At 73.1% G+C, this 57,304-nt stretch carries 41 protein-coding genes, 2 tRNA genes and 2 pseudogenes (1 of these 45 cut by a window edge); 16 read left to right on the top strand and 29 right to left on the bottom strand.

The features are described from left to right. Positions 1 to 1,495, top strand: the 3' portion of a protein-coding gene (locus tag ACSNOH_RS04395) for a bifunctional phosphatase PAP2/diacylglycerol kinase family protein (protein ID WP_436719838.1). 26 nt of this gene lie to the left of the window's left edge; 1,495 of the gene's 1,521 nt are visible here — the last part of the coding sequence; its start codon lies beyond the left edge, outside the window; the stop codon is at positions 1,493 to 1,495. Positions 1,496 to 1,556: 61 nt separating this feature from the next. Continuing rightward, positions 1,557 to 1,907 carry a VOC family protein gene (locus ACSNOH_RS04390; protein WP_436719837.1) on the top strand — a complete coding sequence of 117 codons (351 nt, stop codon included), beginning with the start codon at positions 1,557 to 1,559 and terminating at the stop codon, positions 1,905 to 1,907. Positions 1,908 to 1,972: 65 nt separating this feature from the next. Here ACSNOH_RS04390 and ACSNOH_RS04385 read toward each other — a convergent pair whose 3' ends face one another. Further along, on the bottom strand, positions 1,973 to 2,173 hold the full coding sequence (locus tag ACSNOH_RS04385) for a hypothetical protein (protein ID WP_436719836.1): 201 nt from the start codon (positions 2,171 to 2,173) through the stop codon (positions 1,973 to 1,975). 479 nt (positions 2,174 to 2,652) lie between these two features. On the opposite strand from ACSNOH_RS04385, the pseudogene ACSNOH_RS04380 reads away from it, so the two are divergent. From ACSNOH_RS04380 to ACSNOH_RS04370, 3 genes and pseudogenes are all read left to right on the top strand, one after another. Beyond that, positions 2,653 to 3,990, top strand: a pseudogene (locus tag ACSNOH_RS04380) (AfsR/SARP family transcriptional regulator); the annotation flags it as partial. 99 nt (positions 3,991 to 4,089) lie between these two features. Next, positions 4,090 to 5,883 (top strand): annotated as a pseudogene (locus ACSNOH_RS04375) (BTAD domain-containing putative transcriptional regulator); the annotation flags it as partial. A 140-nt stretch (positions 5,884 to 6,023) separates the two neighbouring features. Next, positions 6,024 to 6,395 (top strand): nuclear transport factor 2 family protein, encoded by a 372-nt coding sequence (locus ACSNOH_RS04370; protein WP_436719835.1) that lies wholly within the window; start codon positions 6,024 to 6,026, stop codon positions 6,393 to 6,395. On the opposite strand, the gene ACSNOH_RS04365 is transcribed toward ACSNOH_RS04370, so the two are convergent. After that, the gene (locus ACSNOH_RS04365; protein ID WP_436719834.1) at positions 6,385 to 7,188 is read right to left on the bottom strand and encodes a helix-turn-helix domain-containing protein; all 804 of its coding nucleotides are present in this window, start codon (positions 7,186 to 7,188) and stop codon (positions 6,385 to 6,387) included. The two genes, ACSNOH_RS04370 and ACSNOH_RS04365, sit on opposite strands and share 11 nt — an antisense overlap. A 32-nt stretch (positions 7,189 to 7,220) precedes the next feature. Further along, complete coding sequence (locus ACSNOH_RS04360) at positions 7,221 to 9,032, bottom strand: hydroxysqualene dehydroxylase (RefSeq protein WP_436719854.1); 1,812 nt, start codon at positions 9,030 to 9,032, stop codon at positions 7,221 to 7,223. Positions 9,033 to 9,240: 208 nt separating this feature from the next. Here ACSNOH_RS04360 and ACSNOH_RS04355 point away from each other — a divergent pair, with 208 nt between their 5' ends. Beyond that, the gene (locus ACSNOH_RS04355) at positions 9,241 to 9,546 is read left to right on the top strand and encodes a 4a-hydroxytetrahydrobiopterin dehydratase (protein WP_436719833.1); all 306 of its coding nucleotides are present in this window, start codon (positions 9,241 to 9,243) and stop codon (positions 9,544 to 9,546) included. A gap of 95 nt (positions 9,547 to 9,641) precedes the next feature. Here ACSNOH_RS04355 and ACSNOH_RS04350 read toward each other — a convergent pair whose 3' ends face one another. The 5 genes from ACSNOH_RS04350 to ACSNOH_RS04330 form a co-directional block, all read right to left on the bottom strand. After that, on the bottom strand, positions 9,642 to 11,060 hold the full coding sequence (locus ACSNOH_RS04350) for a cryptochrome/photolyase family protein (protein WP_436719832.1): 1,419 nt from the start codon (positions 11,058 to 11,060) through the stop codon (positions 9,642 to 9,644). Positions 11,061 to 11,108: 48 nt separating this feature from the next. Continuing rightward, positions 11,109 to 12,431, bottom strand: coding sequence for a DUF1266 domain-containing protein (locus ACSNOH_RS04345; protein WP_436719831.1), 1,323 nt, complete (start codon positions 12,429 to 12,431; stop codon positions 11,109 to 11,111). An 83-nt stretch (positions 12,432 to 12,514) separates the two neighbouring features. Continuing rightward, a complete protein-coding gene (locus ACSNOH_RS04340; RefSeq protein ID WP_436719853.1) occupies positions 12,515 to 13,315 on the bottom strand; it encodes an aldo/keto reductase in 801 nt (266 codons plus the stop codon). Between the two features lie 113 nt (positions 13,316 to 13,428). Further along, a complete protein-coding gene (locus ACSNOH_RS04335; RefSeq protein ID WP_436719830.1) occupies positions 13,429 to 15,447 on the bottom strand; it encodes an AMP-dependent synthetase/ligase in 2,019 nt (672 codons plus the stop codon). Positions 15,448 to 15,561: 114 nt separating this feature from the next. Continuing rightward, positions 15,562 to 16,434 (bottom strand): LysR family transcriptional regulator, encoded by an 873-nt coding sequence (locus ACSNOH_RS04330; protein WP_436719829.1) that lies wholly within the window; start codon positions 16,432 to 16,434, stop codon positions 15,562 to 15,564. A gap of 93 nt (positions 16,435 to 16,527) precedes the next feature. Between ACSNOH_RS04330 and ACSNOH_RS04325 the strand changes: the two genes are divergently transcribed. Further along, positions 16,528 to 17,559 (top strand): bile acid:sodium symporter family protein, encoded by a 1,032-nt coding sequence (locus ACSNOH_RS04325; RefSeq protein ID WP_436719828.1) that lies wholly within the window; start codon positions 16,528 to 16,530, stop codon positions 17,557 to 17,559. Here ACSNOH_RS04325 and ACSNOH_RS04320 read toward each other — a convergent pair. Then, a complete protein-coding gene (locus ACSNOH_RS04320) occupies positions 17,484 to 19,661 on the bottom strand; it encodes an exo-alpha-sialidase (RefSeq protein ID WP_436719827.1) in 2,178 nt (725 codons plus the stop codon). The genes ACSNOH_RS04325 and ACSNOH_RS04320 overlap by 76 nt on opposite strands. Positions 19,662 to 19,819: 158 nt before the next feature. After that, the gene (locus ACSNOH_RS04315; RefSeq protein WP_436719826.1) at positions 19,820 to 20,779 is read right to left on the bottom strand and encodes a quinone oxidoreductase family protein; all 960 of its coding nucleotides are present in this window, start codon (positions 20,777 to 20,779) and stop codon (positions 19,820 to 19,822) included. A gap of 133 nt (positions 20,780 to 20,912) precedes the next feature. Between ACSNOH_RS04315 and ACSNOH_RS04310 the strand changes: the two genes are divergently transcribed. After that, positions 20,913 to 21,383 (top strand): MarR family winged helix-turn-helix transcriptional regulator, encoded by a 471-nt coding sequence (locus ACSNOH_RS04310; RefSeq protein WP_436719825.1) that lies wholly within the window; start codon positions 20,913 to 20,915, stop codon positions 21,381 to 21,383. A 17-nt stretch (positions 21,384 to 21,400) separates the two neighbouring features. Here the strand turns inward: ACSNOH_RS04310 and fdhD are convergent, their stop codons facing one another. Both fdhD and ACSNOH_RS04300 read right to left on the bottom strand, forming a co-directional pair. After that, entirely contained in the window at positions 21,401 to 22,255 is an 855-nt protein-coding gene (fdhD, locus tag ACSNOH_RS04305) for a formate dehydrogenase accessory sulfurtransferase FdhD (RefSeq protein WP_436719824.1), read from the bottom strand. A 135-nt stretch (positions 22,256 to 22,390) separates the two neighbouring features. Beyond that, complete coding sequence (locus tag ACSNOH_RS04300; RefSeq protein ID WP_436719823.1) at positions 22,391 to 23,722, bottom strand: DUF2254 domain-containing protein; 1,332 nt, start codon at positions 23,720 to 23,722, stop codon at positions 22,391 to 22,393. A 116-nt stretch (positions 23,723 to 23,838) separates the two neighbouring features. On the opposite strand from ACSNOH_RS04300, the gene ACSNOH_RS04295 reads away from it, so the two are divergent. Further along, positions 23,839 to 23,926: transfer RNA gene (locus ACSNOH_RS04295), tRNA-Leu, on the top strand. Between the two features lie 72 nt (positions 23,927 to 23,998). Here the strand turns inward: ACSNOH_RS04295 and ACSNOH_RS04290 are convergent. Continuing rightward, on the bottom strand, positions 23,999 to 24,292 hold the full coding sequence (locus tag ACSNOH_RS04290; protein ID WP_436719822.1) for a hypothetical protein: 294 nt from the start codon (positions 24,290 to 24,292) through the stop codon (positions 23,999 to 24,001). A 201-nt stretch (positions 24,293 to 24,493) separates the two neighbouring features. Here ACSNOH_RS04290 and ACSNOH_RS04285 point away from each other — a divergent pair. Together ACSNOH_RS04285 and ACSNOH_RS04280 are read left to right on the top strand one after the other, a co-directional pair. Continuing rightward, a tRNA-Leu gene (locus ACSNOH_RS04285) sits at positions 24,494 to 24,581 on the top strand. 144 nt (positions 24,582 to 24,725) lie between these two features. Further along, on the top strand, positions 24,726 to 26,210 hold the full coding sequence (locus ACSNOH_RS04280) for an HNH endonuclease (protein ID WP_436719821.1): 1,485 nt from the start codon (positions 24,726 to 24,728) through the stop codon (positions 26,208 to 26,210). Positions 26,211 to 26,373: 163 nt separating this feature from the next. On the opposite strand, the gene ACSNOH_RS04275 is transcribed toward ACSNOH_RS04280, so the two are convergent. The 6 genes from ACSNOH_RS04275 to ACSNOH_RS04250 form a co-directional block, all read right to left on the bottom strand. Then, a complete protein-coding gene (locus ACSNOH_RS04275; RefSeq protein WP_436719820.1) occupies positions 26,374 to 26,571 on the bottom strand; it encodes a hypothetical protein in 198 nt (65 codons plus the stop codon). A 202-nt stretch (positions 26,572 to 26,773) separates the two neighbouring features. After that, positions 26,774 to 27,985: a transglycosylase family protein gene (locus tag ACSNOH_RS04270; RefSeq protein WP_436719819.1), complete on the bottom strand. Its 1,212-nt coding sequence runs from the start codon at positions 27,983 to 27,985 to the stop codon at positions 26,774 to 26,776. Between the two features lie 50 nt (positions 27,986 to 28,035). Next, on the bottom strand, positions 28,036 to 30,171 hold the full coding sequence (locus ACSNOH_RS04265) for a glycoside hydrolase domain-containing protein (protein WP_436719818.1): 2,136 nt from the start codon (positions 30,169 to 30,171) through the stop codon (positions 28,036 to 28,038). Positions 30,172 to 30,286: 115 nt separating this feature from the next. After that, a complete protein-coding gene (locus tag ACSNOH_RS04260) occupies positions 30,287 to 31,759 on the bottom strand; it encodes an FG-GAP-like repeat-containing protein (protein ID WP_436719817.1) in 1,473 nt (490 codons plus the stop codon). A gap of 275 nt (positions 31,760 to 32,034) precedes the next feature. Beyond that, positions 32,035 to 32,238: a hypothetical protein gene (locus ACSNOH_RS04255; protein WP_436719816.1), complete on the bottom strand. Its 204-nt coding sequence runs from the start codon at positions 32,236 to 32,238 to the stop codon at positions 32,035 to 32,037. A gap of 243 nt (positions 32,239 to 32,481) precedes the next feature. Next, positions 32,482 to 32,772 (bottom strand): hypothetical protein, encoded by a 291-nt coding sequence (locus ACSNOH_RS04250; RefSeq protein ID WP_436719815.1) that lies wholly within the window; start codon positions 32,770 to 32,772, stop codon positions 32,482 to 32,484. A 172-nt stretch (positions 32,773 to 32,944) separates the two neighbouring features. Between ACSNOH_RS04250 and ACSNOH_RS04245 the strand changes: the two genes are divergently transcribed. Next, on the top strand, positions 32,945 to 33,946 hold the full coding sequence (locus ACSNOH_RS04245; protein WP_436719814.1) for a helix-turn-helix transcriptional regulator: 1,002 nt from the start codon (positions 32,945 to 32,947) through the stop codon (positions 33,944 to 33,946). Positions 33,947 to 34,347: 401 nt separating this feature from the next. Next, positions 34,348 to 35,817, top strand: a complete 1,470-nt coding sequence (locus tag ACSNOH_RS04240) for an MFS transporter (RefSeq protein WP_436719813.1) — start codon at positions 34,348 to 34,350, stop codon at positions 35,815 to 35,817. Between the two features lie 170 nt (positions 35,818 to 35,987). Here ACSNOH_RS04240 and ACSNOH_RS04235 read toward each other — a convergent pair whose 3' ends face one another. The 10 genes from ACSNOH_RS04235 to ACSNOH_RS04190 form a co-directional block, all read right to left on the bottom strand. Continuing rightward, positions 35,988 to 37,178 (bottom strand): Rieske 2Fe-2S domain-containing protein, encoded by a 1,191-nt coding sequence (locus ACSNOH_RS04235; RefSeq protein ID WP_436719812.1) that lies wholly within the window; start codon positions 37,176 to 37,178, stop codon positions 35,988 to 35,990. A gap of 37 nt (positions 37,179 to 37,215) precedes the next feature. Next, entirely contained in the window at positions 37,216 to 39,921 is a 2,706-nt protein-coding gene (locus ACSNOH_RS04230; RefSeq protein WP_436719811.1) for a PEP/pyruvate-binding domain-containing protein, read from the bottom strand. Positions 39,922 to 40,050: 129 nt separating this feature from the next. Continuing rightward, complete coding sequence (locus ACSNOH_RS04225) at positions 40,051 to 41,121, bottom strand: SAM-dependent methyltransferase (RefSeq protein ID WP_436719810.1); 1,071 nt, start codon at positions 41,119 to 41,121, stop codon at positions 40,051 to 40,053. Further along, entirely contained in the window at positions 41,109 to 41,960 is an 852-nt protein-coding gene (locus ACSNOH_RS04220) for a thioesterase II family protein (RefSeq protein WP_436719809.1), read from the bottom strand. Before ACSNOH_RS04220 ends, ACSNOH_RS04225 begins: the two co-directional genes overlap by 13 nt. Beyond that, complete coding sequence (locus ACSNOH_RS04215) at positions 41,947 to 43,014, bottom strand: NAD-dependent epimerase/dehydratase family protein (protein ID WP_436719808.1); 1,068 nt, start codon at positions 43,012 to 43,014, stop codon at positions 41,947 to 41,949. Before ACSNOH_RS04215 ends, ACSNOH_RS04220 begins: the two co-directional genes overlap by 14 nt. Positions 43,015 to 43,018: 4 nt before the next feature. Beyond that, positions 43,019 to 49,627, bottom strand: a complete 6,609-nt coding sequence (locus ACSNOH_RS04210; protein ID WP_436719807.1) for an aminotransferase class I/II-fold pyridoxal phosphate-dependent enzyme — start codon at positions 49,625 to 49,627, stop codon at positions 43,019 to 43,021. A gap of 11 nt (positions 49,628 to 49,638) precedes the next feature. After that, entirely contained in the window at positions 49,639 to 51,291 is a 1,653-nt protein-coding gene (locus tag ACSNOH_RS04205) for a D-alanine--poly(phosphoribitol) ligase (protein WP_436719806.1), read from the bottom strand. Next, on the bottom strand, positions 51,288 to 53,129 hold the full coding sequence (locus ACSNOH_RS04200) for an aminotransferase class I/II-fold pyridoxal phosphate-dependent enzyme (protein ID WP_436719805.1): 1,842 nt from the start codon (positions 53,127 to 53,129) through the stop codon (positions 51,288 to 51,290). Before ACSNOH_RS04200 ends, ACSNOH_RS04205 begins: the two co-directional genes overlap by 4 nt. Next, entirely contained in the window at positions 53,126 to 53,389 is a 264-nt protein-coding gene (locus ACSNOH_RS04195; protein ID WP_436719804.1) for an acyl carrier protein, read from the bottom strand. The genes ACSNOH_RS04200 and ACSNOH_RS04195 overlap by 4 nt, the downstream gene beginning before the upstream one ends. Before the next feature lie 14 nt (positions 53,390 to 53,403). Continuing rightward, positions 53,404 to 54,399 (bottom strand): beta-ketoacyl-ACP synthase III, encoded by a 996-nt coding sequence (locus tag ACSNOH_RS04190; protein ID WP_436719803.1) that lies wholly within the window; start codon positions 54,397 to 54,399, stop codon positions 53,404 to 53,406. 284 nt (positions 54,400 to 54,683) lie between these two features. On the opposite strand from ACSNOH_RS04190, the gene ACSNOH_RS04185 reads away from it, so the two are divergent. The 3 genes from ACSNOH_RS04185 to ACSNOH_RS04175 all read left to right on the top strand — a co-directional run bounded on the left by ACSNOH_RS04185 (position 54,684) and on the right by ACSNOH_RS04175 (position 57,253). Next, entirely contained in the window at positions 54,684 to 54,929 is a 246-nt protein-coding gene (locus ACSNOH_RS04185) for an acyl carrier protein (RefSeq protein ID WP_436719802.1), read from the top strand. 50 nt (positions 54,930 to 54,979) lie between these two features. Further along, positions 54,980 to 56,197: a beta-ketoacyl-[acyl-carrier-protein] synthase family protein gene (locus ACSNOH_RS04180; protein WP_436719852.1), complete on the top strand. Its 1,218-nt coding sequence runs from the start codon at positions 54,980 to 54,982 to the stop codon at positions 56,195 to 56,197. 165 nt (positions 56,198 to 56,362) lie between these two features. Further along, positions 56,363 to 57,253: a DUF6206 family protein gene (locus tag ACSNOH_RS04175; RefSeq protein ID WP_436719801.1), complete on the top strand. Its 891-nt coding sequence runs from the start codon at positions 56,363 to 56,365 to the stop codon at positions 57,251 to 57,253. Positions 57,254 to 57,304 lie beyond the last annotated feature (51 nt).

Raw genomic sequence — 57,304 nt, 5'->3', positions numbered from 1 at the left:
CCGGGCCGCGTTCGACGCGGTCGCCGCGCACCACTGGCCGGGCGGCGACCGCGTGCTGCCCCGCCTGTCGCGCAGCGCCGACCACGGGCTGCTGTGGTTCGGCCTGGCGGCGGGCGCGGCCCTGGCCGGAGGCCGCCCCGCGCGCCGTGCCGCCCTGCGCGGCGCCGCGTCCCTGGCGGTCGCCTCCGCGGCCGTGAACACGCTCGGCAAGCGGTCGGTGCGGCGCCTGCGCCCGGTCCTGGACGCCGTGCCCGCGGTGCGGCGGCTGGCCCGGCAGCCGATCACCACGTCGTTCCCCTCGGGCCACTCGGCGTCGGCCGTCGCCTTCGCGACGGGCGTCGCTCTGGAGAACCCGGCGTGGGGGCTGGCCCTCGCCCCGCTGGCCGCGTCGGTGTGCTTCTCGCGCGTCTACACCGGTGTCCACTATCCGGGTGACGTGCTCGCGGGCGCCGTGCTGGGCGCGGGCGCCGCCTTCGCCGTCCGCGGCATCGCCCCCACCCGCGCGCAGCTCGCGCCCCCGGCCCGGCCGCGGGCCGACGCCCCGGCGCTGCCGCGCGGCGAGGGGCTGGTGGTGGTCGTGAACGCCGGGTCCGGGCCGCGGGCCGTGGCCCGCCCCGACGTGGTGCAGGCCGTGCGCGCGGCCCTGCCCCGCGCGGAGGTCGTCGCGTACGGCTCGAACAGCGACGACGGGGCGGAGGGTCCAGGTCCATATGGTCCGGACGGGGGAGAGGACCTCGGGAAGACCCTGGAGGCGGCCGCCCTCCGGGCCCGGGAACGGGGCGGCGCCCTCGGCGTGTTCGGCGGCGACGGCACCGTCAACGCCGCGGCCGTCACGGCCCGCCGGCACGGGCTGCCCCTGGCCGTCCTGCCGGGCGGCACGTACAACCACTTCGCCTACGACCTGGGCATCGAGTCCCTGGCGGACGCCTGCCGGGCCGTGGAGGCCGGCGAGGCGGTGGCCGTCGACATGGTGCGGCTGCGCACGGGAACGGGCGCCGACGCCGGCTGGTTCCTCAACACCTTCAGCATCGGCGCCTACCCGGAGCTGGTGCGCCTGCGCGAACGGTGGGCCCCGCGCATCGGCGCCTGGCCCGCAGGGGTGCTGGCGGCGGTGCACGTCCTGCGCACGGCGCGCCCCGTCCGCCTGCGGGTGGACGGCAGGCGCCGCAGCCTGTGGATGCTCTTCGCCGGCAATTGCACGTACCGCGGCCTGGGCCTCACCCCCGTACGGCGGCACGACCTGGCGGACGGCGTCCTCGACGTCCGCACCGTCTCGGGCGGCCCGCTGGCCCGCACCCGGCTGCTCGCGGCGGCCCTCGCGGGCGACCTGAAGCACTCGCCGGTGCTGCGGACGGCCCGGGTGCGGAGCCTGCGGATCAGCGGCATCGGCCCGGGCACGCACCTGGCCCGCGACGGGGAAATCGCCCTCGCGCCCGAGGTGCTGACGCTGAAGAAGGAGAACGAGGCGCTGGTGGTCTACCGCAACATGCCCTGAACTCCCGTGCCGCGCGTGAAGCGCCCCGCATCGCCCGGCGGCTCCAACTAGCCTTGTCCCCATGAACATTCTGGGGACCTCGCTGCGGGTGTGTGTCGATGATCTCGACCATGCGATCGATGTCTACGAACGCCTGACCGGCGCCGAAGCGCTGCGCTTCCACCGCGGCGGCGTCGCGGTGGCCGCGGTCGGGTGCTTCTTCCTCATGAGTGGCCCGGAGAGGGAGCTGTCCATCCTCCGGAAGATCACCGCGACGATCGCCGTCACGGACGTCGACGAGGCGCTGGCCGACCTCGCGGCGGTGGGCGCCCACATCATCGCGGGCCCGGTCCCCACCCCCATCGGTCGCAACGTGGTGGCCCGCCACCCGGACGGCTCGGTCTTCGAATACGTCGACCGCAAACAGCCCTGAGGCACCGGCGTGCCGGCCCGGCGGCCCCTCGTCGAAAGGGAGACCGCCGGGCCGGTGAACCTGCCTCAGAGTGTGGTTGAGCCGGTCACGTAGTAGAGGGCGTACAGCACGCCCGGGAGGGCCGTGATCAGCCCTCCGATGGCCGCGATCACCACGGGCAGGCGGCGGGTGGCCCGCAGGACCCGGGCGAGGTAGCCGACCAGGACGAAGAAGGCCAGGGCGACGACGACCCCGGCCGGAAGCCACACGGACGGATTCGGATGCATCTCAGCGCTCTCCTTGCGACAGTGCCAGTCCGACGTCCCGGCGCGGAGTGGAGGCACGGCCCCGTGCGGCTCTTGGTAGGGAGAGCCGGGACCGCGCGCCACGGCGCGACGAGTGTTCAGACGGTAGCCCAAACGGCAGTCGTCGAGCCAGAGTTGACGGCAGAAAGGGCCAACTTGTCGTGAGGAAAAGTCTGTTGGCATATGCCGTGAGGGAGGCGCAGCAGTCTCATCAAGTGTGCGACACGCAAAGGAAATGACAGGGAGACCCGGGCTACCACCCCCGGGACATCCCTGCCCGAAGCCAACGCGGACTGGCACATCGCACGAGGCTTACCGACGATAGTGGCAGGTGCCGATAAACAGCGGAGAAACGCCGGGCAAGGGTCACATCCCAACTTCACTCTGCGCTCACTTAACGATGGCTGAACGGACTGCTACCGTGAAAGCAGCCCGGGCACACGGCGGTGTTGGAGCGGGGGATGAGATTGCCGGTTCTTCGGTTCGGTCTCCTGGGTCCCGTCACGGCCACGCACGACGGCTGCCCCGTCTCCCTGGGCCCGCCGCAGCGCCGCGCGGTTCTCGCCTGCCTCCTCCTCGCCCGCGGGCGCGCCGTCACCGTGGCCGCGTTGAAGGAGATGCTCTGGTCGGATGCCGCTCCCGCCTCCGCGACCAATGCGATCCAGGGCCATGTGCACCACCTCCGCAGGAGGTTCAACGCGCTGGTGCCCGAGCCGCTCCTGATCACCCACCCCGGGCAGCCACCGGACCGGGTCAGCTATACGCTGCGCGCCGACGCGGGCAGCGTCGACCTCCTGCGCTTCGAATCCCTGGTGTGGGAGGGCGAGGTGGCGGCGTCCCACGGCGACCGCGCACGGGCTGTCGAACGCTTTGACGAGGCACTCGCCCTGTGGCGCGGCGAACCGCTCGCGGACCTCGACTCGGAGCACTTCCGGGCAGTGCGGAGAGAGATGGAGGAGCTCCGGGCGGACGTGGAACGGCGCCGCACCACCGCCGTGCGGACCGTGGCATGGACGCTGCCGTCGGCCCCGCCCCCTGCTCGGTCACCGATCCCCGAGCCGAGGCTGCCTGCGGAGCCCCTGCCCTTGCCTTCCGCCGCCGGAGAGCCCGCCGGGGGCGGCAGCGGGGAACGAGCCGAAGCGAAGGGAGCGCGAGGCCCGCGGGCCGAAGCGCGGGTCCTCGGCCCGCTGGAACTGATCGTCGACGGTGTCGACGTCACTCCGGCAGCCGTCCGGCGGCGCGCTCTGCTCGCCTCGCTCCTGCGGCAGCCCGGACAGGTCGTCACCACCGAGACGCTCATCGAGGACATCTGGGGCGACGAGGCGTCCGCCGGCGCCCCGGCACAGCTCCAGAACCACGTGCACCTGCTGCGCAAGCGGATCGACCAGGCAGCCGGCCCAGGGGCGGGCAAGCGGATCCTGGAGTGGAAGCCGGCGGGCTACGCGCTCAACGTCGAGGCGACGGACCGCGACCGGTTCGTCGCCCTCCTGGACGAGGCACGCCGCGCGTTCCTCGACACGGCTCACGCACGGGCCCGGGACCTGGCGGCACAGGCACTCGCACTGTCCAGAGGGGCACCGTTCGCCGGAGTGCCGCTCAGCAGCCCCCGCATGGTGGCCGCGGCACGGATGCTGGAGGACCAGCGCTACGAAACACTGCGCCTGAAGACCGAGGCACAGATCCGGCTGGGGGAGTCCTCCCATGTCGTCCCCGAACTGCGGCGCATCGTCGAGAGTGAACGCCCCGAGGACGAAGGTTTCCTGCGGCTGCTGATCACCGCACTCGAACGGTCCGGCCGCACGACCGAGGCCCGGAGCCTGGCCGGACGGCTGCCGCAGCAACGGCACGAGGACGTCCCGCGGCCGTACGACGACCATGCGGAAGCGGCCGGCGGGATCATCCGTCCGCGTCCGGACGCCGTACGGTCCGCCCGTGCAGAGGAGCACCAGCTCCGCTTCGAAGTACTCGGCCCTGTGCAGGTTCAGTACGGCGACGCGGCCGTGAATACCGGATCACCGCAGCAAAGGGGGATACTGGCCTGCCTGCTGCTGAGGGCCGGGCACACCGTCACCGCCCCCGAGCTCATCCACGCGCTCTGGGGCGACGAGCCTCCGCACGCCGCGCTGGCCGCGGTGCGCACCTATGCCTCCCGCCTGCGCAAGGCTCTCCTCCGGCCCGACGTCCTCGTCAGCGAATCCGGCGGGTACGCCCTGCGCCTCGGCGACAGCTGGTTCGACCTGGATTCCGTACAGAACTGGGCAGCCGAGGCGGAGCGGGCTCGCAAGGCAGGAGACCGCATCAGCGCACTGACCTCGCTCGACAGGGCCCTGGGCCTGTGGCGGGGCGAACCCCTCGCCGGGCTGCCCGGGCCGTACGCGGAAGAGCAGCGTTCACGGCTGGTGGAGTGGCGGCTCCAGCTCGTGGAGGTCCGGTGCGAGCTGATGCTGGAGCTGGGCCGCCACGCGGAGGTCGTTACGGACCTGACCGCCCTCACCGCGGCCCACCCGCTGCGTGAACGCCTGCGGGAACTGCTCATGCTCGCGCTCTACCGCAGCGGCCGGCAGGCCGAGGCGCTCGCCGTGTACGCCGACACGCGCCGGTTACTCGCGGAAGAGCTGGGCGTCGATCCCCGGCCGGAGCTGTCCGCGTTGCAGATGCGCATTCTCCAGGCCGACGTGGAGCCGGCCCATTCGGTGGAATCCGCACATCCACTGCTCGTACGGCCGTCCCAGCTTCCGGCGGACATCGGTGACTTCGTCGGGCACGACGAGACGCTCCGGCGGATCGGCGCCCATCTGTCCGCAGGCGCGGGCGCCTGGATGAAGACCGCAGTCGTCACCGGCATCGGCGGCGTCGGCAAGACCTCCCTGGCGTTGCGCGCGGCCCACAGCGTCCGGCACGAGTTCCCGGACGGCCAGTTGTACGCCGACCTCGGCGGCGCAGGTCCGCAGCCCGCGGAACCCGAGACGGTACTGGGCTCCTTCCTGCGTGCCCTGGGCATGCCCGGCAGCACCATCCCCGACGGTGCCGAGGAACGGTCCGCTCTCTTCCGGTCCGTCCTCGACGGTCACCGGATGCTGATCGTGCTGGACAACGCGTACGACCCCGATCAGGTGCGTCCGCTCCTGCCCGCCGCACGGGGCTGTGCCGCCCTCGTGACCAGCCGCGCCCGCATGCCCGATCTTCCGAACGCGTACCCCGTCGACCTTGCTGTGCTGAGCCCGCAGGAGGCGCTCCGGCTCTTTTCCGGGATCGTGGGCCGCCGGCGTGTGGAGGCGGAACCCGAGGCGGCCATGGAGGTGGTGACCGCGTGTGGTTTCCTCCCCTTCGCGATCCGCCTCGCCGCGAGCCGCCTCGCGGTCCGGCGTACATGGACGGTCACCGTACTGGCCCTAAGGCTGAGGGACGAACATCGCCGCCTGAGTGAGCTGCAGGCCGGGGACCTGAGCGTGGAAGACGTCTTCGCGTCGTCCTACCGGCAGCTGACCCCCGCGCAAGCCCGCGCCTTCCGCCTGCTGGGACTGGCAGCAGGCCCGGATATCCCGCTGGCCGACGCGTCCGCGCTCCTCGGTGCGGATGAGGGCACCACGGCAGAGCTGCTCGATTCGCTCGCGGACCGGAGTCTCCTGGAGTCACCGGCTCCCGGCCGTTACCGCATGCACCCACTGCTGCACACGTACGCGCGCGCGTGCCATTACTCCGGCAGTAATCGCCCCGCCTCCCCGCTCCCGGCACAGTAGGTCCCGCCGGGCACCGGGCCGGCGCACTCCGGTCCGGTGCCCGGGCCGGGCTGTTCCCGGTGAGGGATTCTCGACGAGTGAGGGAGTACGTCATGACGACGCAGTACGAGGCCGCTGTCGCCCGTTACTTCGAGGCGTGGAACGCCGGCGGGGCCGAGGAGCTCGCCGAGGCCGTCGCCGCCGCGTGGGCCGAGGACGGGTCCTACACCGACCCGCTGGCCGACGTCCGCGGGCACGAGGGCATCGCGGCCGTCATCGCCGGGGCGCAGGAGCAGTTCCCCGGGTTCGCGTTCCGGCAGGCCGGCACGGCCGAGGGGCACCACGGCGTGGCGCGGTTCCGGTGGGAGCTGGTGTCCCTCGCCGACGGGTCCGCCCCCGTGGCCGGGTCCGATGTGATCACGCTGGACGGGGACGGCCGGATCCGGACCGTAACCGGGTTCCTCGACCGTGTTCCTACGGCGTGAGGGAGCCCAGCAGGCGCGCGGTCGCGGGGTCGGCCGGGAGGAACGTCTCCACCGCCAGTTCCGAGACCGTCACGTCCATCGGGGTGTTGAACGTCGCGATGGCCGACACGAAGGAGAGGGTGCGGCCCGCGTGGTCGATGATCAGGGGGAGGGCGAAGGGGACCTCGCTCTCCTTCCCGGCCCGTTCCTCGCCGGTGCCTTCCGGGAGCGGGTACGCGCTCACCTCGTCGTAGAGGGCCCGCAGGGGAGCGGACCGCATCAGGGCCAGTTGCCGTTCCATCTGGTGCAGCAGGTGGCCCCGCCACTCGCGGTAATTGCGGATGCGGGGCGCCAGGCCCGCCGGGTGCATGGTCAGCCGCATGGCGTTGAGCGGCGGGGCGAGCAGGGACGGGGCGACGCCCTCCAGGAGCGCCGCGATGCCCCGGTTGGCGGCCAGCACCTCGTACGTGCCGTCGACGACGAGCGCGGGGAACGGCTCGTAGGACGCCAGCAGCCGCTCCAGGCCCTCGCGCAGCCCGCTCAGCGCAGGGTCGTCCAGGGGCCGTTCCGGGTAGGCGGGGGCGTGCCCCGCGGCGACCAGCAGGGCGTTCCGCTCCCGGACGGGCACGTCGAGGTGGTCCGCGAGGCGCAGGACCATCTCCCGGCTGGGCCGGGAGCGGCCCGTCTCGATGAAGCTGATGTGCCGGGCGGAGGAGTCGGCGCGCAGGGCGAGCTCCAGCTGGCTGATCCGGCGCCGTTCCCGCCACTGCCTGAGCAGCGGGCCCACCCCGGGGGCGTCCACGACAGTCGTCATGAGCCGACCGTAGCGCGCCGCCCCCGGCGCGCTCAGCCCAGGTCGAAGGCGTTGGGCAGCCCCAGCCGGTAGCGGACCGCGTCCTCGCTCTTCGGCAGCTCCAGCTCCGGCGCCCGGTAGAGCGGGGTGACCGTGCACCGGTCGGCACGCGAACCCGTCTCGTCCAGCAGGGCGTTGACCGCCGCCCGCGCCGACGCGTTGGCGCCCTCCATGGTGGCCAGGTCGATGTCGGTGGCCACGTAGTCCCCGCACAGGAAGAGGTTGGGGATCGCCGTACGCGCCGAAGGGCGGTTGTACCAGGTGCCGGTGGGGTGGATGAGGAGCTGTTCGTCGTTGACCGGCCGCGGTCCGCCGATCTCCACGGCCGGGTCCAGGAACCACGAGTGGATCTTCGCGTCGCTCAGCACCGTGCGCCCGGTGTCGTTGAGCCCCGCCTTCATCTGCGCCCACACCTCGCGCGCGACCTCCTCGCGCGTGCACTGCTTGGCGGTCTTGCCGTAGAGGATGCCGGGCTTGTCCCACTCGGAGACGTCGACGGAGAGGCAGTCGGCGACGGTGCCGTCCCCGTAGTCGGTCCGGAAGTCGCGCCGGGACCAGTACTGCGCCTGCCCCACGCAGGTGATCGACCAGGGGGAGTCGATGTGGTTGATGTGGCCGTGGAGGATGGGCGTCGGCTCCGTCAGATAGAACTGGATGCCCGTCATCCAGTCCGTCTGTAGCTTGTCGCAGCGCGCCAGTTGCGGATCGGCGGCCCGTACCTGCGCGTTCCACGTCGTACGGGCGTGCTCGACGGGCATCGCCGAGACGAAGTGGTCGGCGGTCACGGACCGCTTCGCGCCGGACGCGTCCTGCAGCACCGCCTCGGTGATCCGGCCCCCGGAGATCCGCAGGTCCCGTACGGCCGAGCCGATCTCGAAGGCGACGCCCAGGGAGCGCAGGTGCGCGGTCCACGGGTCGATCCACGCCTCGTTGGTGGGCGCGTCAAGCACCCGGTCCGGCTCGCCGTCCGCACCCCGGCCCAGCGCGTTGAAGAGGAACGCCTCCACGCACGTCGACACGGTCTTGGTGCTGGCCACCTCCGCCTTGGTCGCCACGATGTTACGGGTGATGCCGATGGCCAGCAGCCGCTGGTAGTTCGGCGACATCCGCGCGGCACGGATGAACTCCCACCACGGGGTGCGCTCCCACTGCCCCGTGCGCCGCGCGTCGCAGCTGGTGAGCCAGACGAGCAGCCGGCTGACGAAATAGGCGGTCTCGTGCACGGGGATGTTGCCGAACGCGTCGAGGAAGCCGGTCAGCGCGCGGCGCAGGGCGTCCGGGGTGAGCAGCGGCGGCGGCTTGCCGACCGAGCGGAAGGGCAGCCGGATGTCCTCGTGGCCGATCCGGGCCAGCATCACCTCGGTCGACGCGACGAGGTTGTCGTGGCAGCCGTTCGCGTTGCCGGGGAAGGGGATGCGGCGCAGCGTGTCCGGGAGGTTGCGGTAGAAGCCGGGGATGAAACGGAAGCCGTGCTCGCCGGGCAGCGGCTTGCGGCCGCCCCGCGCGCTGCCGGGCACGTCCATGCTGCGGGCCTTGCCGCCCGGCGCCTTCTTCTCGTACACCGTCACCCGGAAGCCACGCTCGGCGAGTTCGTGTGCCGCGGTGAGCCCCGCGACGCCGCCGCCGAGGACGGCGACGCTCGGCGCGCCGGAGCCGCGCGCGCGGCCCGTCCCGGCGGGTCTGGCGCGCGGGGCCGCCGCCGCGGCCGGTCCGCCGAGCGCCGCCGTGCCCGCCGCGGCGGCGACGGCCGCGGCACCTCCGATGAATCCCCTGCGCGTGCTGCCCGTACCGTCCGTACCGTCCATGCCCGGCCCCCTGGCGTCGGCGACGTCCTTCACGTCCGGCGCAGGAGTGTAGGAGCGTCACCTACGGCCCGGTAGCACTTGCCCGGCGCGCCGGGCCCCGTACCGCACATTGGCGTGAAAACGCCCCGCCCCGTGGGACGCTTGAGTCACCGGCACCCGGCGCGGGCACCTACCCACGAAGACTCATGAAGGGCATGAAGGGATAGTCATGGCCGTCGAACCGCTCTCCCAGAAGGATGTCGAGGAGCGCCTCCAGGAGCTGCCCGGCTGGACCACGGACGGCGTCCGCATCAGCCGCACCTACCACTTCGACGGGCACTTCCAGGCGGCCGCGATGGTCGTCCACATCGCCCAGATCCAGGAGGAGCTGGGCCACCACGCGGAGACGACCCTGGGCTACAACACGGTCGCCCTGAGCGTGAACACGCACAGCGTGGGCGGCAAGGTCACCGGCCTGGACGTCGAGCTGGCCCGGCGCGTCGAGGCCGTGGCGGCGGGGCACGGGGGGCGCTGAACCGCGCCGCGGCCCGGAGCGGGGCCCGGACCGGACCGGAGCAGAGCCTGCGGCGGTTTCAGGCAGCGGTTCACACGGCGGTGCAGACGGCGGTTTCACGCCCGCCCGCGCGCCCGCTTGAACCGCTCCAGCGCCTCCTCCAGGCCGACCAGCGGCGCGGGGTAGCCGCGGCCCGCCCGCTCACGGTCCGGCAGCAGCCACGGCCGGTGGACGGCCCGGCCGGGCACGCCGGCCAGCTCGGGGACCCAGCGGCGCACATAGGCGCCGTCCGGGTCGAAGCGGTCGGCCTGGGCCAGGGGGTTCAGCACGCGGTGGGGGCGGGTGTCGCTGCCGGTGCCCGCCACCCACTGCCAGTTCAGCTGGTTGTCGGCCACGTCGCCGTCCACGAGCAGGTCCAGGAAGTGCCGGGCTCCGGCCCGCCAGTCGAGGTAGAGGGTCTTCGCCAGGAAGCTCGCGGCGATCAGCCGGGCCCGGTTGTGCATCCAGCCCTCGTGCGCGAGCTGCCGCATCGCCGCGTCGACCACCGGGTAGCCCGTCCGGCCCTCCCGCCACGCCGCGAGCTCGCCGGGCGCCTCGCGCCACCGGTCGCCCCGGGTGCGGTAGTCGCGGTGGGCCGCGTCCGGCCGGGCCGCCAGCATCTGGTGGTGGAAATCCCGCCACGCCAGCTGCCGTACGAACGCCTCGGCGCCGGCGCAGCCCCCGCCGGCCCGCTCCCGCGCCCCGGCGGCCAGCTCCACCGGCGACAGGCAGCCGAAGTGGAGGTACGGGGACAGCCGCGACGTCGCGTCCCCCGCCAGGTCGTCGTGGCGCTCGGCGTAGCGCGCGAGCCCGCCGCGCCGCCAGGCGGCGAGCCGGCGGCGGCCCTCGCCCTCACCGCCGCGCGGCAGCGCGGGCGACGGCGCGCCCCGGGCCAGGGCGGACGCCGCGGGCAGCGGCCCCGTGGCCACCTCGGGGAGCCGCACCGCGCGCGGCGGCGGCAGTACCGGCCGCAGCGGCTCGGCCGCCCAGCGGCGGAAGTACGGGGTGAACACCGCGAAGTGGTCCTTCCCGGCGGGCAGGACGGCTCCGGGCGGCACGGCCGTGACGACCGCGTCGTGCACCCGCAGCCGCCGGCCGTCCGCCGCCAGCGCGCTCCGCAGCCGCTCCTCGCGGCGCAGCGCGTACCCGCTCACGCCCGCGGCGACGTGCACCTCGCCCGCGCCGGCCTCGGCGGCCGCGCGGCAGGTCTCCGCCACCACGTCGCCCCGGCGGACGACGAGGGCCCCGCCGCGCGCCCGCAGCCCCTCGTCGAGCGCGGCCAGGCAGTCCGCCAGGAAGGCGGCCCGGTTGGGCACGGCGAAGCCCGCGGCGGCGATGCCCCGGTCCACGACGAACAGCGGCACCACGCGCGGCGCGCTCCGCAGGGCCGCGGTGAGCACCGGGTTGTCGTGCAGCCGCAGGTCGGAGGTGAAGAGGACGACGGACACGCCGTCAGGTGCCTGCGGTGTCGTCCCGGTGTCGGCAGGTACGCCCATGCCGCGATTGTGCGCCCGCGCCGTGCGGGGGCTCGGGCGGCAGGGCCGTCACGACCAGGGGATGTTGAGCCAGGGGCTCGCGGGGTCGGAGGTGAGGACGCGGTGGATGCGGTGGGTGAGCAGGGCGTCGTCGGGGCTGCCTTCGCCGGCGTGTCCGGGGAAGCCCTGGGGTCCTTGGCTTCTCCGGGGTCCTTGGCTTCCGGTACGCGGGTCGCCCGATCGCAGGGCTTCGCCCAGCAGGAACCCGGCGGCGAAGGCGGGCCAGGACCCGTACGTCCTGCGGGCTGCCTCGCCCGCGGACAGGACGACCCGCTCCGCGTCGGCCGGGCCGCACAGCCGTGCGGCGAGCCCGAGCCGGGCGACGGTCACGGCGCACGCGAGGTCGTGGGCGGCGGCCGAGGCGACGCGCTGCCCGGGCTGCAGCACGCCCTGCTCGCGCAGCCGCTCCTCGGCGGCGGCGATACGGGTGACGGCCGCGTCCATCGCCCGGACCTCGGCCTCGGGCGCGGCCCGGTGCGCGAGGACGTGGGTGACGGCCTGACGCCATTCGTCGGTCGCGGGGGAGGGGGGCTTCCCGGCCCCGGGCGCGGACCCGGGCGCGGCACCGGACCCGGACCCGGCCTCGGACACCTGCGCGGCCCCGGACCCGGCCTCGGACACCTGCGCGGCCCCGGCCCCGGCGTGCTCGGCGAGCCCCTCGCGGGCCCGCAGGGCGAACTCCGCGTCGCGCCCGGCACCGGCCCCCGCCAGCAGCCGCTCCGTCAGGTGCCACCAGCCGGCGGGATCCGCCACGCCCCACGTGTCGCGCAGGACGGCCCGGTCCTCGTCGTAGTCCCGGTAGACGGTGCCGAGCTCGTTCCACGGCACGCCGTCGCGCACGGCCAGCGGGGCGCCGCAGGCCAGTCCCTGGGCGAGCGGTCCGTGCAGGGGGCCCGTGAACAGGGACAGCAGCCGGTCGGCCGCGGGCGGCGGCGCCTCCGCGTACACCTCCAGCCAGGCAGCGCGGTCCAGCGGGGTGGCCGGGATGACGGCCGCGGCCGGATGCCCCGGGTTGACGGCGAGGTGCCACTTGTCGTGCGGCCACTCCAGGGCCAGGTCGTCGAGCGCGGTGCGCTGGAAGACCCAGTCGGGCTGCCAGGGCGGCAGCGCGCCGCGCGTCAGGACGGGCAGGCAGCGCTTGCCCGAGGCCGGGTCGCGGTACGGGGCGAGCGGCGCGGGCGGCACCAGGCCGTCCGCCTCCACCCTGGCCACCGCGACGTACAGCTCGCCCCCGGCGAGGGCGCCCACCTGCCCGTCCCAGTCCCCGCGCGCCGTCGCCGCCTGCAGCTGCTGTTCGACGGGGGTGGGCGGGGTCCAGGGCGTGAAGAACATGTGCGCGACTCTATAGAGGCCGCTGCAGACCGCTGGAGGCAGCTCCGCATCAGTTGATGTCGACTGATGCCGGCGCCGGGGCTTCAGTTGATGTCGAACTCGTCCGGGTCCGGGCCCAGCCGCGTGCCGCTGTCGAGCGCGGCGATCGCCGTCATGTCCTCCTCGTCGAGGGCGAACCCGAAGACGTCGGCGTTCTCGCGGATGCGCGACGGCGTCACGGACTTGGGGATGGCCACGTGGCCCAGCTGCAGGTGCCAGCGCAGCACCACCTGCGCGGGCGTACGGCCGTGCTTCTCGGCGATGCCCGCGATCACGGGGGCGCCGAGCAGCTCCTTGCCCTGGCCGAGCGGCGCCCACGCCTCGGTGGTGATGCCGTGGCGCGCGTGGAACTGTCGCAGCCCGGACTGGGCCAGGAAGGGGTGGAGCTCGATCTGGTTGACGGCGGGGACGACGGACGTCTCGGCCAGCAGCCGCTCCAGGTGGGCGGACTGGAAGTTGGAGACGCCGATCGCCCGGGCGCGGCCGCTCTCCGCGAGCTCCTCGAACGCGCGGTAGATGGTGAGGTAGTCGTCGCGCACGGCGCGCGGCCAGTGGATGAGGTACAGGTCCACGTAATCGAGGCCGAGCCGCTCCAGGGAGGCGTCGAACTCGCGGAGGACGGCGTCGCGCGTCCAGGTGCGCGAGGCGCTGTTCCACAGCTTCGTGGTCACGAAGAGCTCGTCGCGCGCGATGCCCGAGCCCGTCAGGGCCTTGCCCGTGCCGGTCTCGTTCTCGTACACGGCCGCCGTGTCGATGCTGCGGTACCCGGCGGCCAGGGCCGTCTCGACGGCGGCCGTCGCCTCGGCGTCGGGGACCTGGAAGACACCGAAACCGAGCTGCGGCATCTCGACGCCGTTGTTGAGCGTGATGGACGGAATGGAGGCAGCCTTGCTCACGAGTGCTCGATCCTTACGGTCGGAGACGCGGTTCGTACGTCCAGCGTCAACGATCACGGGGGTCACGGCATTCCCGTAATGCCCCTGTTGTCTCGCGAATCTCCGATGCCGCCTGTGCCTCCGATGCCGCCCCTGCCCCCGCCTGCACCTGCGATGCCACCTGTGTGCCCAATGCCACCCGTGTGCCCGATGCCACCCCGTGGCTGTCCGCCGTACAGCGCGTCCACCTCGCGCGCGTACGCCACCTCGATCGCCTTGCGCCGCAGCTTCAGGGAGGGGGTCAGCAGCCCCTCCTCCTCCGTGAACCGGGCTTTCAGGATCCGGAACGTCCGGATCGACTCGGCCTGTGAGACGAGGGCGTTCGCGGCCACCACGGCCCGCCGGATCTCGGCCTCCAGGTCCGCGTCGCGTACGAGCTCGGTGTCCTGCAGCAGCCCGGGCCCGCTCGCGGCCTCCGTGCCCGTGCCGGTGCCCGTCCCCGGTGCCGGTCTGCCACGCATGTGCAGCCAGTGGGCGACAGCTTCCTCGTCCAGCGTGACCAGCGCGGCCACGTAGGGGCGGTCGTTGCCGACGACCACGCAGTGGGCGACGAGCGGGTGCGCCCGTACGCGCTCCTCCAGCAGCACCGGCGACAGGCTCTTGCCGCCCGACGTCACCAGGATCTCCTTCTTCCGCCCCGTGATGGACAGATAGCCGTCGTCGTCCAGCCGCCCCAGGTCTCCGGTCGCGAACCAGCCCTCCTGCAGCACCGCGCCCGTCGCCCGCGCGTCGCCCAGATAGCCGGCGAAGACCTGCCCGCCGCGCAGCCAGATCTCGCCGTCGCCGGCGATCCGCACGGTGGTGCCCGGCACGGGCAGGCCCACCGAGCCGAAGCGGGGCCGCTCGGGCGGGTTGGCGGTCGCGGCCCCGGTCGTCTCCGTCAGGCCGTAGCCCTCCAGGACGGTGACGCCGGCGCCCGCGAAGAACAGCCCCAGCCGGCGGTCCATCGCCGAGCCGCCCGACATCGCGTGCCGCACCCGGCCGCCCAGCGCCTCCCGCACCTTGGCGTAGACGAGCCGGTCGAAGACCTGGTGGCGTACACGCAGCGCGGGGCCGGGCCCCGGCCCCCTGCCGAACGCGCGCTGCTCGACGGCTTCCGCGTAGCGCACCGCCACGTCCACGGCCCGCTCGAAGGGCGCGGCCCGGCCCTCCGCCTCGGCGGTGCGCCGCGCCAGCGCGAAGATCTTCTCCAGGACGTACGGGACCGCGAGGACGAACGTCGGCCGGAACGCCCGCAGGTCCGGCAGGAGCGCGGCAGTCGTCAGCTGCGGCTGGTGGCCGAGCTTCACGCGCCCGCGCACCGCGGCGACCTGCACCATCCGCCCGAACACGTGCGCCAGCGGCAGGAACAGCAGCGTCGCCGCCTCGTCGCCGGGGCGGGAACGGAAGACGTGCTCGTAGCGCCTGACGACGTTGTCGGCCTCGGCCATGAAGTTGGCGTGGGTCAGCACGCAGCCCTTGGGGCGGCCGGTCGTGCCGGAGGTGTAGACGACGGTGGCCGGCGTGGAGGGGGTGAGGGCCATCCGGTGCCGCTGCACAACGTCGTCGCCGATCCGCGCCCCGGCGGCGGCCAGCTCCTCGACCGCGCCCGCGTCCAGCTGCCACAGGCGCGTCAGGCCGGGCAGCCGGTCGACGACCGAGCCGACGGTCATCGCGTGGTCCTCGTGCTCGACGACGCAGGCCGTCACGCCCGCGTCGCGCAGGATCCAGCAGACCTGGTCGGGGGAGGCCGTCGGGTACACGGGTACGGGCTGCGCGCCGATGGACCACAGCGCGAAGTCGAAGAGCGTCCACTCGTAGCGCGTGCGGGACATTACGGCGACCCGGTCGCCGAACCGCACGCCCTCGGCGAGCAGACCCTTGGCCAGGGCCAGCACCTCGTCCCGGAACGCCTCGGCCGTCACGTCCCGCCAGCGGCCGTCCGGCCCCTTGCGGCCGAACGCCGCCTCCCCGGGCTCCGCGGCGGCCCGGTCGAAGACGCAGTCCGCCAGGCCTCCGACGGGCGGCGTCGTCACCAGCGGCGGGACGGTGATCTCGCGCAACGGCAGCTCCTTGTCATGCTCCGCACAGCGCGATGCCCCTACCCGGCCCTCCGGCCCCTCAACCTCCCCGAAAGAGTGGTCTGTTGGGCCGAGGCGACGGCCGGCGCCGCGGCCTCACGCGTGCAACCGGTCGCCCGCCGTCAGGACCGCCCGGGCCAGTGCCTCCGCCGCTCCCCGCGCCCCGCTCCCCGGCGGGGCGCCGTGCAGGAGGACCACGTCGACCCCGCCGAGCTCCGGCAGGCCCGGGCCGGGGGCGAGGCGGACCAGGCCCGGCGGGATCATGCCCAGGGTGTGGGCCATGACGCCGAGGCCCGCGCGGGCCGCCGCCACCAGGCCGCTCAGGCTGCCGCTCGTACAGACCACCCGCCAGGACCGGCCGCTGCTCTCCAGCACCTCCAGCGCACGCGCACGCGTCACCGCGGGCGGCGGGAAGGCGATCAGCGGGAGCGGCCGGTGCGGGTCCAGGCGGAGCCGCTCGCTGCCGATCCACACCAGCCGGTCCCGCCACACGAGCCGCCCGTGCGGCTCGTCCGGCCCTCCCGGCGGGCGTTTGACGAGGACGAGGTCCAGCCGCCCCGCGGCCAGCCGCTTCTGCAGGGTCTCGGACAGGTCGACGGTCAGCTCCAGGTCCACCTCGGGGTGCTCGCGGCGGAAGTCCTCCAGGACCTCGGGGAGCCTGGTCAGGACGAAGTCCTCCGACGCCCCGAACCGCAGCCGCCCGCGCAGCCGGGTGCCCGCGAACCAGTGGGCGGCCCGCTCGTTCGCCTCCAGGATCGTGCGCGCGAAGCCCAGCATCGCCTCGCCGTCCTCGGTCAGCCGCACGCTGTGCGTGTCGCGGACGAACAGCTGCCGGCCGGCCGCGGCCTCCAGCCGGCGGACCTGCTGGCTCACCGTCGACTGCCGCACCCCCAGGCGCCCGGCGGCCCGGGTGAAGCTCAGCGTCTGTGCGACGGCCAGGAACGTACGGAGCTGGACGGGATCGAACACGAGACCAGCGTAGGGGCTCATCATGATTCATGATGACAGTCAGAGCGGCAAACAGGGTTCCGGATAGCGGGGCCGGGCGGCAGGCTGGGCCCCATGCCGGGCTTCCGCCGCCCCATCCGCTTCCGCCTGCCCGTCGACCCCTACATAGCGGCCCTGCTGGGCACCGTCGCCCTCGCCGCCCTCCTGCCCGCCAGAGGCCAGGCGGCGACCGTCGCGGGCGGTGCCTCCACCGGCGCCGTGGCGCTCCTGTTCTTCCTCTACGGCGCACGCTTGTCCACCCGTGAGGCCCTGGACGGCCTGCGGCACTGGCGGCTGCACGTCACGGTCCTCGCCTGCACGTTCGTGCTGTTCCCGCTCCTCGGCCTGGCGGCCGGCGGCCTCGTGCCCGTCGTGCTGACGCCTCAGCTGCACTCCGGACTGCTCTTCCTGTGCCTCGTGCCGTCGACCATCCAGTCCTCGATCGCCTTCACGTCCATCGCGCGGGGCAACGTGGCGGCAGCGGTGTGCGCGGGCTCGTTCTCCAGCATTGTGGGAATCGCCCTCACTCCCCTCCTCGCCGCGCTCCTCCTCGGCAACAGCGGCGGCGGCTTCTCGGCTCGCTCCCTGCTGTCGATCGTGCTGCAGCTCCTCGTGCCGTTCCTCGCGGGCCAGCTGCTGCGCCGCCGCGTGGGCGGCTTCCTCACCCGGCACAAGAAGGTCCTCGGCTACGTGGACCGCGGCTCGATCCTCCTGGTCGTCTACTCGGCCTTCAGCGCGGGCATGGTCCGTGGCATCTGGCACGAGGTCACCCCGCTGCGGCTGCTGGCCCTCATGGGCGTGGAAGCCGTCCTGCTGGGCCTCATGCTGACGGTCACCACGTACGGGTCGAGGTGGCTCGGCTTCAGCCGCGAGGACCGGCTGGCCGTCGTCTTCTGCGGCTCCAAGAAGAGCCTGGCGGCGGGCCTGCCCATGGCGGGCGTCCTCTTCGGGGCCCAGGCGAGCCTCGCCGTGCTGCCGCTGATGCTCTTCCACCAGATGCAGCTGATGGTCGGAGCGGTCCTCGCGAAGCGCTACGGGCGCGTGCCGGCACCCGGTCCGGAGTCACCCGGCCCGGAGTCTCCTGCCCCCTCGCTCTCCCGCGCCTGAGGCGGGTCGATCCGGTCCAGCGGCAGCCACAGCAGCAGACCGCGGGACGGGGCGGGGGCGCCGGTTCGCGCCGGCCGGGCCGATTGTGCCGTCTCACCGTGCGTCGGCCGGCCCAGCCACGCCACGTCGCCGTGTGCCGGCCGGTCCAGCCGCGCGCCCTTGCCGTTTGCCGGCCGACCAAGTCGTACGACCTCGCCGTGCGTCGGCCGGTCCAGCCGCGCGACCTCGCCGTGCGTCGGCCGATCAAGTCGTGCAACCTCGCCGTCCGACAGCGCCCGCCCGTAAACCCGTACGTCGTCCAGCTCGCCGGCCAGCCACGCCCGGCCGTCCGGGCGCTGCCCCAGGTGCACCCCGAACGTCGAGGTGCGGCTCACCGACCCGGGCACGTCCGGCACCGCCGAAGCGGCCCCGTCCACGGTGAGCACGATCCGCCCTCCGCCGCGCCGCAGCACGGCCCGGTGCCACAGCCCGTCGCCGTACGGGGCCGACCGGACGACCGCCGTACGGGCCGGCCCCGCCCCGGTGACCGCCGTCACCTGGCCGGTCACCCGCCCGCCGGGCGCCACCTGCAGCGTCACCTGGGGCGCGCCGCCCATCCCGCCCATCCACAGCAGCGGTTGCCCGGCCCGCGCGGCGGCGGAGGCCGCCGACCGGGGCGCCACGGACCGGAACCACAGCACCGCCGTGAAGTCCCGCGCCCCCAGCGGGAGGGAGGCCCGGAAGGGCAGCCGCACCGCGTCGCCCGCTCCGTCGAAGGCCAGGCCTCCGCCCGAGCGGCCCCGCACGGGGCGCGGGCCGCCCAGGACGTACGCGGCCCGCGCGCCCGGCGCCCCGTCCGGCGTGGTGGGCGGCGGCCCTTGCCGCTCGCCCAGCCAGTCCTCGGTGAAGCGGGCGAAGCGGATCTCGTCCCGCGCGTCGCCCCGGCCCGCCTCGTACAGCAGCCCGGCCGTGCCCCCGTCGCCGTCCAGCACGGCCATGTCCGAGTAGCCCGCCCAGTCGGCGGTGACGAGCCTGCCGCGCTCGGCTCCCTCCCAGGTGCGCCCCTCGTCGTAGGAGGAGCGAATGGTCATCGAGCGCCGCCGGTCGGGGTCGGCGGGCGACGCGAACAGCCAGCGCCCGGACGGCAGTACGGCCACCGAGCCCTGCACTATGGGCGTGTAGAGGTCCGGGACCGCCTGGAACGGCCCGTCGAACGCCGTGCCCCCGTCGGTGCTCACGGCGGCGTCGCGGTTGCCGAGTTCCGTGCCGTCCTGCTCGCGCCCGCCTGCGTACACCACGCCGCGGGCCCGCTCGGCGAGCGTCAGCTCGGACGGCTTCTGCGCGTACGTGCCGTCCGGGGCGACCGCATGGGTGTCCACCGCCCCGAGCCGCCAGTGCGCGCCCCCGTCGTCGCTGAGGGCGAGCGCCGCGTGGTTGGCGCGGACCCGCCTGCCGTCGTGGCTCTCGGCGTTGACGCCGACGACCAGGCGGCCGCGGTGCGGGCCGTGCGCGAGCTGGATGCCGTGGCCGGGGCCGGTGGCGTACCAGGAGTTCCAGCCGGGCGGGCGCAGCTGCCGCGTCACGTCCTCCGGCTCCGACCAGTGCGCCCCGTCGTCGTCGCTGTGCTGCACGCGGGGCGTGCGGTCGCACGGCACGTCGCAGTTGCCCGCGTCCGGGCGGCCCTTGTTGACCGTGGTGAGGAGCGTGATCCGGCCGCTGCGCCGGTCGACGACGGGTGCGGGGTTGCCGTGGGTGTCGCCGTGCCCCGCGTCGGCCACCTCCAGCGGGCTCCACGTGCGGCCCCCGTCGGCGGAGCGTTTGACGACGACGTCGATGTCGGTGGCGTCGCCGCAGTTGCCCTTCCGGCCCTCGGCGAAGGCGAGGACGGTGCCGCGGGCGGTCGTGACCAGAGCGGGGATGCGGAAGCAGATGTAGGCGCCGGTGCCGGGTGCTTCCCGGCGGGCGTTGAAGAGGACTCGCTCCTCGAACCCGGTGCCGGTGGCCCGGGCCGGGGGTGGTACGAGGAGGGAGCCTGCGAGACCCGCCAACGCGGCTGCGGCGATCGCATTCCTGAGGGGGTTTCGGGGGATGGCGGGAGCGGTGCGGACGTGCGGCGGCGCCATGAGGCCGAACGTAGGTCTGGTACGACGGTCGCACAAGGAAGACCCGGCCGAAGAGCCCATACGGGTTTACGTACGGGCTCGCGTACGGGTTTACGTACGGGCTCGCGTACGGGAGGGTCCGGGAGGGTCCGCGCCAACATGAGGGGCTGCGCAAAGGTTCACGCCGGCCGCAGGACGACCTTGCCGAGGTTCGCGCGCGATTCGATGAGCTCGTGCGCTTGCGCGGCGTCCTCCAGCGGCAGCTCGGCGTGGACGCGCGGCCGCAGCCGCCCGGCGGCGAACAGTTCCCACAGCTCCAGGCGCCACTGCTCCATCAGCTCCGGGTGGTTGCGGGCGATCAGCGCCATCTGGAAGCCGATCGCGGACTTCGCCCCGGCGAGCAGGTCGTACGCCTCGATCGTCCCGCCGCCCGAGCTGTACGCGACGAGCCGGCCGCCGGGTGCGAGCGCGGCGACGGCGGGAGAGAGGAGCTCGCCGCCGACCGCGTCCAGGACGATGTCGACGGCGCCGCCCCAGCGGTCCACGGGGCCGTCGGCGAGGTCGTCGTAGGTGATGACGTGGTCGGCGCCCAGCTCGCGCAGGAAGGCGGCCTTGGCGCCGGCGGCCGCGGAGCTGACGGCCGCCACGACCCGGCCGGCGCCGAGCACCTTGGAGAGCTGCACGGCGAGGTGCCCCGCGCCGCTGGCCGCCCCCGTCACCAGGACGGACTCGCCGGGGGCCGGCCGGGCCGCCGCGTACGCCCCGCGCGCCACCAGGCCGCAGCGGACGAGGGCGACGGCGTCCGTGGCGGTCGCGCCCTCGGGCACGGGGGAGGCCATCGCGGCGTGCAGCAGCGAGTAGTCGGCGTAGCCGTCGCCGAAGCACAGGCCGGTGACGCGGTCGCCGACCGCGAAGCCGGTGACGTCCGGGCCGGTCGCCACGACCTCCCCGGCGACCTCGCCGCCCAGGCTCGCCGGCAGCGGGAGGCCGCCGCCGCGCACCTTCCGCACGACGGGGAGGGTGACGCCGACGGCCTCGGTGCGCACGAGCAGCTCGCCGGGGCCGGGGGCGGGGACGTCGGTCTCCTCCAGGCGCAGGACCTCGGGACCGCCGTTCTGGTGATAGCGGACACGGCGCATGGGGCGCACCTCCAGGGGGTCGTTGGAGCTCCCAACGGCTTTCGTTGGGAGTCCCAACGATAAGCGGATATCCGTTGGGAAGTCCAACGTTTTTCGTTGGGGGTGCCAATGGAATCCTCGGTAGGGTCGCCCCATGACAGAGCAGACACAGCCCTACGCCTCCGCGCTCGGCCACATCCGCACCCTCCCCAGCTGGCTCCTCAACCGCGCCGCCGGGCGCGGCCGCCGCCTGCTCGGCGAGGCCTTCGCCCTGGAAGGCCTGCGCATGCCGCACCACGCCGTCCTGGCCGCCGTCGCCGACATCGGCCCCGTCGCCCAGGCGGCCCTGGTGCGGGAGACCGGATTCGACCCCAAGGACATGGTCGGCATCCTCAACGACCTGCAGCGGGCACGGCTCGTCACCCGCACCCCCGACCCGCACGACCGCCGCAAGAACGTCATCGCCCTCACGGTCGAGGGCCGCGACTGCCTGGAGCGGCTCGCGCGCCTGGGCGACGAGGCCAACCGGGCGCTGCTCGCCGCGCTGACCCCCGCCGAGCAGGAACAGTTCGTCGCGCTCCTCGCCCGCGTGGCGGAGGAGCGGGAAGAAGGACCGGTGGGCTGAGCCCTGCCGGACAGGCGTCAGCCGGCCGCCGGCCGCGCCTCCTCCAGGGCGATCCGGTGCTCGCCCGCGTACACGTTCATCGACGCCCCCCGCAGGAAGCCCACGAGCGTCATCCCTGTCTCCGCGGCCAGGTCCACCGCCAGCGACGACGGCGCCGACACCGCCGCGAGCGCCGGGATCCCGGCCATGACGGCCTTCTGCACCAGCTCGAAGGAGGCCCGTCCGGAGACCAGCAGGACCGTTCCCGCCAGCGGCAGCATCCCCTGCTGGAGGGCCCGCCCGACGAGCTTGTCGACCGCGTTGTGCCGCCCCACGTCCTCGCGCACGTCCAGCAGCTCGCCGTCCGCGGTGAACAGCGCCGCCGCGTGCAGCCCGCCCGTGCGGTCGAAGACCCGCTGCGCCTCCCGCAGCCGGTCCGGGAGGCCGGCCAGCAGCTCCGGAGCCAGCCGCATCGGGGCCGGCCCGTCGGACAGGTCGTGGCGCGCGGTGGTCCGTACGGCGTCCAGGCTCGCCTTCCCGCACAGCCCGCACGAGGACGTCGTGTAGACGTTGCGCTCCAGCGTGATGTCGGGGACTGGGACGCCGGGCGCGAGCCGCACGTCGACGACGTTGTACGTGTTCCCGCCGTCGTCCGTCGCGCCCGCGCAGTAGACGATGCTGGCCACCTCGTCCGCCGCGCCCAGCACGCCCTCGCTGACGAGGAACCCCGCCGCCAGGGCGAAGTCGTCGCCCGGGGTGCGCATGGTGACGGCGAGCGGCTTGCCGTTCAGCCGGATCTCCATCGGTTCCTCGGTGACCAGCGTGTCCGGACGGGCACCGACGGCCCCGTCCCGGATGCGGATGACGCGGCGTCGTGCGGTGACCCGTCCCATGAGCTGATCCGTCCCGGTGATCGTGGGGTTCCTTGGCCGCTCCATTGTCCCTGGGGGAGCCCCGGACCTCGCCGGGGGTCACGGACCGCCGGAACGGGCGACGCCCGCCCGCACCGCTCGCGCCGCCCGCAGACGCTAACCGATCCCCTGCCGGTCCGGCAGCAAGGCGAACTCCCGGTCCGCCGCGTCCGGCACCGCCCGCGTCACCGCCTGCTCCAGCAGCGCCCGGTGCCGCTCCAGCGGCGGGCGGCGCCCGGCGGGGACCAGGTGCCACAGGTCCTCCAGGGCCGCCGCCAGCCGCCGGGTCACCTGCGGGCTGCCCGTCGCGCAGCCGCGGATCTCCGCGAACCCCAGGTCGACCAGGTCCGCCCACCCCGGCACGTCCTGCACCAGCCGCACGGCGCCCCGGCGGTCGCAGTGCCGCAGCGCGCCGAGCGGCCGCCGGGCGAGGGCCGCGAGGTACTGCGTGATGCGGTCCAGGCACTGCACGGCCGTCGTCGGGTCGTTCACGGCGGGCGACAGAGCGCGCTGGGCGATGTCCGACAGCTGCCGCAGCCCGAAACCCGGATCCTGGTGGAACGTGCGCTCCACGCCGACGGACACCGTGTACCGCAGCGCCCGCGGCGGCGGCGCGGGCCCGCCGTGCACCGCGAACACCGGCGTCCCGGGCACCACGTAGTCCCCGATCCGCGGGATCAGCCGCAGCACGATCCCATGCCGCCGGGCCACCCGCACCAGCCGTGCGATGTGCACGTCCCGCAGCACCCCCGCCCGCCCCGAGTGCACGACCTCCACGCCGGTCCCGCCCAGCGCTGGCCGCTCGTCACCGGCGACGCCGTACCGGCCCAGCACCCGCAGCGACTCCCGCATGATCCGGTCGATCACATGACTCACTCGCATCAGCCGCAGCGTGGCGTTCACGTACGCAATGAACAGCCCCAGGCTCACCAGCACCAGCAGGACGCACACGATGCTGGAGAACACCGGGACCGTGGAGACCGTCCGAGGATCCTCGTTCCCCTCGTACGACGCCTGCACCAGCAGCGCGAACAGGAACGTCGCCAGGAAGACGGCGAACGTGCACTTGGTGATCCGGCTGCGCACGTACAGCCGCACCACGCGCGGGGAGAACTGGCCGCTGGCCATCTGCAGCGCGACCAGGGAGATCGAGAACACCACACCGATGAAGGTCAGCATCGCCGAGCCGACGGTCGTGATGATCGTCTTGGTGTCGTCGGCGATCCCGATCAGCGACTCGACCGCCCCGTAGTCCCCGTCCTGCTTCAGCGCCCCGACGACGAACCGGTCCACCTCCAGCACCCCGGCGGCCAGCCCCGCCGCCCCGAGCAGCCCCACGGTGGGAGCGAACCAGAACGTGTCCCGCAGGTGCTCCCGCAAAGGCGACAGCGGCCGAGGCCGCCGCCGACCGCTCCCGGCACCCTCGGCCACCGCCCAGGTTGGCCCCATATCGCCCATAAAGTGACTTTATGCCCCGCCCTCATTACCCAGGTGAAGGGCACTCCGAAACCTTGGTATCGTTATCCATGTCGCCGCGGGGAACGCCTCGCAGCGGCAGACACCTGGTCCGGGTGGCGGAATGGCAGACGCGCTAGCTTGAGGTGCTAGTGCCCTTTATCGGGCGTGGGGGTTCAAGTCCCCCCTCGGACACCAGCAGAAACCCCAGTTCACCTGGGGTTTTTCTGTTTTCCGGCCACTGTCCGGCGGGACGGCCCGCTCGCCGCTTCACTGCGCGTGAACGTGGCAGGTCATGCTGTTGTCCGACACGTAGCAACAGCTCGATGCGGCTCCGCCGTCCTTCCTCGGCCCCCATCCGCGCTCCGGCGAATACGCTTCGGTCCACTTGCTGAGCGCGATGTTATTGGCGGCCGTCCCAGGCAGCCCGGCCTCTTCGAGGAAACGCTGAGGGTCGGCGATCAGCTGTCCCAGCTCTTCCGGGGTCGCGTCGAAGTGGTACAAGGGCGGGTCGCTCTCCAGCCCCGCCACACCTTTGCCGGCCAGCTGCGTGACCTTGACCATGACTGCCTCCCGTCAGTTGTCCGAGGTTCGGCCGATACACCCAGTCCACTGCCGGCAGCAGGGCCGCGCAACCTCGGCCCTGCGAGGCGGGCGCCCCCTCTCGATGGGTGTTTTCCCAGGACAGGGGCCTCGGAGCACTCCGAAACCTTGGTATTGTTGTCCATGTCGCCGCGGGGAGCACCCCGCTGCGGCAGACACCTGGTCCGGGTGGCGGAATGGCAGACGCGCTAGCTTGAGGTGCTAGTGCCCTTTATCGGGCGTGGGGGTTCAAGTCCCCCCTCGGACACCAGCAGAAACCCCAGTTCACCTGGGGTTTTTCTGTTTCTCCGGCTGTGACGTAACCAACCACTGACCAACTCACCCGTGTGTGCGGCTCCGCCCGGGTCGGGCGCCGCGAACGTCCGCTGTCAGTGGTGGCCCCTACTGTGCGTCCATGACCGACAGCTCACAGAAGCCGACGACGGCTCAGTGCTCAGCTCGTCCCGAGGCTGCGCAGGACGCTGCCCCTCCTGGGCAGTCGGGGGCCGATGCGAAGCCGAAGGGCATCGCGCTGTATCACGACATGCGGGTGGAAGAGGACTTCACCAAGTGCGCCACTCGCCTCTTCTCGATCCTCAAGAAAGCCGCGGCGACGAGCCCCGGCGCTCCCCGCTACCTCTACCTCCACATCCAAGGGCACCGCAACGCCGTCGGCGGCTACGACGGCGACGCCCTGGAGATCATTCGCGAATTCCTGCTTGGTTGCCTCCTCCCGTATCTCACGAAGATCGACACCCCGCTCTACCAGGTGAGGAACCTCGAGCCGCAACGTGAGGACATCCCTGATGTCCTGCACATGCGAGACCCTGATCGTGAACACGCCTACGACCACCGCGAGCTGCGCATACGTAACCGGGACAGCCATCCCGACGGGCGCAGGTCCAGACCCCCGGTCCGGGCCATCGCCGACTATCTGGGTCTCGATGAGCCGGTCTGCCTGATCTGCTGGCAGAAGCCGGTAGAGAGAGCCCATGTGGTTCCAGAGTCGCTCGGCGGTTCCAACGATGTGCGCAACTTTGCCCTCCTCTGTCCGCGCCACCACCGTGAGGCGCCCGATGTCGCGGATGCTGAGGCGTTCTGGTCCTGGGTCGACTACGCCAGTGAACGCGACGACCATATGAAGTGGGAGGGTGCGGAGCCGGAGGTACTGGCGAAGGCGGAACGCGTCGGCCTCCACATCGAGACGTCTGGGCCAGTGCGGAAGAGCTTGCGCCATTTTGACAAAGTCCGTGACGAACTCGTGCGCCACTACGGCTGGTGTCCAGAGGATTTTGCCGGCGGCGACCACTGGGGGTTGCTGATGGCAGAGTTCCACACCGTTATGGACGCAGCGACCAGCACTCACTTCAACGTCGCCAAGAAGGCATCCACTGAGGCCTGGGCCTTCGAAGTGGCTCGCAGACGCCTGAGAGACAGGGGCACAGAGCATGAGGCTCGCGAAGAACGGACGGCGGTGTCGAGCCGTCCGTCGGTCGAATTGGCGGAGCGGATAGTGCGCAAGTCGTCTGACAGCGGTGCCGCGCGAAGCCTTGCCGATGCCGCACGACGGGCCGACATCGCGATCGAGGCAGCGGCACTCGTACGGGACATCATCGGCGCAGAGGGAGTTGGCAGTGCCGAGGAGGTACTAAGGGGCATCAAGGAGGAGGTGGCGGACCGCACCGCGCAGTTCGAGCGACTGGCTAATGAGGTGATGGAGCATGCGGTCTGCCGGCATTGCGGCCACGCTATAGCCCGGATCGGCGACGCTTCCTGGCGCCATAGCGCTGCAGCGCCCATGTCCCGTGGCTGCCGGGCAGCCAGTTTCGACCGGGACGGCACCTGGGACGACTCTCTCGATCGAGCGTGGAAGGCGAGTCCGCCGAAGACGTATCGGTGAGCTGTCCGTAGGCACCAGTAGGGCCGCGGTGGTGCGTTGGCGTACTCGTTGAAACTCGACTCGTGCAAGTCCCGCCTCGGACACCGGCAAGATCAGAAGCACCCCCGGGGCAGCGGGGGTTTCTGTTGCCAGTTAGCGCACCGCATCAGCTGCGATGCGGCTGTCAGCCCTTGACGATCTGGCCGTTGAAGATGCCGCCGGAGCAGATTTTCAGGGTTGGTGAGACTACGACGACCTGTCCGCCTCCCAGCATGCATTGGTTGGCCGTGACGGATGCGGGTGCGGCTACGGCCGGTCCCGTCAATCCCGCCAGGGAGAGACCGAGAAGAGCCGTGGAGACGGCGACGGCGATACGGCGCATGGTGACCTCTTTTGTCCGGGGAGCGAGATGGGCTCAGCTCCAGGAAGGCCTGTAGAGCCGTTGTCTCAGGCTCACGGTTCCCGGTCCATGCTCGTTGACCGGCCACCCTCGTGTGAGTGAATGCATTCACTCGGTCGGAGCAGGAAGAACCCCGGCTCAGCCGGGGTTCTTCTGTGTCACGAGCGCATCGGGGGCCGGAGGGTTACCAGCCGGACGTGCCGATTTCGATGCGGGGCTTGAAGGCGTTGTTGGAGCCGTCGTTGGGGTAGAGGTAGAGCTTGCCCGTCTGGTGGGGGGCCGAGGCTACGGCCACGAGGTCGGTCTGGCCGTCGTGGGTGAATTCGCCGGCCGCGTAGTCGGAGATGCCGTTCCAGCCGCCGGTGCCGATTTCGATCGAGGAAGCGATGTCGAAGGTGTGGTTCTTCGCGTCCGGCTGGAAGAGGAGCAGCTTGCCGGTCTTCGTGTCGGTGGCGATGAGTTCGGGCGCACCGAGCTGGTCGAAGACGCCGGCGGAGATGACCTTGTTCATGCGGTTCCAGTCGCCGGTGCCCCACGGGACGCGCTTTCCGAGCGTGTCCAGGCCGGACTTGCCCGTGCCGGGGTAGAGGTACATCTGCCCGGTGTCGGCCTTCACGGCGATGAGGTCGTCCTTGCCGTCGCCGTTGAAGTCGGCCGCGGCGAGGTGCTTCATGCCGTTCCAGGCGCCGGAGCCGATCTCGATGCGGTCGTCGAAGGCATCGAGGCCCTTGGCCTCCGTGCCCGGGTAGAGGAAGAGCTCTCCGGTCTCCTTCTTCACGGCGAGCAGGTCGTCCTTGCCGTCGTGGTTGAAGTCGCCGACGGTGAGGTTGCGCATGCCGTTCCAGCCGCCGGAGCCGATCTCGACCCGGTCACCGAAGGTGTTGAGGCCGCTCTTTCCGGTGCCGGGGTAGAGGAACAGCTTTCCGGTGGAGACCTGGACGGCCAGGAGGTCCTTCTTGGTGTCGCGGTTGAAGTCGCCCGTGACCAGTTCCGTCATGCCGGGGTCGGCCGGCAGGGGCTTGGACGGGAACGGGTCCGCGTGGTCCTTGCCGAGCCCGGCCTTCGGGCCGCAGCTCGGCCAGGCCCGCTCGCCCTGCTTGGCGAGCACCTTCTCGCCTATGCGTATCTGTTCCTCCTTGGTCGCCAGGTCGGCGCGCTCGGCGTACTGCTTGCCGCCGAATTCCGACCAGGTGCCCTGGCTGAACTGCAGGCCGCCGTAGTAGCCGTTGCCGGTGTTGATGTGCCAGTTGCCGCTGCTCTCGCACTGGGCCACCTTGTCCCAGGTGGCGACGGAGGCCGCCTGCGCGGCCGGTCCGGAGGAGAGGAGGGAGAGCGCGGTGACCGCGGCGATACCGGTGGCGGTCAGCAGCGCGCGCGTACGGGATGACGTAGACATGCGGAACCTTTTCGGAGAGAGGAGAGAGACGGGGGCGGGGCGGGAGTTCCTCACCAGCCGCCCGTGCCGATTTCCGTGCGCGGCGCCAGGCCCTTGCCGGTGCCCCGGTAGAGGTAGAGCTTTCCGGTCTCGCCCGGGTCGGAGTCGACCGCGGCGAGGTCACCGATGCCGTCGCCGGTGAAGTCGGCGGCCGCGTAGTCGGAGATGCCGTTCCAGCCGCCGGAGCCGATCTCGATACGGCTCCCCAGGGTGTCCAGGCCCGTCTTCCCGGTGCCGGGGTAGAGGTAGAGCTCGCCGGTTCCCGTCTTGGTGGCGATGATGTCGGCCTTGCCGTCGCCGTTGAAGTCGCCGGGAGATACGACCTTGTTCATGCCGTTCCAGGCGCCGGTGCCGATTTCGACGCGGTCGTCGAGGGCGTTGAGGCCGGACTTGCGGGTGCCCGGGTAGAGGAAGAGCTGGCCCGTTTCGGTCTTGGCGGCGATGAGGTCGGTCTTCCCGTCGCCGTTGAAGTCGCCCGCGGCGAGGTGCTTCATGCCGTTCCAGCCGCCCGTGCCGATTTCGATCCGGTCGTCCAGGGTGCTCAGCCCCTTGGCGTTGGTGCCGGGGTAGAGGAAGAGCTGGCCCGTTTCGTTCTTCACGGCGACGACGTCGTCCTTTCCGTCGCCGTTGAAGTCGCCGACGGTGAGGTTCTTCATGCCGGTCCAGCCGCCGGAGCCGATCTCGACGCGGCTGCCGAAGGTGCGCAGCCCCGTCTTTCCCGTGCCGGGGTACACGAACAGCTTTCCGGTGGAGACCTGGACGGCTACGAGATCCTTCTTGCCGTCGTGGTTGAAGTCGCCGGCGGTCAGTTCCGTCATTCCGGGGTCCATGACCGCCGGGGCCACGTCCACGTAGTCACGGTCGATCAGCATCCTGGTGCCGCCGTACGTCTCGTGGACGTTCCCCGTGTACTGGTTGATCCGCTGGCGGTTGTCCCAGTGCCCGGACGGAATGCCGGGAACGTCCGTGTCCGCCTTGCCGTTCCAGGTGGCCGCCCAGATCACGTCCGGGCGTTCGTAGGAGCCGGAGTCGTAGACGGCATCGAGCTGCTTGATGGCGGCGCCGGTCGAGCTGTAGACGCCCGAGCGGAAGCCGAGTTCCCGGATGCGCTCCGACCAGCCGGACAGGTACTGCACGACGCGGGTGTTGTACTCCGGTCCGTAACCGGCCTCCATGTCCTCGTAGATCACCGTGCCCGGGGCGAAGCCCAGCCGCTTGGCGAGGGCCACGGCCTTGTCCGCCGCGGCACGGCCGTCCTTGCCGGCGGTGCGGGAGGAGATGTGGGTCGCCTGCGTGCCCGCGTAGACGGGCAGCATGTGCCACCCGGCCTTCGTCTGCGCCTGCACCCAGGCAGGGGTCAGGTTGGGCTGGCTGGGGCAGCCGATGGACGGGCCGCCGATGTAGATCCCTATGCCCTTGTAGGGGGACTTGGCCCAGTCCGCCATCGCCGACGAGGACGGGGCGGTGCACGTGTCGAACGCCTTGCCGGTGAAGCCCGTGCTCGGTCTCACGGCGGCCGCCGCGTCCTGGACCACGGTGCCGGACGGTTCGAGGACGGTGGCCGGCCGCGCCGACGCGTCGGTCCGCGCCGAGGCCAGGATCTTCTGCACGGCGGCGGGGGAGTCCCCGTAGCCGGCGGTCGCGTACAGGCCCGCGCCCTCGAAGGCCACGCGCACTTCCTGCTGCTCGTCGGCGGGCAGCGCGTCGGGTACGCGGTCGCCGGCCCGTACGGTCACCAGGGGCACCTCGGGGCGCGGGGCGGCGTCGCTGACCGGCTCCAGGACCAGGGCGTCGGTCTTCTCGGCGATCAGGTGTGCCGGGCAGTCCTGGTTCGCACCGGGGTGGCCGAGGTAGAGGGTGTGCTGGTCGAACCGGACGCAGGTGTCCGGGTGTTCGTCCAGGTTCACCACGTTCCAGCCGGCGGGGACGTCGAGGGTGAGACCGCGGTAGGTGACCGGCGTGGTGCCCGGCCCCTCGGCGGAGGCGGAGGCGGCGGCGGAAGCGGCGGCGGTGGCAGAGGTGGAGGCCGGGGCGGGAGCGGTGCCCGTGGCGGCGAAGGCCGTTCCGGTGACGGACTGCAGCGGTACGGACAGCACCGCGGCTGCGGCGACGAACGCGGCCAGGCCGCGCAGGCGCTGGGAGCTCATGGGATTCTCCGGGAGGCAGAGGAGAGACGGGGCGGGTCCGCGAGAGGGGTGCCGGACCCGCCCCGGAGGCACACGCGTGACGGGATGGGCGGGGTGAGCGGGGTGGTGCGGCGGATTACCAGCCGCCGGAGCCGATCTCCACGCGGGACGCGAAGCCCTTGCCGTTGCCCCGGTAGAAGTAGAGCTTTCCGGTCTTGCGCGGGTCGGAGTCGACGGCGGCGAGGTCGTCGATGCCGTCCTTGTCGAAGTCCGCGGCCGCGTAGTCGGAGATGTCGTTCCAGCCGCCGGAGCCGACCTCGATGCGCTTGCCCAGCGTGTCCAGGCCCGCCTTGCCCGTGCCGGGGTAGAGGTAGAGCTCGCCCGTCTCGGTCTTGGTGGCGATGATGTCGGCCTTGCCGTCGCCGTTGAAGTCGCCGGAGACGACCTTGTTCATGCCGTTCCAGGCGCCGGTGCCGATCTCGATGCGGTCGTCGAGGGCGTTGAGGCCGGACTTGCGGGTGCCCGGGTAGAGGAAGAGCTGCCCGGTGTCGGTCTTGGCGGCGATGAGGTCGGTCTTGCCGTCGCCGTTGAAGTCGCCCGCGGTCAGGTGCTTCATGCCGTTCCAGGCGCCGGAGCCTATTTCGACGCGGTCGTCCAGGGTGCTGAGGCCCTTGCCGTTGGTGCCCGGGTAGAGGAACAGCTTGCCGTCCGCCCGCTTGGTGGCGACGAGGTCCTCCTTGCCGTCGCCGTTGAAGTCGCCGACGGTGAGGTTGCGCATGCCGTTCCAGCCGCCGGAGCCGATCTCGACCCGGTCGCCGAGCGAGTTGAGACCGCTCTTTCCGGTGCCCGGGTAGAGGAACAGCTTTCCGGTGGAGACCTGGACGGCCACGATGTCCTTCTTGCCGTCGTGGTTGAGGTCGCCGGCCGTCAGCTCCGTCATGCCCGGGTCGATGGGAGGCTGCTCGTCGTCGACGACGGACTTGTTGTGGACCGGGTAGTAGCTCTCGGTGTCGTGGCCCGGGAAGTACGGGTACGGGATCTCGCGGTGGTGCACGCCGGAGCTGCTGAACTCGTAGCCCACGTACTTGGTGTGGTCCGCGTTCGCCCATTTGTCGAAGAGGACGACGTGCCCGTAGCGGCCCGGCTTCGGGTTGAGGAGGGCGTCACCGGACTTGAGGTCGCTCTTCTTGATCTTCTCGGTCACGCCCTGGGGACCGAAGTTGGGCGTGGCCATGTCCCAGGCGAGGCGCCAGGCCATGGACACGTAGCCGGAACAGTCGGTCCGGTGGCCCCGGTACGAGCCCCCCATGTTGTACGGGATGCCCTTGCCCACCCACTCGGCGGCGCGCTTGAGCGTCTCGCTGCGCTTGATCCGCGGGGCGTCCTTGCTGGCGCCGGCGACGTTGAAGAACTCCTCGCCGTCGGGCGCCACGGGGAGCATGGGGCCCTGGCCGTTGCTCCCGAAGTCGCCCGGGTCCTCGTCCGCGGCGACCGCCGCCGGGACGGGCGCCGCCGTGGCGGACGTCGCCATGGAGAGCCCGCCACCGGTGACGGCGCAGACGAGGGCGATGCTGATGGCGGAGCGGCGCAGGAAGGCGTGCTTGGACACAAGAGTCTCCTGAGAGAGGTGAAGTGATGAAGGTGAAGTGATGGGGTAAGGAAGGGTGTTGCTAAAGAGGTGTTGCTCAAGGGGCGCTGCTAAAGGGGTGTGCTGCGAGGGGGCGCTGAGAAGGAGCGCGGCGCAGCGTGAGGAGAGCGGCTGCGGCTCAGAAGGCGATGGCTGCACACGCGAGGGGCAGCTGACGATCGCGAGCCGGGCGCCGGAAGAAGGCGGGAAGCGGAGGGATCAGGGGATGTGGGCCGCCCAGCAATGCGGCCCGCTGGTCACTGCCAGCCCATGGACTGCCAGCCCATGGAGCCGGTGACCGCGTGGACGGCGCTCCCGGCGTCCGTGGCCGCGGAAGCGGGGCTCCCGGCAGCGGTCGTCGTGACCGGGGCGGCGACGGCGGAGGCTGCCGGGGCGAGGACGGCGGTCCCCAGGGCGAGGGTGGCGACCGCGGCGGCCTGGGTGATGCGGGTGCGGAACATGTCGGTGGTCCTTCCGGGAACGAAGCGGTGAGCCGAAGCGGTGAGCTGAAGCGGCAGGGAATGGCGGACCAGTGGGGCATCCCGCGGTGATGCCCGGCACGTTGTTCCGGTCGGTTCTGCCGGCCAGCCGTTCGTACCGGCTGACATGAGAAAGCTTCGTCCTGGGGCGGACGGGGCGGAAGGGGTTTCCGGTGGACCGAAAGGGCCCGGGACGGATCAGTCCAGGGGTCAAGCCCGGCGGCGTCACGGGACGTCGAGCAAGGGCACCTGGGCGCCCACGAGATCCCAGCGCGCGAGCTGCGGGCAGTCCTCAAGGGCGCGCCGGCAGGCCCGCTCGGCGTGCTCCTCGGCCTCCTCCAGGCGGTCGGCGAGCAGGTACACCCCGAGGACGGGGTGGGGCCGGGCCCGGGGATGAACCGAGATGTGCTCGATCCGCTCCCGCGGCAGCGCGCGGGAGAGGACGAGTTCGCGGATCTCTGCCGGCAGTTCCGTCGTCCGGCGTGGCCGGCGCATGGCGACGTGCACGAGATACATGCGCTCAACTCTTCCAAGCGGGAAACGGCCTCACCAGGGATGAAGCGGAACGGTTCGGTCCCTGGCCGCAAACGGCCAGGGCGGGGGCCCGGGAAGAACTACACATGTTGTGCGCAGCATGTAATGATCACGGGTGATTTCAGTAATTGTCCTTGACCGTCGGGGGGCGTTGATGCTGGACACACTGGGGTTGGACACCGGATCGGAGCAGGTCTACCGGGGACTGCTGGCCATGCCCGGAGCGGGGGTCGCGGCGCTGGCCGCGTACTTGGGGCTGACGGACGCCGAAGTGCGGGCCGGGCTCGACGTGCTGAGCGAGCTGTCGCTGGTGCGCCCGTCGGCCGAGAGGGCGGGAGGGCTGCGCGCCGTCTCGCCGGACATCGGCCTGGACATCCTGATGTCCCGCCAGCAGGCTCAGCTGGCCGCGCAGCAGCAGCGCCTGGAGGAGTCCCGGGTCGCCGCCGCCCAGCTCATCGCGGAGTACGCCGACCACCGCTCCGTCGGCGCCGGCGTGGGCGGGGAGCAACTGGTCGGGCTGGACGAGATCAGGGACCGGCTGGCCCTCCTCACCCGCGAGGTGCGCGAGGAGGTCATGGCCTTCAGCCCCGACGGCGCGCAGACCGAGGAGAACATGGCGGCCGCCCGGCCGCTGGACCGCGAACTGCTCGGCCGCCGGGTCCGGCTGCGCACCGTTTACCTCGACAGCGTGCGCAACAGCGCCCCGACCACCGCCTACGCCGAGTGGCTCACCCGGCTGGGCGGGCAGATCCGGACGGCGCCCGCGCTCCCCACCCGGATGATCATCATTGACCGGACGACCGCCGTGATGCCGGTGCACAGCGACGACACGGCCGCCCGCGCCGTCGTCCTGACCGGCGAGGGCATCCTCGCGGCGCTTTGTGCCCTCTTCGAGACGGTGTGGGCGGCCGCCCAGCCGCTCGGGGCGAGCCCCTCCCGCGACGAACACGGCCTCACCGGCCAGGAGGAGGCCACGGTCCGGCTCCTCGCCGAAGGCCGCACCGACGAGGCCATCGCCAAGCGCCTCGGCGTCTCCCAGCGCACGGCCCGCCGCATCGCCACCGGCCTCATGGAGCGCCTGGGCGCCCGCAGCCGCTTCCAGGCCGGCGTCTTCGCCGTCCAGGCCGGCTGGCTGCCCGCCCGGGCGGCCCGCTGACGGGGGTAGGAAGCCGCATGCCTCGCGGAGGGCCCGGGCGTGTGCCCTCCGTCACGTGCCCGCCCACGTGCCCTCCGTCACGTGCCCGCCACATGCCTGCCGCCCGTCCGGCGTGATGTGGCGTGGCGTGGGCGTATGACGGAGCGTGGCCGGGCGCTACCGGCCGGCGCCGGACGATGCCGGAAGCGCCCGGAAAATCCCGGGTACCATGAGGGGACAGCAACCCCATTCGACGGGGTTTACGCAGGTCAGTGCGCTGTCAGTGATCTGCCGACCCGGTGCCCGGGCGGAGCGGCCACGCTCCGGCGGCCCCCGGGATTCCCCGTCGTCCCGGGGTTTTTCTGTGTGCGCGCAGCGCGTCCGCTGTGTTGCGAAGCTCCACTCACCCCCTGCGTCGAGGCATGAACGTATCTCTCACCGACCGCCGCCCTGCCCGCGTGGGCGTGCTGGTCACCGCACTCCTGACCGCCTGCATCGCCTTCCAGCTCAACGCGAGCATGCTCAGCCCCGCGCTGAAGAGCATCGAGGACAGCCTCGGCGCCAGCTCGGCCGAGGTCGGGCTGACCCAGACCGCGTTCTTCACGTCGGCGGCCCTCTTCTCGCTCTTCCTGCCGCGGCTCGGTGACGTCATCGGACGCCGCAAGGTCCTGGTCGGCATGCTCGTGCTCATGGCCGCCGGCTGCGTGATCGCGGCGCTGGCGACGAGCGTGCCGGTGCTGTTCGCCGGGCGGATCGTGCAGGGCTTCTCCGGCCCGGTCGTCCCGCTCTGCCTGATCATGCTGCGCCAGGAGGTGACCGAGCCCAAGCGGTACGGCACCCTGCTCGGCGTGATCACCGCGGTCAACGGCGGCATCGCCGGTGTCGACTCGCTCGCGGGCGGCTTCCTCGCCGACGAGCACGGCTTCCAGTCCGTGTTCTGGGTCATGGCCGTCGTCGCCGTCCTCGCGGCCGCCCTCGCCGCGTTCCTGACCCCCGAGTCCAAGGTTCCCGGCGCGGACCGGATGGACTGGCCGGGTGTCGGCCTCCTCGTGGTGTCGGTCGGCTCCCTGCTCGTCGCCCTCAACGAGGCGGGCAAGCTCGGCGACGCGAACTGGGGGCTCATCGCCGTCCTGGTCGTCGTCTCCGCCGCCGCGTTCGCGCTGTTCTGGCGCACCGAGGACCGCTCGGCGCACCCGCTGGTGGCCACCCGGCACCTGCGCCGCCGCGGCACGTGGGCCACCCTGCTCACCACCACCCTCACCATGACCGGTGTCTTCGCCGTCATGAACGGCCTGATCCCGGCCTTCGCCCAGGACGCCGAGGCCGGTCTCGGCATGGGCGCCGAGGGCTCCGCGTGGTGGACCCTGACCCCGTACGCCCTGGCCGGCCTGGCCATGGGGCCGCTGGCCGGGCGCCTCGCCGCCACGTACGGCTACGGGCGCGTCCTGCGGATCGGACTCGTCGGCTCGGCGGCGTCGGTCCTCCTGATGATCCTCACGATCCCCGCCCACTCGAAGGCCCTGCTGCTGGTGGCGTCGCTCCTGGTGGGCATCGCCTACGCGGGCGTGGCGAACATCGTCCTCAACGGCCTCGGCATCGTCCTCTCCCCGCGGGAGAACCCGGGCTTCCTCCCCGGCCTCAACGCGGGCGCGTTCAACCTGGGTGCGGGGCTGAGCTTCGCGGTGCTGTACGCGGTGAAGACGGCGGTCCAGCCGGCGGACGACGCGGCTTCCGCCACGGGGTACACGTCCGGCATGATCGCCGGTGTGGTGATCCTGGCCGCGGCGCTGGCGACGTCCTTCCTGATCCCGAAGCCGGTCGCGGCGGAGGCCGCGGGGGAGCCGGCGGGCGAGGCGACGACCGCCGAGGCCCCGGTCCGGGCCGGCGGCTGAGAACCCGCCCCCGGCGGCCGCCGACGGCAGAAAACCCCGGCTCCCGAGCCGGGGTTTTCGCATGTCGGGCGGTGCGCGGGAGGGGCTCGGCGGTGTCCGGCACCGCCGGGCCGCGCCGTGGTGGTTGATCGCCGTGGCGGCGGAGTCGTGAGGCCGGGCCTCGCCGGAGTTCAGCGCGTCCGGCTCACCCGGGCCACCGGAGCGCCGTCGCCGTTCGCGGTGGCCTTCGCCGCCCGGCGGCCGTTCGCCGCGGGATCCCGTGCCGGGCCGGCCGGCAGCGGAGCCGCCGCCGTCTCCTTCTCCTCCTTCTCCTCCTTCGCCTCCTTCGACCGCGTCGCCTCCTGGATCAGGCGGGAGCGGATCGCCAAGTACTTGGCGTTGAGTTCGTCCACCGGGATGAACTTGCTGACACCGCCCTCGCTGATCTTCGGTTCCTGGCGTTCCATGATGCGGACGTCCTGGACGTCCTGGATCCACTTCTCCATGTAGAGGGAGGCGCGGGGCAGGATGCGCCGCAGCCGCTCCGAGCGGAGGAACGGCTTGACCGTCGGGTACTCGTACCAGCGCAGGATGTGCTCGGTGTGCCCGTCGTCGACGGGCACGAGCCACGACGTCGCCTCGAACTGCTCGGTCTGGACGTGCACCTGGCAGGGGAAGGTGAACGTGATGACGTAGTGCGTGGTGTTGGAGGGGTCCGCCTCCTCCTGGTGGTCGAAGGAGTAGCGCAGGGTCTGCCCCTCGGTCACCGTCTCCAGCTTGTGGTTGACGATCTTCGTGGCCGCGAGGTAGCGCTCCTTGCCGTCGAGGCCCAGCTTGCGCGCCGTTCCGTAGAGGAACAGGTAGTCGATGTAGTTGAACCAGTGATCACGGTGGACGTACGTGATGTGGTAGAACTCGAGCAGACTCTCGATGTAGCGGGTGTAGTGGACCGGGCGGGTCCAGTGCAGCGTCGAGTGGACCTTGGGGTTGTCCGCGACCACCGGCGCGATCTGCAGGTCCGGCAGCTCGGCGCGCTCCTCGCCCCACCACAGCCACACCAGGCCGTGGGCTTCTCGCACCGGGTGCACGGGCACCCGGAGCGAGCCGGGTATTCGGGCCCCGGAGCCCAGCGCCGGCACGGCCTTGCACGCGCCGTCGGGTCCGTAGCGGAAGCCGTGGTACGGGCACTCGACGGAGTCGCCCTTCATCCGGCCGTCGGCGAGGTTCGCGCCCTTGTGCGGGCAGCGCGCGCCCTGGCAGACGAGGTTGCCGTCGAGGTCGCGCCACAGGACCAGCTCCTGGCCCATCCGGCGGACCCCCGTGGGCTTGTCGTTCCGCACCTCGTCGGCCGGGAGTATCGGATACCACTGGTTGGGGATCATCTTTCGTTCCTCCTCGGTGGATCGTGCCGGCATCGGATCAGCCTTCGACTACCTCCACCACCCCCGTGTCGCCGTCGACCATGACCATGTCCCCGGTGCTGATGCGCTGTGTCGCGTACTTGGTGTTCACGACCGACGGCACGTGGAACTCGCGGGAGACGATCGAGCTGTGCGACAGCATCGAGCCGACGTCGGTGACGACGCCGCCGGCGATGGCGAACAGCGGGGTCCACGAGGCGTCGGTGTAGCGGGTCACGAGGATCTCGCCGGCCTCGAACTCGTCGGCCTGCCAGACGAGGTCCTCCACGATGCGGGCGCGGCCGATCACGCGCCCGGGGCTCGCGCCCAGCCCGCTGAGCCGGGCGCCGCCCGGGGCGGGGCGCACGGCCTGGGTGATGTCGTGCTCGCCGATGAAGGTGAGCGGCGGCTCGGGGAGCCGCTTGCAATACTCGTGGAGCCGCCGGGCCTCGTCGATCCGCTCGCGCGGGAAGGCGGCCGGCTCGTCGGCGTCCCCGGCCAGGTAGGCCCGTACGTCCTCGAAGTCGAGGTGGGCGACCTCGTCGAGGGAGTGCAGGACGCCCGTGTCCACGAGCCGCCGGCCCACCTCGTACACGACGTTCCGCACCAGCCAGATCGACGTGATCATCGACATCCGGGTGGTCTCGCGCAGCTCGCTGCACAGCGCGTACAGCGAGATGACCGTCTCGATGACCTTGCGCTGCGGCAGCGAGAGCTTCTTGAGGACCTCGCGCGAGTCGTCGTGGTAGCCGTCGCTGCGCCGCAGGATGTCGTCGGCGGAGAAGCCGTCGGAGGCGTACCGCCGGATCATCTGGAAGATGTACGAGGGATCGTCGATCCACCGCGGGTGCGTGAGCTCCATCTCCTGGTGGCCGCGGGTGCCGTTGGCGCGCAGGAACGGCTCCATGTGGCGCTCCCAGAAGAGTGCGCCCTCGTCGTCCGCGCGCAGCGCCGCGGCGACGTTCTCCAGCGGCTCCTCGTTGATGATCCGCAGGACGCGGGGGCGGTCCTTGGCGGCCTGGGCGACGGCCCAGATCTCCTTCGCGGACTCCACGGTCCGCAGGCTGGACATGTCGGTCTTGATGCGGTTCTGCAGGTTCTCGCCCTCCGCGCCGAGCCACAGGCGGCACAGCTCGGTGAGGATCCCGTAGAACCCGAAGGCGTTGATGTAGTACGGCATGTAGCCGATGTGCATGTCGTGGAACCAGCCGAGGTTGCGGGTGAGCTCGGCGTGCAGCTCGCGGCGGCTCATGCGGGTGAGGTCCAGCCGCCGGGCGCGGTCGAACTCGTAGAGCCGCGAGGCGACCATCGCGCCCGACCGGGACTTCATCCGCACCGCCTCGGCGGCGGTGTGGCGCAGCCAGTGCGCCGTGGACAGCAGGTCCTCCACGCCGCCGGGGAACTTGCCGAACGGGTTCGCGTAGTCGGCGAGGGCCCCCGCTTCGACCTCCTCGCCGACGAACCGCTTGGTGAAGTGCCGCTGGTCGCGGGTGGGCAGGGCCTGGCCCAGCAGGTAGGCGCTGTAGGAGATGTTGAGGTAGACGTGCCCCTGGTAGTAGCCCATGTGCAGGTCGGCGTCGCCGGTGTCGCGGACGCCGAGGGCGGCGGCGCAGTCCAGGTGGACGTGCTGCTGGTAGTAGCGCGCGAAGCTCAGGCCGAGCGGCGTCATCAGGCCGACGAAGATCTCTCCGATGTCCATGCGGGACCACAGGGTGCCCCGCTGGACGGGGTCCGGCTGCGGCACCACGTACGGGCTGAGCGTCCCGGCGCGCGACGAGGCGTCCTGCGGGAGCGGCCGCGTGGTGATCGGGCGGGTCTGGAAGAGGTGGAACTCCCCGTCCCGCAGGCCCCATTCGACGTCCTGCTCGCTGCCGTAGTGCTCGCGCACCCGCAGCCCGAGCCGCGCGAGCTCGGCGAGGCGGGCGTGGTCCAGGCAGGGGACGCTGCGGTCGGCGGCGTCGACCTTCGTCATCCCGATCTTCCCGGGGGCCAGCGGCGCCCACTTGGCGACCTTGTAGCGCACGCGCTCCTCGACGACCTCCAGGCTGCGGTCGTCGACGACGAACAGGTCGCTGGAGACCCGCCCGGAGACCAGGCCCTCGCCCAGGCCGCGGCAGGCCTCGACGACCACGCGGTGCGGACGGGCGCTCACCGGGTCCACGGTGAACAGCACGCCGCTGACGTCGCAGTGGACCATCTCCTGGACGACAACGGCCATCGCCGTGGCCGCGTCGCCGTCGCGGTAGACCGTGGCCCGCGCGGACCACAGCGACGCCCAGCACTGCTGCACTGCGTCGAGCAGCGGCCCGTCGCCCGAGACGTCCAGGACCGTGTCGTGCTGGCCGGCGAAGGACCGCGCCGCCGAGTCCTCCTTGAGCGCCGAGGAGCGCACGGCCACCCGCGGCCGCCCGAGCCGCTCGTAGGCGGCGAGGATCTCGTCGGCGAGCGGCGCGGGAATGCGGGTCGCCAGGATCAGCTCGCGGACCGCGCCGCCCTCGGCGCCCTCGATCTTGCCGTCCAGCCCGGTGTCGGCGAGGTAGCGCGTGAAGAGGCCGGTGGTCAGGCAGAAGGCGGGCGGCACCGGCAGCCCCGCCGCGATCATGTCGGCGAGCCGGGCCGCCTTGCCGCCGAGGACGGCCGGGTCGGCGGTGCCGGGGCCGCCGAGGACGACGACGTCGCCGGACTGCGGCGCGAGGGTCACGGGGTCAGTGGAACGCGTTGCCATGTCGGGCTCTCCTGGGCGCTCGGGCCGTCGCGGGGCTGCCGGGGGAATGGATGGGGGGTGCGCGCAAGTAGCGCTACGGGACGGGCTGCTTGCTGAGGGCCGTGAAGCCACGTGCCGAGGGCCGTGAAGCTACGTGCTGATGGCCGTGAACGCCCGGAACTCCTCGCCCGGGACGATCCTGGCCGCCTCGACGCCGGTGAACCCGGCGCCCTCCAGCTGCGCGACGAGCTCCTCCTCGCGCGGCAGCGGGCCGCCGAAGTCGGCGTAGGTGAACCAGAGGCTGAGGACGTCCAGGCCGACGCTGCCGCCCCGGCACGCGGTGGTGAGCAGGATCCTGCCGCCCGGCGCGAGCAGCGAGCGCGCCTTCGCGAGCGCCGCCACGCGCTCGTCCTCGGCGAAGTAGTAGATGTTGTTGTGCATCGTCACGAGGTCGAACTGCGGCTGCAGGTCGAGCGTGCGCAGGTCGCCCCGGCGCGTCTCGACGCGGTCGGCGAGCCCCCACTCGGCCATGTTCTTGGTCGCGGCCTCCGCGACCTCCTCCTGCATGTCGACAGCGAGGGCCGTCAGGCGCGGGTTGAGCCGCGCCGCGTGCCGGACGTGCACGCCGCTGCCGCAGCCCACCTCCAGCAGCCGTACGGGGTTGCCGCGGTCGAGGACGCGCTCGACGGCGGCCTCGACGAGCGGCTCGATCACGCGCGTGGAGCGGGCGATGACGAGCCCGTCCTGGTCGCCCAGCGAGAAGCGCTCGCCGGTGACCGCCATCCGCGGGCCGCCCAGCAGGACGGGCACGTGGAAGCGCAGCACCTCCTCCAGGGCGGCAGCCAGGGCGTCGTTGCCCGCGCGGGCGAGGACGCGGGCGGCGATGCCCTTCAGCCGGTAGCAGCCCTCGCGCCGGTCCAGCTCGCCGAGGCGCACGCCCAGTTCCAGCCAGGCCCGCAGCCGCTCCTTGTCCTGCCCGGCGCCCAGCTTGCCGGCCAGCGACTCCAGGTCGCAGGGGCGCACCGCGAGCCATCCGAGGATGCCGGAGCCGGCCGCCGAGGCGAGGAAGGCCGCGCGGTAGACCGGCGTGACGAACCCCTTCGACACGGCGAACAGCAGGGGCATCCGCCAGTTGCCGGCGATCCGCGCCGCGGACAGGGCGTCGCCCAGCGGCTGCCCGACGCGGTCCTTGACGCTCTTGACCAGGCTCAGTACGTCCATGAGGCGTTCCTTTGCTCAGAAGTGGCCGTGGAGGCGAGCCGGGCGAGCTCGCCGCGCAGCTCCCGCAGCAGCCGCTGCCGCGAGGGGCCGCCGGCGGTGAGGAAGAAGTGGTCGCCCTGCAGGTGGTGGTGGAGGAACGAACTCGTCGTGTACGCCCGCCAGGCCTCCACCTCGGCGGCGTCCGCGACCGGGTCGTCGCTCGCGGAGAACGCCGTCATCGGGCAGTCCGGCGGGCGGCGCGGCAGCCACCGGTAGCCGTTGCAGACCTGCAGGTCGGCCCGGAGGACGGGCAGCCTCCGGTCCAGGTAGGCGCCGTTGAGCAGCGCCTGGTCGCCGTCGCCGAGCGCGCCGATGCCGGCGGCGAAGCGGCGCAGCTCCTCGTCGGGCAGCAGGTGCTCGGTGCGGTCCCCGTACAGGTGCGGCGCCCTGCTGCCGGAGACGAACAGGTGGCGTGGCCCGGGCTCGCCGCGGTCCCGCAGCGTGCAGGCCACCTCGTAGGCCAGCAGGGCGCCCATGCTGTGCCCGAAGAAGGCGTAGTCGCGGGTGAGTCCCTGCCGCACGAGCTCGTCCGCGACGTCGGCGACGAGGGGCGCGGCCGACCTGTACGGCTCCTCGCGCATCCGCAGGCCGCGCCCCGGCAGCTGCACGGCGGCCACGTCCGCGACGCTCGCGCCGAGGTGCTCGCGCCAGTCGCGGTAGACGGAGGCCGTGCCGCCCGCGTACGGGAAGCAGATCAGCCGGGTCCCCGCCGCGTCCGGCGCGGGCGGCGGCGCGCCGAAGCGCGGGAACCACAGGGCGTCCCGGGGCGGGGCGGCGACGAGCGGCTCAGCGGGCGACATGTTTGCGGCCTTCCGCCGAGTCCAGCCACGCGATCGTCCGCCGCATGCCCTCCTCGAAGCCCACCGGGCTCTTGAAGCCGAACTCCTCCTGGGCGCGCCCGATCCCGTACGACTGGTCGCGGTCGAAGAGGTGCACGGCGTGGCGGGTGAGGACCGGCCGGGCCTTGACGCCGAGGAGCCCGTAGAGCTTCTCCGAGACCGTGGCCACGGCGGTGGCCACCGGCGTCGGCAGGCTCAGCCGGGGCGGCGGCGCGCCCAGGCCGCGGGCCAGCGCCTCGATGTACTCGCGCCACGTGGTCGGCTCCGGATCGCGCAGGTTGTAGGTCCGTCCGGCCGTGGCGTCGGAGGTGCACGCGTCGATCATGGCGTCGGCGGCGTTGCCCACGTACAGCAGGCCGGCCGGGACGCGGCCCTGGCGGATGTAGACCATCTGCTTGCGCAGCAGCAGGTCCGCGATCTCGATGACGAAGTCCTTGCTGCCGGGCCCGTAGACGGACACCGGGCGGACCACCGTCACCGGCACCCCGGTCCGTGCGGCGGCCTCGCGCACGGCGCGCTCGCCGAGCAGCTTGCTGCGGTTGTACGGCAGGCCGGTGTCGCGCGGCTCGGCGCTCTCGTCGCAGGGCCGGACGGGATAGCCGTAGACGTCGGTGGTGCTCACGTGCAGCACGCGCCGGACCGTGCCCGCGCGGGCCGCGGCCTCGACGACGTTGGCCGCGCCGGTGACGTTGATGCGCCGGAAGTCCTCCCAGGCGCCCCAGTCCGCCGACATCCCGGCGCAGTTGTAGACCTGCCGCACCCCGGCCACGGCCCGGTGCAGGCTCGCGAGGTCGCTCAGGTCACCGACGACGGCGTCGGTCTCGGAGCCCGCGAAGCCCGACCGGTCGCTGCCCTCGCGGACGAGCACGCGCACCCGGTGGCCGCGCTCGGCCAGGCGGCGGACGAGGTGCCCGCCGATGAACCCGCTCGCCCCGGTGACCAGGACGTCCGGCTGCTCGACGGGTCCGGGATCGGGGGAGGGGGAGCCGGACGGGTCCGTGTTCTGTGTCGGCATGGGATCACACCAGAAGGTCGAGGGCGGTTTCGAGGTCGGTCTCGCTGTGGTCGACGTTGACGAAGAAGCGCAGCCGGCACTTGTCGCGCTCGACGGCCGGATAGCCGATGGGCATGACGTTGACGCCCTGTTCCAGCAGGGAATTCGACAGGGCCATCGTCTTCTCCCAGTCGCCGGTGATGACCGGGATCACGGCGGACGCCCGGGACACGCCGATGTCCAGGCCGCGTTCGCGGGCCCCGGCCCGGAAGAAGTCCGACAGCGCGCGCAGCCGGGCCACGCGCTGCGGCTCCTTGCGGACCACCCGGATCGCCTCCAGGGCCGCCGCCGCGTTCGCCGGCGAGATGCCGGTGCTGAAGATGTGCAGGGGAGCGGTGAAGCGGAGGTACTCCACGATCGGCTCGCGGGCCGCGATGTAGCCGCCGAGGCTGCCGATCGCCTTGCTGAGGGTGCCCATCCACAGGTCCACGTCGGCCCGGCCGACGGGGAAGTGCTCGCCGATGCCGCGCCCGGTCGCCCCGAGGACGCCCACCGAGTGCGCCTCGTCGATCATCAGCATGGCGCCGTGGCGCTGTTTGACCTCGATGAACCGGGGCAGGTCGGGGATGTCGCCGTCCTGGCTGTACGCGCCCTCGATCACCACCAGCGCCCGCCGGTGCCGGCCGCGCAGCGCGGTGAGGATGCGGTCCAGGGCCTCCCAGTCGTTGTGCGGGAACGGCCGCCGGCGCGCGCCCGACAGGACGCAGCCGCGCACGGTGGAGTCGTGGCTCCACTCGTCGTGGACGATCAGGTCCTCCGGCCCGAACAGGTGTCCCACCGTGGCGACGTTGGTGGCGTGGCCGCCCGCGAAGACGATGGCCGCCTCCGTGCCGAGGAACGAGGCGATCTCGGCGTCGAGCTCGTGGTGCAGCGGCGTCTCCCCGAACAGCAGCGGGGTCGCCGACGCCGACGTGCCGTACTGGTCGATGGCCTCCTTCGCGGCCTGCCGCACCTGCGGATGGCCCGACAGGGCCAGGTAGTTGAAGGCCGCGAAGTTGACGACCTTGCGGCCGCCGATCGTGGCCTCCGCGGAGTTGAAGCCCTCGTGCGCGCGGCCGTACGGGTTCGCCCCGCCCGCCCGCGCCTGCCGCAGCCGGCCCTGGAGCTCGGCGTACTCGGCCCACTCCTCGAACGCGTACTCCTGCTTCACCACCGGCCGCGCCGGACGCGGCGCCACGGGCGGAACGACCGGTACGGGGGCCGGGGCCGGGGCGGGTGCGGCGGGCGCCTGCGGAAGGGCTCCGCCGCCGGCCAGCCGGTCCACCAGGTCCCGTACCGTCGGGTCCTCGGGAAGGTCACGTTGCAACTCGTCCATCCGATCGGGGTATTGGGCGGCGATGCTGCGCTGCAGATCGGTCCGCATCAGCGAGTCGAAGCCCAGGTCGACGCCGAGGCGGGCGTACGGCGGGATCTGCTCGGCGGGGAAGCCGCAGATCCGCGCGATGTGGCCGAGGACGCTGCCCTCGACGGCCGGGGCGGCGGCCGCGGGGGCGTACGGCTCCTGCACTGCGGGAGCGGGCGCGGCGGGCAGGGCGGGGCTCGTCACCGCGGGGCGCTCCGGGTGGCGCGTGACCGGCGGCGTGAACCAGTACGACTCCCGCTCGAAGACCGCGTGCGGCACGGGGACGTGGCGCGGCGGGGCATCCCGGTCGAGCGCGCCCCAGTCCACGGCGCCACCCGCGCAGTGCAGCCGCCCCAGGGACTGCAGGAGCGACTCCCAGGCGTCGCCGCCGCGCCGCAGCGACGGCAGCCACAGCGGCGCCGGGGCGTCCGCCGCGCCGGGCTCGGCCGCCGTCATGGCGCGGCCCAGGTTGAGCAGCGTCGGGTGCGGGCCGATCTCCACGAAGGCGTCGCAGCCGAGCCGCCGCAGCGTCGCGAAGCCGTCGGCGAAGCGCACCGTGCCGAGCAGGTGCGCGCGCCAGTAGGCGCCGTCCGGGCGGCCGGTGAGCTCGCCCGTGGCGTCGGAGACCCACGGCACGGCGGGCTCCTCGAACGCGATCCGGTCCGCCGCCTCCTGCAGCGGGCCGGCCGCGCCCGCCATCAGCGGCGAGTGGAAGGCGTGCGAGACCACCAGCGGCCGTACGGTCAGGCCCCGCCCGCGCAGGGCCTCTCCCGCCGCGGCGATCTCCGCGGCCGGGCCCGACAGCACCAGGTGGTCGGGGGTGTTGACCGCCGCGACCGCGACTTGGGCGAGGCCGGCGGCGAGCTCGCGGACCGCGTCCGGATCGCCGATGCACGCGATCATCGCTCCCTCGCCCGGCTGCTCGTCCATGAGCCGCCCGCGCTCCGCCGCCAGCACCAGCGCGTCCTCCAGGGACACCGCCCCGGCGACGGCCGCCGCGGCGATCGCCCCGGCGCTGTGCCCGAGCACGGCCGCCGGGCGCACGCCCAGCGACGTCCACACCCCGGCCAGCGCGATCTCCAGGGCGACCAGGGCCGCCTGGCAGTACCGCGTGCCGCGCAGCTGCGCGGCGCCGTCCTCGTCGAAGAGCAGCCGGGTCAGCGGCGTGCCGAGCAGCGGCCGCAGGACGGCGCCGGCCCGGTCCAGGGTCCGCGTGAACGCCTCGTGCGTGCCGTACAGCTCCTTGGCCATGCCCGTGTACTGGGTGCCCTGGCCGCCGAAGAGGAACGCCACCGACGGCTCGGGACGGCCCAGCACGTGCCCCCGCACCGCCGCCGTCGACGCCCGGTCCCGGACCAGGTCCTCCAGCGCGGCGTCCAGGTCCGCGGCCGACGCGCCGGTGACGACGGCGCGGTGGGCCAGGTGCGCCCGCCCGGTGTTCGCCGAGTGGCACACCGCCCGCAGGTCCGCCTCCGGGCGGGCCGCGAGATGGGTGCGGTACTGGCGCGCCAGCGCGGCCAGCGCGGTCGGCGTGTGCCCCGACAGGCACAGGGCGTGCCGCGGGCGCAGCACCGCGGGCTCGGGGACGGGCAGCGGCTCGGGGGCGGCCTCCACGACGACGTGCGCGTTGGCACCGCCGAACCCGAACGAGCTCACCGCCGCCCGCGCCGCGTCCCGCACCGGCAGCGGGCGGCGCTCCGTGGCCACCTCCAGGCCCGCCCCGGTGAGGTCCAGGCGCCGGTTGGGCGTCGTCAGGTGCAGCGACGGCGGCACCTGGCGGTGCTCGGCGACCAGTACCGCCTTGATGAGCCCGGCGATCCCGGCGGCCGCCTCCAAGTGACCGATGTTCGTCTTCACCGACCCCACCAGGCACGGCTCCTGCGCGGCCCGTCCCCGCCCGTACACGGCGGCCAGCGCCTCCCACTCGACGGGGTCGCCCAGCGCCGTGCCCGTGCCGTGCGCCTCGACGTAGCCGACCGCGGACGCCGCGAGCCCCGACCGCTCCAGGGCCCGCGCCAGCACCGCGCGCTGGGCCGAACCCTTCGGAGCCGTCAGGCCGTTGCTGCGCCCGCCGTGCCCCACCGCCGAGCCGCGGATGACCGCGTGGACGCGGTCGCCGTCGGCCAGGGCCGCGGACAGCGGCTTGAGGTACACCAGGCCGACGCCCTCGCCGCGCACGTAGCCGTCGGCCGCGTCGTCGAACGTCCGGCAGCGCCCGTCCGCGGACAGCATGCCGCCCTGCGCGAACGCCACCGACAGGCCGGGCGTGATCAGCAGGTTCACCCCGCCGGCCAGGGCCGTGCGGCACTCGCCGGCGCGCAGGCTCTGGCAGGCCATGTGCACGGCGGCCAGCGACGACGAGCAGGCCGTGTCCACGGCGAGGCTCGGCCCGGCCAGGTCGAAGTGGTACGAGAGCCGGTTCGCCGCCACCGACTGGGCGTTGCCGGTCGCCGAGTAGACGTCCACGGCGCCCGGGTGGGGCATCTGCAGGTCGGCGTAATCGTGGCTGCTGATGCCCACGAAGACGCCGGTCTCGCTGCCGGCCAGGCGCGCCGGCGTGACGTGGGCGTCCTCGAAGGTCTGCCACGCCACCTCCAGCAGCAGCCGCTGCTGCGGGTCCATGCGCTCGGCCTCGCGCGCCGAGATGCCGAAGAACCGGGCGTCGAAGGCGTCGACGCGGTCCAGGAAGCCGCCGTGGCGGGGCGCTTCGACGAGCGCGGGGTCCCAGCGGTCGCGCGGCACCTCGCCGACGGCGTCGCGGCCGTCCAGCAGGAGCCGCCAGTAGCTGTCCACGTCGGGGGCGCCCGGGAAGCGGCAGCCCATGCCGACGACGGCGATCGGTTCGCCGGTCGCCCGAGTGGTGGGGGAGGCCGCGGGCAGGCGCCGGTCCGCGGCGCCGAGGCGGGCCGCCACCGCGCGGACGGACGGGTGCTCGAAGACCAGGCCCGCGGGCATCTCCCGGCCCAGCCAGGCGCCCAGTTCGCCGGCTACGGCCACGGCTTGCCTGGAGTCCAGCCCGAGGGAGGCGAAGGGCAGGTCCCGGTCGATCGCGGAGGCCCGCAGCCCGAGCCGCTCCGCGATCCTGCCGGCCAGCCAGGCTTCGACGGCGGCGGCGGGAACGGTGCGGGGCGCGCCGGCCCCGTTCACGGCGCCCTTGCCGTGCTCATCCGCGGCCCCGTCCGCCGCGTACGGCTTCGCGGCACCGCGCTCGCCGGCGTCTTCCCCGGCCAGCAGTTCGATCAGCGTTCCCACCTGCGGGCGCACCAGCAGTTCGCCGACCGGCAGCCGTACGCCGAACTCCCGCTCCAGTGCGGCCACCGCGTCCAGGAGGCCCGCGTAGTCCAGGCCGAGTCCGGCGAAGGCGCGGTCCGCGATCTCGTCCGCGCCGGTCGCCCGGCGCAGCACGCGGGTGACCGCTTCCACGGCCTGCTCGCGGCCCGGGCGGGTGCCGGGCACAGCGCAGGGCCCGGCGTCGTCGCGGACCACGCTGGCCGCCACCACCGACAGCTCCAGGCCCGTCAGGGCCGCCCGGCACGCCTGCCGCTGGATCTTCCCGCTGGTCGTCTTCGGCACCGTCGACCGCTTGAGGAGGACGACGGTGTGCGGGGCGGCCTGGTGCTCCTCGGCGATCGCGGTGCGCAGGGCGGCCAGCGCCGCCGCCGGGTCACCGCTGCCGAACTCGTAGGCCAGGGCGAGCTGTTCACCCTGTTCCGTGGGGATGCCGAACGCGGCGCCGCTGCCCGGGCGGACGGCAGCCGTCGCCTTCTCCGCGGTGAGTTCGATGTCGTGCGGGTAGTGGTTGCGGCCCTGCACGATGACGACATCCTTGGTGCGGCCGACCACGTAGAGCTGGCCGTCGCGCAGGAAGCCCAGGTCGCCGGTGCGCAGGTACGGCGTGGGGCCCTCGCCCGCGATGTGCGCGCCGAACACCTCGGCGGTGGCCTCCGGGCGGCCCCAGTAGCCGCCGGCGACGTTCGGCCCCGCGACCCAGATCTCGCCGACGCGCCCGTCCTCCGCGCGCCCGCGGCTGCCGGCGTCGACGACGGCGACCTCGACGTCGGGGACGGGGGTGCCGCAGCCGACGACCCGGGTCACCCGCCGCGTGCCGTCCGCGGCGGGCCGCGCCTCGCCGCTCGCGAGGGCCTCGGCGTCGAACGAACCGAGAACGGGCGGCTGAGCGGCCTCGATGCCGGTCACCATCAGGGTGCCCTCGGCCAGCCCGTAGCAGGGCAGCAGGGCCCGGCGGTCGAAGCCGCAGGGGGCGAAGCGGGCGGCGAAGCGCTCCAGGGTCTCCGCCCGCACGGGCTCGGCACCGTTGAGGGCGAGCCGCCAGTGCCGCAGGTCGAGCGCGTCGCGCTGCTCGTCGGTGATGCGGCGCAGGCACTGCTCGAAGCCGAAGTTGGGCGCGACGCTGGTCGACGCCCGGGTCCGCGAGAGCGTGTCGAGCCACAGCAGCGGGCGCCGGACGAAGGTCGCGGGTGCCATCAGGTGGGCGGGGAACCCGCCGTAGAGCGGGGTGAGGATGCCGCCGATCAGCCCCATGTCGTGGTACGGCGGCAGCCAGGAGACCATGCCCGAGTCCTCGTCGTGCTCCAGGCGCAGGTGGATGGAGCGCAGGTTGCGCACGAGGTTGGCGTTGGTGACCATGACGCCCTTGGGGTCGGCGGTCGACCCCGAGGTGTACTGCAGGAAGGCGAGCGCGCCTGCGGCCGTGCCGGGCTCGCGCCACGCGCCGGCGTCCGCGGGGCCGAGGTCGTCCGCGGTCAGCCACGTCAGCCCGGCCAGGCCGAGCGCCTCGATCTCGGCGGGCTTGGCGCGGGCCGCGTCGCGGACGTCGGCGGTGGTGTAGGCGTGCGTGGCCCCGGAGTCCCGCGCGATGGCCGCGAGCCGCGGCATCGTCTGGCCGAAGCGCGCGCTGTCCGGCGGGTAGGCGGGCACGGCGACCGCCCCCGCGTACAGGCAGCCGAAGAAGGCCGCGATGTAGTCCAGCCCCGGCGGGTGAAGCAGCAGTACGGGCTTGCCGCGCAGGTCCTCGCGCAGCAGCCGCCCGGCGACGGTGCGGGCGCGCAGGTCCAGCTCCCCGTAGCGCAACGACTCGCTCGCGTCGTCGGTACCGGGGAGGAAGCGGTAGGCGAGCGCGTCCGGCGTCCGCTCCGCGCGGTGCCGCAGCAGCGCGGCCACGGTCTCCGGTTCGCCGCCCGGCCAGGGCTTCCCGATCGGTCCTCGGCTCAAGATGGTCTCCGTCATGTGCTGGCAGTGCCGGCGGGCTCTGCGGTGGGCTGCGCCGCCTCGCGGTCAAGGCGCCGGTAGTCGGTCTTGCCGTTCGCGTTGTGCGGGAGCCGGTCCAGGCAGGTGGCCGTGTGCGGCAGCATGTAGCGCGGCAGGACGCGGGCGCAGTGCTGCTTGAGCTGCACCAGGCCGGGCCGGGCGGCGCCGGGACGCAGCGTGTAGTAGAGGGCGATGCGGCCGGCGGAGCCCTCCTGCGCGTCCGCCTTGACCACGACCGCGGCCTCGGCGAGGGCGGGGTGGGTGAGCGCCGCGGCCTCGATCTCGCCGAGTTCGACGCGGTAGCCGTTGAGCTTGACCATGCGGTCCTTGCGGCCGCGGTAGACGAGCAGCCCGTCCTCGTAGGCGACGAGGTCGCCGGTGGGGTGGCGGCCCTCGCAGTGGAAGGCGGCGGCGGGCTCGTCGGGGCGCCGCCAGTAGCCCGGGGTCACGCAGTCGCCCTCGACGACGAGTTCGCCGATCGCCCCGGGCACGTCGACGGGCCGGCCGTCCACGACGACGCTCACGCGCGCGCCCGTGATCGGCGTGCCGATGGGCACCGGCGTGTCGCGCAGCAGGTCCTCGGGGCGCACCCGGTGGTAGGTGCAGACGTTGGTCTCGGTGGGCCCGTAGAGGTTGTACAGGGCCGCCTCCGCAGGCAGCCGGCCGGCGAGGGCGCGCAGCTGCGGGACGGGGAAGACCTCGCCGGCGAAGAGCACGTAGCGCAGGCTCGCGGTGACATCGGGGGTGAGCGCGCCCGACGCGGTCAGGAGGTGCAGCACGGACGGCACCGAGTACCAGACGGTGACCCCGTGCTCGCGGATGCCCGCGGCCAGAGCGGTGACGTCGCGGGCGGCCGCGTCGGGCACGATCCACACCGCGGCGCCGGCGGACAGCGCGACGAACAGGTCGAAGGTGCTGAGGTCGAAGTTGAACGACGCGTGGTTGGCGAAGACGTCGGCGGGCCCCACATCGAGCTCGGAGCGTGCCCAGCCGACGAAGTTGGCCAGGTTGCGGTGGGAGATCCGCACGCCCTTGGGCACGCCGGTCGAGCCCGAGGTGTAGAGGATCGCGGCCAGGTCGGAGGGGTGCAGCGCGGGCAGGATCGTCACCCGCCCGGCCCGGACCCGCCCGAAGGCGTCCCAGGAGTGGACGGGCACGCCGCGGACGTCCTCCGCCGGCGCCTCGCCGGTGGTGACGATCGCCTCCAGGGAGGCGGGCAGCGCACGGCCCGCGAGCTGCCGCAGCCGCCGGGGGTCGGTGAAGAGCACGACCGGCTCGGCGTCCCCGAGGATGGTCTCCACCCGGCCCGCCGGCTGCCCGCCGTCCAGGGGGACGTACGCGCAGCCCGCCTGCAGCGCGGCGACGATCGCCTCGGCGTAGCGCGGCTGCTTGTCCGTCCAGACGGCCACCCGGTCGCCGGCCCGGACCCCGAGGTCGAGGAGGCGGCAGGTGAGGGCGTCGACGGCGGCGGTGAACTCGCCGTAGGTGAGGGGGTGTTCGCCGGTGATGGCGGGCCGTTCGGCCTGCCCGGCGGGGAAGTCCCGCCGCAGCTGGACCACGCCGGCGCCGAAGGCTCCCGTGGTGGTGTGCTGGGTGGTGTGCATGGTGGTGTGCACTTCCTCGCTCACTCGGATCGCGGCAGGACGCCGGTCTCCGTCGCTGACTCGATGAAGATCCCGGTCGCGAGCTCCAGGTCCTGCGGCGTGTGCTCGCAGGTGACGCTGACCCGCAGACGGGCGTCGCCGAGCGGCACGCCCGGGTAGACCACGGTCTGGCAGAACAGGCCGCGCGCCCGCACGGCGCGGCCCATCTCCATGGCCTTGCGCTCGTCCCCGATGACGAGGGGAAGGATCGCGCTCTCGGTGCGCTCCAGGTCGAACCCGGCCTTGCGGAGCCCGTCCCGGAGCGTGGTGATGTTGGCCCACAGCCGCTTGAGGCGCTCCGGCTCGGACTCGATGACGTCGAGCGAGGCGATCAGCCCGGCCGCGACCCCGGCGGGGATGTTGGCGGCGAAGACGTACGAGTTCGAGTAGTAGCGCAGGTACTCGATCACCTCCTCCTCGCCGGTGACGAAGCCGCCCATGCCGGCGAGGGCCTTGCTCATGGTGCCGAGTTCGAGGTCGACCTCGCCCTTGAGGCCGAAGTGCTCGGCCGTGCCGGAGCCGCGCGCGCCGAGGACGCCGGTCGCGTGCGCGTCGTCGATCAGCACGCGGGCGCCGTACATCTTGGCCAGCCGCACGATCTCCGGCAGGTCGCAGACGTCGCCGTGCATGCTGAACACGCCGTCGGCGACGATCAGCGTGCCGCCGCCCGTGCCCTGCTCCGCGCCCCGGCGCAGCACCTGCTCCAGGTCGCGCATGTCGTTGTGCCGGTAGATCCGGCGCAGGCCGCCCGACAGGCGGCCGCCGTCGGTGATGCTCATGTGGTTGAGCTTGTCGACGACGAGCGTGTCGCAGCTCTTGACCAGGCCCGAGATGGCGCCGAGGTTCGCCGCGTAGCCGCCGGGGTAGACGATCGCGGCCGGGCGCTGCTTGAAGGCGGCGAGCCGCCGCTCCAGCTCCTTGTGCAGCATGTTGGTGCCGCCGATGAAGCGGGAGCCGGTGTGCGTGGCGCCGTAGGTGCGGGTCGCGTCGCACACCGCGTCGATGACACGCGGGTGGTTGGCGAGGCCCAGGTAGTTGTTCGAGGCGAACATGAGGAACTCGCGCTCGCGGCCGGTCTGCTCGTCGTAGATGACGGCGCGGTTCTCGCAGCGGGAGACCAGCGGCATGCCGTACCAGTACAGCCGCTCCTGCTCGCGCCTGCGCCGGTACGCCCCGAAGCTGCGGGCCTTGGCGAAGAGGTCGGGGTCGCGCTGCTCGGTGAAGTCCTTCATCGAGCGGTCGTCCCAGGCGACGTCGCCGGCCGCCGCGGGCGCGCCCGCAACCGGCGTGCGCAGGGCGGCGAGCCCGGCGGCCAGACCGCGCAGGGTCGTCGCGGTGACGGTGCCGACCGCGGTCTCCGGCAGGCCCAGCTCCTGGGCTGCCTCGGCGACCAGCGAGGTGAGGATGACGGAGTCGATGCCGAGCTCGCTCTCCAGGTCCGCGTCGAGCGCCAGCCGGCTGCGCTCGTACTGCGTCTGGCGCACCGCCGCGGCGATCACCGCCTCCAGGACGGGGCCGGGCACCTCCGCCGCCGGGGCCGCGGGCCCGGCCGTCACGGGCGGCAGGCCCAGCGCCTCCTGCACGCGGGCGACGAGCTCGCGGATCGTGGTGACGTCGCCGGGCAGCCGCTCGGCGAGGCCGAACTGCTCGCCGACCGAGACCAGGACCGATTCCAGGATCACCGAGTCGATGCCCAGGTCGCCCTCGAAGTGGCTGTCGGGCAGCAGATGGGCCTCGTCGTAGAGGGTCCGCTCCGCGATGATCTCCACGACCTTCCGGTGGATGCGCACGGTGTCCTGCGGGCCGTCCATGAGGTGGGTCATGCCGGGGCCGTCCCTTCGCCTGTCTGCAGCCGGCCGACCAGGGCCGAGATCGCGTTGACGGAACGGAAGTTCGCCGGGGAGATCTGCCGCAGCGGGACGGTGACGCGGAACTCCTGCTGCAGGAAGTGGACCAGGTCGAACACGCCCGCCGAGTCGATGATGTTCAGCTCGTCGATCGGGGTGTCCGGCTCCAGCCCGCCGGCGTCGCCGTCCATCCACACCTCGACGATGTAGTCGGTGATCAGTTTCTGAGGGGTCATGGCTTTCCTTGCCGTCAGTCGCGGTCGAGGGCGGGCCAGGTGAGCGCCGTCGCCCCCCAGGTCAGGCCGCCGCCGAAGGCGGTCAGCAGCAGCCGGGCCCCGGGCCGCAGCAGACCGCCCGCGTGGGCGTGGTCCAGGGCCAGGGGGATGGAGGCCGCGGCCGTGTTGCCGACCTCGGCGATGTTCCCGGCGCAGCGCTCTCGGGGAACGCCCAGCTCGTCGGCGAGGCGGGCGGTGATCCTGTGGTTGGCCTGGTGGCTGACGAGGTGGTCGACGTCCTCGGTCCGCCACCCGGCGCGGGCGAGCACGGTGCGCGCCGATGCGCTCATGCGCTGCACGGCGAGCCGGAAGACCTGCTTGCCCTGCATCCGGAAGTAGTGGTCGGCCGGGTCCGGGGCGTGCGGGCGCCGCTCGGAGCCGCCGGCCGGGACCGTGATCAGCTCCAGGCCCTCGCCCTCGCTGCCCAGGTCGAACGGGCCGATCGCGCCGGCCTCGCCCTCCGTGCCGGGCCGCAGCACCAGCGCCCCGGCCCCGTCCCCGAAGATCACCGCGGTGGAGCGGTCGGCCGGGTCGAGGATCCGGGAGAACGTCTCCGCCCCGATGACCAGGGCCCCTTCGGACGCGCCGTACGCGATGAGCCCCGCCGCCGTCGCCAGGGCGTAGACGAAGCCGGAGCACACCGCGGCGACGTCGTACGCCGCGACGTGACCGAGGCCCAGCTTGGCCGCCACGGTGGGCGCGGTCGCCGGGCACGGCCGGTCCGGCGTGGTCGTGGCCACGACGACCGTGTCGACGGGGCGGCCGCCCGCGGACTTCAGCGCCTTCGCGCCGGCGCCCGCCGCCAGGTCGGAGGTGGCCATCGAGTCCGGGGCGAAGTAGCGCTGCCGGATGCCCGTACGGGAGCGGATCCATTCGTCGGAGGTGTCGAGGGCGGCCACCAGCTCCGCGTTGCTCACGGGCACCGGCGGCAGCGCGCTGCCCACGCCGGCCACCACGGCCGCCGGCGTCACCGGGCACCGCCGGAGGCCCGGCACCACCCGTGCCCGGCGTGCCGCGGGTTCCCTGTCTTCCGTGCGATCCCCGTCTCCGGGAAAGGTGTGCGAACCACGAGAGCGCTCCTCCACTGCGGACGGCTCCGGCGTGCCGAGTCTGCTCACCCGGGCTGACCGGGCGCTGACGGATGGCTGACCCGCGGCGGGGTCAGGCATCCGTCAGTCCGCCGTCAGCGCGGCCGTCCAGACTGACCGGCACACCGCGCCGGACGGCGTGCACGCACACGAAAGGCGGACGCACCATGAGCCCTGTCTACGACAAGCTGGTGGACCTGCTGGTCGACCGCTTCGCTGTGGACCGCGCCACCATCGGTCCGGACGTGACCTTCGAGGAACTGGAGATGGACTCCCTGTTCCTGGTGGAGCTCCTCCTCGTCATCGAGTCCGAGTTCCAGGTGAAGATCGGCGAGGAGGCCGCCGCGCCGACCGACACCATCGCCACCGTGGTGAAGGTGATCACGGACGAGATCGCGGCCACGGCGCCGTGAGCGCCGCGACAGCCGCGGGCGCGGTGGGCGCGGCGGCGGCCGTCCGTCCCGTGGCCCCCGTCGCCGTCACCGGCCTCGGCCTGGTCACCGCGGCCGGCATCGGCACCGAGGCGACCTGGGACGGTGTATGCGCCGGTATCTCCGCGGCGGCCCGCAACCCCGCCCTGGACGGCCTCCCGGTCGACATCTCCTGCACCGTCCCCGGCCTGGACCCCGCCCGGCACGTCGGCCGCCGCAGCGTCCTCATGCACGACCGCTTCACCCAGCTGGCGATCGTCGCCGCCCGCGAGGCCGTCGCCGACGCCGGGCTCGACCCGCGGCGCTGGGACGGCGCGCGCGTCGGCGTCGTCGTGGGCTGCGGGCTCGGCGGCGTGAGCACCTGGGAGGAGCAGCACCGCCGGATGCTGGAGCACGGGCCCGGCAAGGTCTCCGCGCTCCTCGTCCCGATGCTGGTGCCCAACATGGCCGCCGGCAACCTCGCCATCGACCTCGGCGCGACCGGCCCCAACTTCGTCACCGCCACGGCCTGTTCCTCCGGGGCCACCGCCCTCGGCACCGCCGCGCAGCTGCTCCGCGAGGACGCCTGCGACATCGTCGTCGCCGGCGGCGCGGAGGCGGGCGTCAGCCCGCTCATGGTCACCGGCTTCGCGCAGATGGGGGCGCTCTCGCGCAGGCTGGACGACCCCGCCGCGGCCTCCCGGCCCTTCGACGCCGGCCGCGACGGCTTCGTCATCGGCGAGGGCAGCGGCATCCTCGTCCTGGAGCGGGAGGCCGACGCCCGCGCCCGCGGCGCCCGCGTCCGCTCGCTCCTCGCGGGCTACGGGGCCTCCGCCGACGCCCACCACCTCACCGCGCCCGAGCCCGAGGGCCGGGCGGTCCTCGCGGCCGTCCGCGCCGCGCTCGGGCAGGCGGGCGCGGCGCCCGGCGACATCGGCCACGTCAACGCCCACGGCACCTCGACCCGCCTCAACGACGCCGTCGAGGCCGCGACGCTGCGGCGGGCCCTCGGCGACGGCGCGGCGGTCACCTCCGCCAAGGGCGTCCTCGGGCACACGCTCGGCGCGGCGGGCGCGATCGAGGCCGCGCTGACCGTGCTCGCCGTCGAGCGGTCGCTCGTCCCGCCCACGGCCAACCTCGAACGGCTGGACCCGGACATCGACCTGGACGTCGTCGCCGGCGACCCGCGCAAGGTGCCCCTCGATGCGGCCTTGTCCACGTCATTCGGCTTCGGCGGCCAGAACGCGGCGCTGGTCTTCCGGGCGGCGTAGGCCTCCGGCGGTTCGCGGAAGACGTGCCGGCGCGGTTGGCCGCGATTCCGCCGGACCCTCGCCGCGGTGGTGCCTCGCCGTGGCGGCGGAGGGTTGCGCTGCCGCGGCAGGCGGCTTCTTTCCGCCGCGGGATTACCGTCACTGACACGGAAAGCAGGTGCGTCCATGACGCTGACCGTCCCGGAGGACGACCTCCGGGAACTCGAACGGCAGGTTCAGCACGCGCTCGCCGCAGGCGACCCCCGCGGGCTGACCGTCCTCGGCTACGGCGAGGTCACCCTCGTCCTCGCCCTGGAGACCGAGCGCGGCGCCTTCGCCTGCAAGCGGCTCCCCGTCTTCGGCGGCCGCGAGCGCTTCGAGGCGTACGGGCGCACCCTCGCCCGCTACACCGACCGCCTCTCCGCGGCCGGCGTGCACGTCGCCGGGACCAGCCTGTGGCACACCGCGCTGCCCGGCGGGAGGATCGCCGGTTACTGCGTCCAGGAGGCCCTGCCCGCCAAGCGGCTCGTCTCCCGCCTCCTGCACACCGAGGGCCCCGGCTGGGCCGAGGACTTCTTCGCCCGCTTCCTCGGCACCGTGCACCGCGCCGTCTCCCCGGCCCTCGGCCTGGACGCCCAGGCCTCCAACTGGATCGACCTCGACGGCGACCTCGTCTACCTCGACGTCACCTCGCCCCTCATGCGCGACGACCGCGGGCGCGAACTCCTCGACGTGCGGCTGTTCTTCACGTCCCTGCCGTGGATCCTGCGCGACGCCGTCCGCATCGCCACGGCCAGGTCCATCTTCGACAAGTTCTACACGCCGCGCGGCGTCGTCCTCGACTTCCTCGGCAACCTCCACAAGGAGCGGCTCGGCGCCCTCGTACCCGGCTTCCTCGCGCAGGCCAACGCCCGCATCACACCGGCCCTCACCGCCGAGGAGGTCGCCAAGTACTACAAGGGCGACGCCGCGATGTGGGAGCTCATCCAGCGGCTGCGCAGGGCCGACCGCGTCTGGCACCTGAAGGTCCGCCGCCGCCCCTACCCCTTCCTGCTGCCGCCCGATGTCGACCGCTGACGCCCTCCTCCCGGCCCCGCCGCGCCCCCGCCCCGGCCGGCTCGCCGGAGA

The sequence above is a fragment of the Streptomyces sp. URMC 127 genome, from assembly GCF_051386535.1.
In the GTDB taxonomy this organism is placed as follows: Bacteria; Actinomycetota; Actinomycetes; order Streptomycetales; family Streptomycetaceae; genus Streptomyces.
Note: the sequence above shows the minus strand (reverse complement) of the source record. Positions and strands in the feature narration are given on the sequence as shown.

Bases quoted from the DNA above. Each gene is read 5' to 3' on its own strand.
- ACSNOH_RS04390 (WP_436719837.1), top strand. From the start codon at position 1,557: ATGAACATTCTGGGGACCTCGCTGCGGGTGTGTGTCGATGATCTCGAC.
- ACSNOH_RS04385 (WP_436719836.1), bottom strand. From the start codon at position 2,173: ATGCATCCGAATCCGTCCGTGTGGCTTCCGGCCGGGGTCGTCGTCGCC.
- ACSNOH_RS04370 (WP_436719835.1), top strand. From the start codon at position 6,024: ATGACGACGCAGTACGAGGCCGCTGTCGCCCGTTACTTCGAGGCGTGG.
- ACSNOH_RS04365 (WP_436719834.1), bottom strand. From the start codon at position 7,188: ATGACGACTGTCGTGGACGCCCCCGGGGTGGGCCCGCTGCTCAGGCAG.
- ACSNOH_RS04360 (WP_436719854.1), bottom strand. From the start codon at position 9,032: ATGGACGGTACGGACGGTACGGGCAGCACGCGCAGGGGATTCATCGGA.
- ACSNOH_RS04355 (WP_436719833.1), top strand. From the start codon at position 9,241: ATGGCCGTCGAACCGCTCTCCCAGAAGGATGTCGAGGAGCGCCTCCAG.
- ACSNOH_RS04350 (WP_436719832.1), bottom strand. From the start codon at position 11,060: ATGGGCGTACCTGCCGACACCGGGACGACACCGCAGGCACCTGACGGC.
- ACSNOH_RS04345 (WP_436719831.1), bottom strand. From the start codon at position 12,431: ATGTTCTTCACGCCCTGGACCCCGCCCACCCCCGTCGAACAGCAGCTG.
- ACSNOH_RS04340 (WP_436719853.1), bottom strand. From the start codon at position 13,315: ATGCCGCAGCTCGGTTTCGGTGTCTTCCAGGTCCCCGACGCCGAGGCG.
- ACSNOH_RS04325 (WP_436719828.1), top strand. From the start codon at position 16,528: ATGCCGGGCTTCCGCCGCCCCATCCGCTTCCGCCTGCCCGTCGACCCC.
- ACSNOH_RS04320 (WP_436719827.1), bottom strand. From the start codon at position 19,661: ATGGCGCCGCCGCACGTCCGCACCGCTCCCGCCATCCCCCGAAACCCC.
- ACSNOH_RS04315 (WP_436719826.1), bottom strand. From the start codon at position 20,779: ATGCGCCGTGTCCGCTATCACCAGAACGGCGGTCCCGAGGTCCTGCGC.
- ACSNOH_RS04310 (WP_436719825.1), top strand. From the start codon at position 20,913: ATGACAGAGCAGACACAGCCCTACGCCTCCGCGCTCGGCCACATCCGC.
- fdhD (WP_436719824.1), bottom strand. From the start codon at position 22,255: ATGGGACGGGTCACCGCACGACGCCGCGTCATCCGCATCCGGGACGGG.
- ACSNOH_RS04300 (WP_436719823.1), bottom strand. From the start codon at position 23,722: ATGGGGCCAACCTGGGCGGTGGCCGAGGGTGCCGGGAGCGGTCGGCGG.
- ACSNOH_RS04290 (WP_436719822.1), bottom strand. From the start codon at position 24,292: ATGGTCAAGGTCACGCAGCTGGCCGGCAAAGGTGTGGCGGGGCTGGAG.
- ACSNOH_RS04280 (WP_436719821.1), top strand. From the start codon at position 24,726: ATGACCGACAGCTCACAGAAGCCGACGACGGCTCAGTGCTCAGCTCGT.
- ACSNOH_RS04275 (WP_436719820.1), bottom strand. From the start codon at position 26,571: ATGCGCCGTATCGCCGTCGCCGTCTCCACGGCTCTTCTCGGTCTCTCC.
- ACSNOH_RS04270 (WP_436719819.1), bottom strand. From the start codon at position 27,985: ATGTCTACGTCATCCCGTACGCGCGCGCTGCTGACCGCCACCGGTATC.
- ACSNOH_RS04265 (WP_436719818.1), bottom strand. From the start codon at position 30,171: ATGAGCTCCCAGCGCCTGCGCGGCCTGGCCGCGTTCGTCGCCGCAGCC.
- ACSNOH_RS04255 (WP_436719816.1), bottom strand. From the start codon at position 32,238: ATGTTCCGCACCCGCATCACCCAGGCCGCCGCGGTCGCCACCCTCGCC.
- ACSNOH_RS04250 (WP_436719815.1), bottom strand. From the start codon at position 32,772: ATGTATCTCGTGCACGTCGCCATGCGCCGGCCACGCCGGACGACGGAA.
- ACSNOH_RS04245 (WP_436719814.1), top strand. From the start codon at position 32,945: ATGCTGGACACACTGGGGTTGGACACCGGATCGGAGCAGGTCTACCGG.
- ACSNOH_RS04240 (WP_436719813.1), top strand. From the start codon at position 34,348: ATGAACGTATCTCTCACCGACCGCCGCCCTGCCCGCGTGGGCGTGCTG.
- ACSNOH_RS04235 (WP_436719812.1), bottom strand. From the start codon at position 37,178: ATGATCCCCAACCAGTGGTATCCGATACTCCCGGCCGACGAGGTGCGG.
- ACSNOH_RS04230 (WP_436719811.1), bottom strand. From the start codon at position 39,921: ATGGCAACGCGTTCCACTGACCCCGTGACCCTCGCGCCGCAGTCCGGC.
- ACSNOH_RS04225 (WP_436719810.1), bottom strand. From the start codon at position 41,121: ATGGACGTACTGAGCCTGGTCAAGAGCGTCAAGGACCGCGTCGGGCAG.
- ACSNOH_RS04220 (WP_436719809.1), bottom strand. From the start codon at position 41,960: ATGTCGCCCGCTGAGCCGCTCGTCGCCGCCCCGCCCCGGGACGCCCTG.
- ACSNOH_RS04215 (WP_436719808.1), bottom strand. From the start codon at position 43,014: ATGCCGACACAGAACACGGACCCGTCCGGCTCCCCCTCCCCCGATCCC.
- ACSNOH_RS04200 (WP_436719805.1), bottom strand. From the start codon at position 53,129: ATGACCCACCTCATGGACGGCCCGCAGGACACCGTGCGCATCCACCGG.
- ACSNOH_RS04195 (WP_436719804.1), bottom strand. From the start codon at position 53,389: ATGACCCCTCAGAAACTGATCACCGACTACATCGTCGAGGTGTGGATG.
- ACSNOH_RS04185 (WP_436719802.1), top strand. From the start codon at position 54,684: ATGAGCCCTGTCTACGACAAGCTGGTGGACCTGCTGGTCGACCGCTTC.
- ACSNOH_RS04175 (WP_436719801.1), top strand. From the start codon at position 56,363: ATGACGCTGACCGTCCCGGAGGACGACCTCCGGGAACTCGAACGGCAG.